This window comes from Gimesia chilikensis (assembly GCF_007744075.1).
GTDB classification, from domain to species: Bacteria; Planctomycetota; Planctomycetia; order Planctomycetales; family Planctomycetaceae; genus Gimesia; species Gimesia chilikensis_A.
Window position 1 is genome coordinate 5,695,345 of the sequence record NZ_CP036266.1, and the last position, 57,671, is coordinate 5,753,015.

The 57,671-nt window shown below is 53.4% G+C and carries 54 protein-coding genes and 1 tRNA gene (2 of these 55 only partly in view); 25 read left to right on the forward strand and 30 right to left on the reverse strand.

Annotated elements, in window-relative coordinates; translation table 11 throughout:
- The 6 genes from HG66A1_RS21460 to HG66A1_RS21485 form a co-directional block, all read left to right on the forward strand.
- On the forward strand, positions 1-44 hold the 3' end of the coding sequence (locus HG66A1_RS21460) for a 3' terminal RNA ribose 2'-O-methyltransferase Hen1 (RefSeq protein WP_145188799.1). The gene continues 1,366 nt to the left of window position 1, outside the view; only the last 44 of its 1,410 coding nucleotides appear in the window; its start codon lies off the left edge, out of view; it ends in the stop codon at positions 42-44.
- A gap of 99 nt (positions 45-143) precedes the next feature.
- Positions 144-2,744 (forward strand): polynucleotide kinase-phosphatase, encoded by a 2,601-nt coding sequence (locus HG66A1_RS21465; protein WP_145188802.1) that lies wholly within the window; start codon positions 144-146, stop codon positions 2,742-2,744.
- A gap of 34 nt (positions 2,745-2,778) precedes the next feature.
- Positions 2,779-3,729: a DNA polymerase beta superfamily protein gene (locus tag HG66A1_RS21470; protein WP_145042359.1), complete on the forward strand. Its 951-nt coding sequence runs from the start codon at positions 2,779-2,781 to the stop codon at positions 3,727-3,729.
- Positions 3,726-4,490 carry a DNA polymerase beta superfamily protein gene (locus tag HG66A1_RS21475; protein ID WP_145188806.1) on the forward strand — a complete coding sequence of 255 codons (765 nt, stop codon included), beginning with the start codon at positions 3,726-3,728 and terminating at the stop codon, positions 4,488-4,490. The genes HG66A1_RS21470 and HG66A1_RS21475 overlap by 4 nt, the downstream gene beginning before the upstream one ends.
- Complete coding sequence (locus HG66A1_RS21480; RefSeq protein ID WP_145188809.1) at positions 4,491-5,819, forward strand: hypothetical protein; 1,329 nt, start codon at positions 4,491-4,493, stop codon at positions 5,817-5,819.
- A gap of 146 nt (positions 5,820-5,965) precedes the next feature.
- Positions 5,966-6,703: a LamG domain-containing protein gene (locus tag HG66A1_RS21485; protein WP_145188812.1), complete on the forward strand. Its 738-nt coding sequence runs from the start codon at positions 5,966-5,968 to the stop codon at positions 6,701-6,703.
- Between the two features lie 2 nt (positions 6,704-6,705).
- Here the strand turns inward: HG66A1_RS21485 and HG66A1_RS21490 are convergent, their stop codons facing one another.
- The 10 genes from HG66A1_RS21490 to HG66A1_RS21535 all read right to left on the reverse strand — a co-directional run bounded on the left by HG66A1_RS21490 (position 6,706) and on the right by HG66A1_RS21535 (position 14,613).
- Positions 6,706-7,200, reverse strand: coding sequence for an ArsI/CadI family heavy metal resistance metalloenzyme (locus tag HG66A1_RS21490; protein ID WP_232106634.1), 495 nt, complete (start codon positions 7,198-7,200; stop codon positions 6,706-6,708).
- Between the two features lie 24 nt (positions 7,201-7,224).
- Positions 7,225-7,644 (reverse strand): arsenate reductase ArsC, encoded by a 420-nt coding sequence (locus HG66A1_RS21495; protein ID WP_145188815.1) that lies wholly within the window; start codon positions 7,642-7,644, stop codon positions 7,225-7,227.
- A gap of 54 nt (positions 7,645-7,698) precedes the next feature.
- Positions 7,699-8,937 (reverse strand): ACR3 family arsenite efflux transporter, encoded by a 1,239-nt coding sequence (gene arsB, locus HG66A1_RS21500; protein WP_145188818.1) that lies wholly within the window; start codon positions 8,935-8,937, stop codon positions 7,699-7,701.
- A gap of 66 nt (positions 8,938-9,003) precedes the next feature.
- Positions 9,004-9,324 (reverse strand): ArsR/SmtB family transcription factor, encoded by a 321-nt coding sequence (locus HG66A1_RS21505; RefSeq protein ID WP_145112146.1) that lies wholly within the window; start codon positions 9,322-9,324, stop codon positions 9,004-9,006.
- 60 nt (positions 9,325-9,384) lie between these two features.
- Entirely contained in the window at positions 9,385-9,747 is a 363-nt protein-coding gene (locus HG66A1_RS21510; protein WP_145188821.1) for a DUF488 domain-containing protein, read from the reverse strand.
- Between the two features lie 27 nt (positions 9,748-9,774).
- Positions 9,775-10,089 carry an ArsR/SmtB family transcription factor gene (locus HG66A1_RS21515; RefSeq protein ID WP_145042370.1) on the reverse strand — a complete coding sequence of 105 codons (315 nt, stop codon included), beginning with the start codon at positions 10,087-10,089 and terminating at the stop codon, positions 9,775-9,777.
- Positions 10,090-10,340: 251 nt separating this feature from the next.
- Positions 10,341-11,438: an ArsI/CadI family heavy metal resistance metalloenzyme gene (locus HG66A1_RS21520; RefSeq protein WP_145188824.1), complete on the reverse strand. Its 1,098-nt coding sequence runs from the start codon at positions 11,436-11,438 to the stop codon at positions 10,341-10,343.
- A 1-nt stretch (position 11,439) separates the two neighbouring features.
- Positions 11,440-12,720 (reverse strand): CynX/NimT family MFS transporter, encoded by a 1,281-nt coding sequence (locus tag HG66A1_RS21525; protein WP_145188827.1) that lies wholly within the window; start codon positions 12,718-12,720, stop codon positions 11,440-11,442.
- A gap of 9 nt (positions 12,721-12,729) precedes the next feature.
- Complete coding sequence (locus tag HG66A1_RS21530) at positions 12,730-13,518, reverse strand: phytanoyl-CoA dioxygenase family protein (protein ID WP_145188829.1); 789 nt, start codon at positions 13,516-13,518, stop codon at positions 12,730-12,732.
- 57 nt (positions 13,519-13,575) lie between these two features.
- Positions 13,576-14,613, reverse strand: a complete 1,038-nt coding sequence (locus HG66A1_RS21535) for a DUF1559 domain-containing protein (RefSeq protein ID WP_197996739.1) — start codon at positions 14,611-14,613, stop codon at positions 13,576-13,578.
- Positions 14,614-14,911: 298 nt separating this feature from the next.
- On the opposite strand from HG66A1_RS21535, the gene HG66A1_RS21540 reads away from it, so the two are divergent.
- The 3 genes from HG66A1_RS21540 to HG66A1_RS21550 all read left to right on the forward strand — a co-directional run bounded on the left by HG66A1_RS21540 (position 14,912) and on the right by HG66A1_RS21550 (position 17,116).
- Complete coding sequence (locus HG66A1_RS21540; RefSeq protein WP_232106635.1) at positions 14,912-15,304, forward strand: TspO/MBR family protein; 393 nt, start codon at positions 14,912-14,914, stop codon at positions 15,302-15,304.
- 16 nt (positions 15,305-15,320) lie between these two features.
- Positions 15,321-16,247 (forward strand): UV DNA damage repair endonuclease UvsE, encoded by a 927-nt coding sequence (gene uvsE / locus HG66A1_RS21545; RefSeq protein ID WP_232106636.1) that lies wholly within the window; start codon positions 15,321-15,323, stop codon positions 16,245-16,247.
- A 65-nt stretch (positions 16,248-16,312) separates the two neighbouring features.
- Entirely contained in the window at positions 16,313-17,116 is an 804-nt protein-coding gene (locus HG66A1_RS21550; RefSeq protein WP_145188841.1) for a hypothetical protein, read from the forward strand.
- A gap of 28 nt (positions 17,117-17,144) precedes the next feature.
- Here the strand turns inward: HG66A1_RS21550 and HG66A1_RS21555 are convergent, their stop codons facing one another.
- Together HG66A1_RS21555 and HG66A1_RS21560 are read right to left on the reverse strand one after the other, a co-directional pair.
- Positions 17,145-18,575 carry an AAA family ATPase gene (locus tag HG66A1_RS21555; protein WP_145188844.1) on the reverse strand — a complete coding sequence of 477 codons (1,431 nt, stop codon included), beginning with the start codon at positions 18,573-18,575 and terminating at the stop codon, positions 17,145-17,147.
- 111 nt (positions 18,576-18,686) lie between these two features.
- Complete coding sequence (locus HG66A1_RS21560; protein ID WP_145188846.1) at positions 18,687-19,085, reverse strand: DUF4345 family protein; 399 nt, start codon at positions 19,083-19,085, stop codon at positions 18,687-18,689.
- Positions 19,086-19,503: 418 nt separating this feature from the next.
- On the opposite strand from HG66A1_RS21560, the gene HG66A1_RS21565 reads away from it, so the two are divergent.
- The 5 genes from HG66A1_RS21565 (at position 19,504) to HG66A1_RS21585 (ending at position 25,020) form a co-directional block, all read left to right on the forward strand.
- Positions 19,504-21,279 (forward strand): SLC13 family permease, encoded by a 1,776-nt coding sequence (locus HG66A1_RS21565; protein WP_145188849.1) that lies wholly within the window; start codon positions 19,504-19,506, stop codon positions 21,277-21,279.
- Positions 21,280-21,348: 69 nt separating this feature from the next.
- Positions 21,349-22,806 (forward strand): tetratricopeptide repeat protein, encoded by a 1,458-nt coding sequence (locus HG66A1_RS21570; protein ID WP_145188852.1) that lies wholly within the window; start codon positions 21,349-21,351, stop codon positions 22,804-22,806.
- 151 nt (positions 22,807-22,957) lie between these two features.
- Entirely contained in the window at positions 22,958-23,647 is a 690-nt protein-coding gene (locus HG66A1_RS21575) for a DUF2293 domain-containing protein (RefSeq protein ID WP_145188855.1), read from the forward strand.
- Positions 23,648-23,750: 103 nt separating this feature from the next.
- Positions 23,751-24,779 carry a class I fructose-bisphosphate aldolase gene (locus HG66A1_RS21580; protein WP_145188858.1) on the forward strand — a complete coding sequence of 343 codons (1,029 nt, stop codon included), beginning with the start codon at positions 23,751-23,753 and terminating at the stop codon, positions 24,777-24,779.
- Positions 24,780-24,804: 25 nt separating this feature from the next.
- Positions 24,805-25,020: a DUF1653 domain-containing protein gene (locus HG66A1_RS21585; RefSeq protein WP_145188861.1), complete on the forward strand. Its 216-nt coding sequence runs from the start codon at positions 24,805-24,807 to the stop codon at positions 25,018-25,020.
- A gap of 3 nt (positions 25,021-25,023) precedes the next feature.
- On the opposite strand, the gene HG66A1_RS21590 is transcribed toward HG66A1_RS21585, so the two are convergent.
- Positions 25,024-25,206: a CPXCG motif-containing cysteine-rich protein gene (locus HG66A1_RS21590; protein WP_145042380.1), complete on the reverse strand. Its 183-nt coding sequence runs from the start codon at positions 25,204-25,206 to the stop codon at positions 25,024-25,026.
- A gap of 324 nt (positions 25,207-25,530) precedes the next feature.
- Here HG66A1_RS21590 and HG66A1_RS21595 point away from each other — a divergent pair, with 324 nt between their 5' ends.
- Together HG66A1_RS21595 and HG66A1_RS21600 are read left to right on the forward strand one after the other, a co-directional pair.
- Positions 25,531-25,755, forward strand: coding sequence for a hypothetical protein (locus HG66A1_RS21595; RefSeq protein WP_145188864.1), 225 nt, complete (start codon positions 25,531-25,533; stop codon positions 25,753-25,755).
- Positions 25,756-25,777: 22 nt separating this feature from the next.
- A complete protein-coding gene (locus HG66A1_RS21600) occupies positions 25,778-26,209 on the forward strand; it encodes a dual specificity protein phosphatase family protein (protein WP_145188867.1) in 432 nt (143 codons plus the stop codon).
- Here the strand turns inward: HG66A1_RS21600 and HG66A1_RS21605 are convergent.
- From HG66A1_RS21605 to HG66A1_RS21615, 3 genes are all read right to left on the reverse strand, one after another.
- A complete protein-coding gene (locus tag HG66A1_RS21605; RefSeq protein ID WP_145188870.1) occupies positions 26,206-27,450 on the reverse strand; it encodes a serpin family protein in 1,245 nt (414 codons plus the stop codon). The two genes, HG66A1_RS21600 and HG66A1_RS21605, sit on opposite strands and share 4 nt — an antisense overlap.
- 5 nt (positions 27,451-27,455) lie before the next feature.
- The gene (locus HG66A1_RS21610; RefSeq protein ID WP_145188873.1) at positions 27,456-29,075 is read right to left on the reverse strand and encodes a hypothetical protein; all 1,620 of its coding nucleotides are present in this window, start codon (positions 29,073-29,075) and stop codon (positions 27,456-27,458) included.
- A gap of 193 nt (positions 29,076-29,268) precedes the next feature.
- On the reverse strand, positions 29,269-30,987 hold the full coding sequence (locus tag HG66A1_RS21615; RefSeq protein WP_145188876.1) for a putative bifunctional diguanylate cyclase/phosphodiesterase: 1,719 nt from the start codon (positions 30,985-30,987) through the stop codon (positions 29,269-29,271).
- 278 nt (positions 30,988-31,265) lie between these two features.
- On the opposite strand from HG66A1_RS21615, the gene HG66A1_RS21620 reads away from it, so the two are divergent.
- A complete protein-coding gene (locus tag HG66A1_RS21620) occupies positions 31,266-32,486 on the forward strand; it encodes a pentapeptide repeat-containing protein (protein WP_145188879.1) in 1,221 nt (406 codons plus the stop codon).
- Positions 32,487-32,554: 68 nt separating this feature from the next.
- Here HG66A1_RS21620 and HG66A1_RS21625 read toward each other — a convergent pair whose 3' ends face one another.
- The 4 genes from HG66A1_RS21625 to HG66A1_RS21640 form a co-directional block, all read right to left on the reverse strand.
- Positions 32,555-33,133 (reverse strand): NADPH-dependent FMN reductase, encoded by a 579-nt coding sequence (locus tag HG66A1_RS21625; RefSeq protein WP_145188882.1) that lies wholly within the window; start codon positions 33,131-33,133, stop codon positions 32,555-32,557.
- 115 nt (positions 33,134-33,248) lie between these two features.
- Positions 33,249-33,674: a DoxX family protein gene (locus HG66A1_RS21630; protein WP_145188885.1), complete on the reverse strand. Its 426-nt coding sequence runs from the start codon at positions 33,672-33,674 to the stop codon at positions 33,249-33,251.
- Positions 33,675-33,735: 61 nt separating this feature from the next.
- Entirely contained in the window at positions 33,736-34,434 is a 699-nt protein-coding gene (locus tag HG66A1_RS21635) for a pirin family protein (RefSeq protein ID WP_145188888.1), read from the reverse strand.
- 69 nt (positions 34,435-34,503) lie between these two features.
- On the reverse strand, positions 34,504-34,995 hold the full coding sequence (locus tag HG66A1_RS21640; protein WP_145188893.1) for a MarR family transcriptional regulator: 492 nt from the start codon (positions 34,993-34,995) through the stop codon (positions 34,504-34,506).
- A 308-nt stretch (positions 34,996-35,303) separates the two neighbouring features.
- Between HG66A1_RS21640 and HG66A1_RS21645 the strand changes: the two genes are divergently transcribed.
- Entirely contained in the window at positions 35,304-36,380 is a 1,077-nt protein-coding gene (locus HG66A1_RS21645; protein ID WP_145188895.1) for a hypothetical protein, read from the forward strand.
- Positions 36,381-36,385: 5 nt separating this feature from the next.
- On the opposite strand, the gene HG66A1_RS21650 is transcribed toward HG66A1_RS21645, so the two are convergent.
- The 5 genes from HG66A1_RS21650 to HG66A1_RS21670 form a co-directional block, all read right to left on the reverse strand.
- Complete coding sequence (locus tag HG66A1_RS21650) at positions 36,386-39,871, reverse strand: efflux RND transporter permease subunit (protein ID WP_145188898.1); 3,486 nt, start codon at positions 39,869-39,871, stop codon at positions 36,386-36,388.
- 3 nt (positions 39,872-39,874) lie between these two features.
- A complete protein-coding gene (locus HG66A1_RS21655) occupies positions 39,875-41,974 on the reverse strand; it encodes an efflux RND transporter periplasmic adaptor subunit (protein ID WP_197996740.1) in 2,100 nt (699 codons plus the stop codon).
- 223 nt (positions 41,975-42,197) lie between these two features.
- Positions 42,198-42,656: a hypothetical protein gene (locus HG66A1_RS21660; RefSeq protein ID WP_145188901.1), complete on the reverse strand. Its 459-nt coding sequence runs from the start codon at positions 42,654-42,656 to the stop codon at positions 42,198-42,200.
- 79 nt (positions 42,657-42,735) lie between these two features.
- The gene (locus tag HG66A1_RS21665) at positions 42,736-44,235 is read right to left on the reverse strand and encodes a TolC family protein (RefSeq protein ID WP_145188904.1); all 1,500 of its coding nucleotides are present in this window, start codon (positions 44,233-44,235) and stop codon (positions 42,736-42,738) included.
- Between the two features lie 272 nt (positions 44,236-44,507).
- A tRNA-Val gene (locus HG66A1_RS21670) sits at positions 44,508-44,581 on the reverse strand.
- A gap of 275 nt (positions 44,582-44,856) precedes the next feature.
- Between HG66A1_RS21670 and thrS the strand changes: the two genes are divergently transcribed.
- From thrS to HG66A1_RS21690, 4 genes are all read left to right on the forward strand, one after another.
- Complete coding sequence (gene thrS / locus HG66A1_RS21675) at positions 44,857-47,037, forward strand: threonine--tRNA ligase (RefSeq protein ID WP_145188906.1); 2,181 nt, start codon at positions 44,857-44,859, stop codon at positions 47,035-47,037.
- Positions 47,038-47,496: 459 nt separating this feature from the next.
- The gene (locus HG66A1_RS21680; RefSeq protein ID WP_145188908.1) at positions 47,497-48,864 is read left to right on the forward strand and encodes an aspartate aminotransferase family protein; all 1,368 of its coding nucleotides are present in this window, start codon (positions 47,497-47,499) and stop codon (positions 48,862-48,864) included.
- 34 nt (positions 48,865-48,898) lie between these two features.
- Complete coding sequence (gene mug / locus HG66A1_RS21685) at positions 48,899-49,444, forward strand: G/U mismatch-specific DNA glycosylase (protein ID WP_145188911.1); 546 nt, start codon at positions 48,899-48,901, stop codon at positions 49,442-49,444.
- 195 nt (positions 49,445-49,639) lie between these two features.
- Entirely contained in the window at positions 49,640-50,152 is a 513-nt protein-coding gene (locus HG66A1_RS21690) for a hypothetical protein (RefSeq protein WP_145188914.1), read from the forward strand.
- On the opposite strand, the gene HG66A1_RS21695 is transcribed toward HG66A1_RS21690, so the two are convergent.
- Positions 50,153-51,268 (reverse strand): hypothetical protein, encoded by a 1,116-nt coding sequence (locus HG66A1_RS21695; protein ID WP_145188917.1) that lies wholly within the window; start codon positions 51,266-51,268, stop codon positions 50,153-50,155.
- Between the two features lie 204 nt (positions 51,269-51,472).
- Here HG66A1_RS21695 and HG66A1_RS21700 point away from each other — a divergent pair, with 204 nt between their 5' ends.
- Positions 51,473-52,021, forward strand: coding sequence for a hypothetical protein (locus tag HG66A1_RS21700; RefSeq protein WP_145188920.1), 549 nt, complete (start codon positions 51,473-51,475; stop codon positions 52,019-52,021).
- A 170-nt stretch (positions 52,022-52,191) separates the two neighbouring features.
- Complete coding sequence (locus tag HG66A1_RS21705) at positions 52,192-53,319, forward strand: hypothetical protein (RefSeq protein WP_145188923.1); 1,128 nt, start codon at positions 52,192-52,194, stop codon at positions 53,317-53,319.
- Between the two features lie 156 nt (positions 53,320-53,475).
- Here HG66A1_RS21705 and HG66A1_RS21710 read toward each other — a convergent pair whose 3' ends face one another.
- The 4 genes from HG66A1_RS21710 to lhgO all read right to left on the reverse strand — a co-directional run bounded on the left by HG66A1_RS21710 (position 53,476) and on the right by lhgO (position 57,438).
- Positions 53,476-54,165, reverse strand: a complete 690-nt coding sequence (locus tag HG66A1_RS21710) for a hypothetical protein (protein WP_145188926.1) — start codon at positions 54,163-54,165, stop codon at positions 53,476-53,478.
- 450 nt (positions 54,166-54,615) lie between these two features.
- A complete protein-coding gene (locus HG66A1_RS21715) occupies positions 54,616-54,984 on the reverse strand; it encodes a hypothetical protein (protein ID WP_145188929.1) in 369 nt (122 codons plus the stop codon).
- A gap of 63 nt (positions 54,985-55,047) precedes the next feature.
- Positions 55,048-56,223 carry a glycosyltransferase gene (locus HG66A1_RS21720; protein ID WP_145188931.1) on the reverse strand — a complete coding sequence of 392 codons (1,176 nt, stop codon included), beginning with the start codon at positions 56,221-56,223 and terminating at the stop codon, positions 55,048-55,050.
- A 15-nt stretch (positions 56,224-56,238) separates the two neighbouring features.
- The gene (lhgO, locus tag HG66A1_RS21725; protein ID WP_145188934.1) at positions 56,239-57,438 is read right to left on the reverse strand and encodes an L-2-hydroxyglutarate oxidase; all 1,200 of its coding nucleotides are present in this window, start codon (positions 57,436-57,438) and stop codon (positions 56,239-56,241) included.
- A 123-nt stretch (positions 57,439-57,561) separates the two neighbouring features.
- On the opposite strand from lhgO, the gene HG66A1_RS21730 reads away from it, so the two are divergent.
- Positions 57,562-57,671 carry the beginning of a dipeptidase gene (locus HG66A1_RS21730; RefSeq protein ID WP_145188937.1) on the forward strand. It continues 1,264 nt past the right edge of the window, so the window shows 110 of its 1,374 coding nt (coding positions 1-110); its start codon is at positions 57,562-57,564; the stop codon falls past the right edge of the window.

Here is a 57,671-nt window from a genome sequence, read left to right on the forward strand (position 1 = left end):
CACAAATGGGAGTGTTTGAATTGAAGTCGCACACCGATACCTGATCGCTGTGCCTTCAATTTAACTCGTTCACATTCTCAGCCATTCAGGAACTCTCAAAACAGATTTCCTGCTTAACTTCAGACTCAGGCAATTATCAATTAATGGATATCTCAATCCCGAAACTCTCACTCGTCGTGCTCGTCGGCCCCAGCGGGGCGGGCAAAAGTACGTTTGCGCGAAAACACTTCCTGCCGACCGAAGTCATTTCTTCCGATTTCTGCCGGGGCATGATCAGCGATGACGAAAACGACCAGAATGTCACAAAACAGGCCTTCGAACTGCTGGGTTACATCGTCTCCCAACGTCTGAAGTCCGGACGGCTGACGGTCGTCGACGCCACCAACGTCCAGCAGGAGGCCCGGGCGCAGTGGATCGAACTGGCGCGGAAATACCACTTTCTGCCCGTCGCCATCGTACTCAACCTGTCCGAAAAGATCTGTCATGCACGGAACCAGGAACGCCCCGACCGCCCGTTTGGATCACACGTGGTCCGCAATCAGCGTTCGCAGTTAAAACGCAATCTGAAACGCCTTCGTCGCGAAGGTTTCCGCTATGTGTTTGAAATGAACTCGGTCGAACAGATCGAGGTGGCCCGCCTGCAACGCGTTCCCCTCTGGAACGACCGTCGCGAGGAACAGGGCCCCTTCGACATCATCGGCGATATTCATGGCTGTTGTGACGAACTGGAACTGCTGCTCAAGGAGCTGGGTTATGCGCAGACCTCCGTTGAGGAAGCAGATCCCCTGTGGGGCAATGCCTGTTATGCGCATCCCGAGGGTCGCAAGGTCGTCTTTCTGGGCGACCTGGTCGATCGGGGTCCGCGTTCGCTGGATACGGTCCGCATTGTACGCAACATGGTCCAGCAGGGGACGGCGCTCTGCGTTCCCGGCAACCATGACATGAAACTGCTCCGCAAGCTGAAAGGGAAAGATGTCAAACTGACGCACGGACTCGCAGAGACGGTTGCTGAAATCGAAGCGCTGCCAACGGAGACGCGGGAACCGTTCTGCCAGGCACTCGCCGGGTTCCTCGACAGCCTGATCAGTCATTTCGTACTGGATCAGGGTAAACTGGTCGTCGCCCATGCTGGTATGACAGAAGACCTGCAGGGACGCGGTTCAGGGAAGGTCCGTTCGTTCGCCCTTTACGGCGAGACGACAGGTGAAACCGACGAATTCGGCTTTCCGGTCCGCTATAACTGGGCCGCCGAATACCGAGGCGCTGCGCACGTGGTCTACGGTCATACTCCAGTTCCCGATCCGGAATGGCTCAACCGGACGGTCAACATCGACACGGGCTGCGTCTTTGGTGGTCGCCTGACGGCACTCCGCTACCCGGAAAAAGAGTTCATTTCCGTACCGGCGAAAGAAGTCTACTGCGAATACGCCAAACCCATGTACCGGGATACGGATGCAGCTGCGCAAACTGCTCAGCAGCAGCACGACGACCTGCTCGACCTGCAGGATGTCACCGGCAAGCGGATCGTTTCCACTCGACTGCAGACGAACATCACCATTCGCGAGGAGAACGCGACCGCGGCCCTGGAAGTCATGAGCCGCTTTGCCGCCAATCCGAAATGGTTGATCTACCTGCCACCAACGATGTCGCCGCCGGAAACCTCCACAGAGCCGGGGCTGCTGGAACATCCGGCTGAAGCATTTGCGTATTTTCGCAACGAGGGAATCCCCCAGGTCATCTGCGAAGAAAAGCACATGGGTTCGCGTGCGGTGGTGGTCGTCTGTCGCGATCCGGAAACGGCCCGCCAGCGGTTCGGAGTGCAGGAAGCGGAATACGGTATCGTTTACACACGGACGGGCCGGCGTTTCTTCAATCAACCTGAGCTGGAAGCCGCCTTCCTGGAACGGGTCCGTCAGGCTTTGAGTGCCGCTGACTTCTGGAATGAGTTCCAGACGGATTGGGCCTGCTTCGACTGCGAGCTGATGCCCTGGTCGGCCAAAGCCCAGGCGCTGCTGCAGTCGCAGTACGCTGCCGTGGGTGCCGCGGGAAAAGCGGCACTGCCCCCGGTCGTCGCTGCGCTGGAACAGGCAACTGCCCGGCTGACTGCTGAGGAAGCCTCACATGCAGCAGAAGTCGCAAGCCACTTCCGTAACCGTAAGACTGCGATCGAGGAATTCGTGCGCGCCTATCGCCACTATTGCTGGCCCGTGGAAACTCTGGATGATCTGAAGCTGGCTCCGTTTCACCTGCTGGCCACCGAACGGCGAGTTCACATCGACCAGAATCATGACTGGCACATGCAGACCATCGCACGCATCTGTACTCAGGATGAGAAACTACTGCTGACAACGCCGTCATTGAAAGTCGATCTGACTGACAATGACAGCGTGCAGGCCGGCATCGACTGGTGGTCGGGGTTGACAGGTACGGGAGGAGAAGGGATGGTGGTCAAACCGCTGGAATGGGTCCAGCGGGGTTCCAAAGGACTCGTGCAGCCCGCGATCAAGTGTCGGGGGAAAGAGTATCTGCGAATTATCTATGGTCCGGACTACGACGCGGAAGAAAATCTGACTCGTCTGCGACAACGGGGTCTGCACCGCAAACGATCACTGGCACAGCGTGAATTCGCCCTGGGCATTGAAGCCCTGGAACGATTTGTGAACCGGGAACCGCTCAGGCGGGTCCATGAATGTGTGTTCGGGGTACTGGCGCTGGAAAGTGAGCCGGTCGATCCCCGCTTGTAAAACTTCGCCGAGTGCGAAAACAGGAAGTGAAACCATGAACAAGCGCGTCCACTATCAACCGAACCTGATCTATTCTGACGGCACACAGGTGGTCACAGTCCGGGATATCATCGGACCGAACGGTCGTACGCAGCATCCGCGGGGATCGGTTGGTGTGGTGGTGCGTGCGCCGCGTGATCTGGATCACTCGTATCGCGTCAAGTTTCCCGATGGTGTCGAAGTTGCTCTCAAGGCAGACGAGCTGACCCTGCTCGCCCAATTCAAAGAGGGGGAGATCGGCAACAGCGAGATCAACGCGAACCGCAGCGACCTGTTCTCCCGGGTCATCTTCAAATGTATTATTGGCTCCCGGGCCTTTGGTCTTGAGGATGAGCAGTCCGACACCGATTATCGCGGCGTCTACCTGCCTCCCGCGGAACTGCAGTGGTCGCTGTACGGCGTTCCCGAACAACTGGACTGCCACGAAACGCAGGAAACCTACTGGGAGCTGCAGAAGTTTCTGGTCCTGGCTTTGAAAGCGAACCCGAACGTCCTGGAGTGCCTCTATACTCCCCTGGTCGAACAGGTCACGCCCCTCGGCCAGGAACTGCTGGATCTGCGGGAAATCTTTCTGACGCGAATCGTCTATCAGACCTACAACGGTTATGTGATGTCGCAGTTCAAAAAGATGCAGACCGATATCAAGAACCAGGGGAAGGTCAAATGGAAGCATGTGATGCACCTGATCCGGCTGTTGATCTCGGGAGTCACCCTCCTGCGTGAAGGCTATGTTGTCGTCGATGTGGGACCACAGCGGGAACAGCTGCTGGCCATCAAGCGGGGTGAAGTCTCCTGGGACGAAACCGAGAAATGGCGGAAGAGCCTGCACAAGGAATTTGAACAGGCGCTGGAGCAGACCAGACTACCGGCCCGCCCCGATTATGAAACTGCGAATAACTATCTCATCAAAGCGCGTCGACTGGCGACGCAGGAGGCACTGCCATGAACTTCGATCCCCGACTGGAACAACAGCTCAAGGAACACCCATATCCTCTGCTGTTCGCCACTATCAGTGGATCGCATATCTATGGCTTTCCTTCTCCCGATTCTGATTACGATCTCCGCGGCGTACATCTGCTGCCGCTGGAGACCGTGATCGGTCTGAAAGAAGGACAGGTCACGGTGGAACGTTCGCGCGTCGATGATGGTCTGGAAATCGATCTGGTCACACACGATGTCGGTAAGTTCTTTCAACTCATGCTCAAAAAGAATGGTTACGTGCTGGAGCAACTGCTCTCGCCGCTGGTTCTGCACGCCACTCCTGAGTATGAAGAGCTGAAAGCACTGGCGCCTGGTTGCGTAACCAGGTATCACGCGTACCATTACCTGGGTTTCGCAGCCACACAGTGGAAACTGTTCCAGAAGGAAGATCCACCCCGGGTCAAACCCCTGCTCTACGTGTATCGGGTTCTGCTCACCGGTCTGCATCTGATGCGCACTGGTGAACTGGAACCGAACCTGATCCTGTTAAACGAAGCAGCGCGGCTGTCCTACATCCCCGAACTGATCGAACGCAAGCTGGAAGGTACGGAACGTTCCACGCTGGATGCCACCGACATGGAGTTCCACAGACGTGAATATCAGCGGCTTGTGGGCGAACTGGAACAGGCGATGGAAACCACCAGCCTGCCGGAAAAACCGAGTTCAGGTGAAGCGTTGAATGATCTGCTGGTCCGGATCCGTCTGGCTCAGCGGAAAGGATGCTGATTGAAGTATTCTGACGTTTCACCGCCGCCCGTCCCCACACCTGCAGAACAGCGCGATGCGCTGGCGAAAGGTCTGGGACGGGCACGGCTCTGGGCAGAACAGGGAGTCCTCACAGAGGAACCTCTACGTGAAGCGTGTCTGCAAGACCTGCGTTATGACCGCATGTGCGAAGACCTGCGGGGCGACTGGCTGTGGGAGATCATCAACGCTGCCGGCTTCCGCAACGAAATTCGCGTCCCGCTGTTACATGCACTGTATGATCTCTCTGATCCGGAAAACGCCAGACAGTTATGCAAGCTGGCACAACACTATGCTGCCAGCGGCGATGCTGCGTTTCGAGATCTGTTGTATCAGATCGTCAGTCAAAAACCACTTGCAGCAGACTATGATTTTCTGGGGGAATCGGAACTGCTGGCACTGGAGGGAGAACGCGGATTTTTGTGTGCCGCAAAATCCAGGGGAGTACAACTCAAACAAATCGCCTGGGACTGGCCCGAGGAGTCACTACTGAGAGAAGCCGGCGAACTCATCGAGGAAACAAGGATCCGCGAATTATTGAGTTCCACATCTGACCCGGATCTCAATCGTTTTTTTGAGAGTTGGCAAGAGCAACTGCGGCAGAAGGCCAAGCGAAAACAACAGAAGCAGAGTCACAGCAAAAAGCTACAGTGTAAAATAAGTGAAGAGATCTCCGTCGAAACGGTTATTGAAGCCGCTCAGGGCGAAGATAACTGCTCCTGGTTTCGTGGCTGGGGCACGCAGGCTAAGCCAACTGACCTGAATACAGTCCTTCAGACACTCAAATTCAGCGAGGAGCCTGCTGTGCTCACCAACCTGGTCAAAGTTTTTTCCAACCAGGCATTACCCGAATTTGATTCCCGCCTGATTGATCTCTGCCAGCATCCCAATCCGGAATTGCAGCGGAGAGCCTGGTTCGCACTGGCTAATAATTCACATCCCCAAATCCACGAATTTGCCTGCCAGCAGTTGAAAGAAAACCAGCATCCATTTGTCTTCAGACTGTTTATCAGAAATTACGAGCCTGGCGACGAAAACAGGCTATTGGCGGCACTTTCCCTACCCGAAGATGCATGCGAAAGTCACAGTGTGCTCAGTGACCTGATCGAAGTGTTAAAGGAAAATCCAACGGCAGACTGCTCCAGCCTGACGAGGGTCATTTATCGGTTCACTCCCTGTGAAATCTGTCGCTACAAAACGGTGCAATTGCTGCACGACCGGTCCAGGATTCCTGACTGGATGGCAAATGAATGCCGCTTCGACTCGTATGCAGAACCCGCACGTTCACATTTGTATAAAACAAAACGTTAACAATTTATTTGTTAAGTTCGTGTAAATTATGTGATTTTCACTGACTCATTTCTGTTGAAGTCATCTTCTCTGAGTAAAATCGAGTAGAAACAAGACTGATTCCAGGCACCCACGTACACCAGGTGCAACGCGACAGGAACATTTATATGCGATCTGCAACTCTATTGTTGATCACGCTTTTTATCTATTGTGCCACCGGACTTTCTACAGAGCTAACTGCACAGGAACCAGAACAGGTAAAAGGCGAATACTACGGACTGAAATTTGACGGCCGAGACAGCTATGTCACTCTGCCCCATCTGAATTTCACCGCATGGAATACCTTTACCATCGAAGCCTGGGTCAAAGACTGGACCGGCCGCATCTGCTGCGAAGGCAAACAGGGAGATCCCGAAAACAGCATCTGGATTTCCATCCGGGCCAGCCGCCATTCTGCAGGCTGGGAAAGTAACAACGGGACCAATTATTCAACGCGCGTCGACCCGAACTCGGTTGAAGGCTGGGATCATGTCGCCATGATTTATACCGGCACCGAGCAGGTCATTTACGTCAACGGCAAAGAAGTGCATCGACAGAACGCCCCCAAGCCAGGCCCGTTCGTTGCAGATCGAAAATTCTTTCTCGGTGCCCAGGAAAAATGGGACGAGGAACAAACCAGGCCGGCAGCCCTGTTCGGCAAGGGAATCATGCGGATGTTTCGCGTCTCGAATGTCGTCCGCTATGACAAGGAATTTACTCCTGCTCAATCATTTACACCGGACGCGAATACTGAGCTGCTGCTCGATTTCTCAAAGCCTGACCAGACCAAGCTGGCGGATGTCTCCAAACACAAACGGAACGGTACCATCCACGATGCCAAGTGGGTTCTGCTGACTGAAGAATAAGTTCAGTCTGCCTGCGACTGGTTGCAGTCCGTCAAATTCACCATCTCCGGACCACAGCAGCCCGACTGTGCGTAGAGTTCATCTTTCGCATCTGCTTTCAACACGACGAACACTTCCCACTTATGACCATCGGGATCCACGGCCCAGACTTTGTCCTGCACGGCATAACAACAGGTCGTCGCCTCTTCCGTGATGGTTTTGATCCCGGCGGCCTGAAACCGTTCGATGGCAGCATGCACTTCCGCCACGGATTTCACCTGGATCCCAAAGTGAGCTGAGCCCCCTTCAACGGTGACGCCCCCATCTACTTCATTCAGGGTCAGATTCACCGAAGGATCCACCGGTTCAAATTTCGCATAGCGGGGACGTTCCTTGCTGGGTTCCACCCCCAGCAACAGTTCGTAAAACTTTTTTGACTGCGCCAGATTGGAAACCGTCAAGGCGACATGCACACGGAAATTTCCCGGAAAGTCGACAGCTGATTCCTGAGTCATCATGATCTCCCTCGTATTGAACTGAACCTAAGCAGATTCGTCGGCCAGAAAGGCCTGGATTTTGGTTTTGATTTCATCCCGCACACGACGGAATGTTTTCATTTTTTCTTCATCGGTTCCCGTCGCATCAGCCGGGTCATCAAACGGCCAGTGCAGGGTCTGGGTTGCTCCCGAGAAAACCGGGCAGGATTCTTTTGCGTTATCGCAGACTGTCACCACCAGGTCGAACTGTTGTTCGGTAAACTGATCGAGATGCTTACTGGTATTCTCTGACAAATCGATGTCCAGTTCCCGCATCGCTTCGATCGCCAGGGGATGCACATAACCCGAAGGCTTCGAACCAGCCGACTCCGCCTCCCACTCTCCTTGCCCTAAAAACTCCCAAAGCTCTTCGGCCATCTGGGAACGACAGGAGTTACCGGTACATAACACTAATACGCGTTTCATTATAGTTCCTTATCAAGCTCCAACTTTATATTTAGTTTGAATATCCGTTGTAAATCATACAGTAGTTTGATTGCCGTCGGCTTCAGGAATCACCTCACCCGTCTGATGCGGAAACCAGTCCTGCGTTTTAAGACAGAACCTGACCAGCGTGAGCATGAGCGGCACTTCAATTAACACGCCCACCACGGTTGCCAGCGCCGCCCCCGAAGAAAGTCCGTAGAGCATCGTAGCCGTCGCAATCGCCACTTCAAAGTGATTGGAAGCGCCGATCATCGCAGTCGGTGCTGCGTTTTCATAGGTAAGCCCCAGCACTTTTGACAAAAAGTATCCTAGTGCAAAAATCACAATCGTCTGGATCAACAGCGGAATCGCAATCCAGAGTATCGTCAGGGGATTACTGAGAATTGTCTCCCCCTTGAAAGAGAACAGCAGGATCAGGGTAACCAGCAGAGCGGTAATTGTGACAGGTGTGAGCGTATGCAGAAACTTTTCCTTGAACCAGACTTCCCCTTTCGTGGCCATTAACCATTTTCGCGAGAAGAACCCGGCAACCAGCGGGAATGCGACATAAACTCCAATGGAAAGCAACAATGCCTGCCAGGGAACAGGCAGTTTTCCCACCCCCAGCAGAAAGCCGCCCAGAACACCGAATAACAACAGCATCGTCAGCGAATTGATCGCCACCATGACCAGCGTATGTCCATCGTTGCCTTTCGCCAGAAACCCCCAGACCAGCACCATGGCGGTACAGGGGGCGATCCCCAACAGAATGCAGCCTGCCAGATAGCTGCGCCAGAGAGGCACTTCCAGCATTTTCACCCCATCGACCAGCACGACTTTACCTGCTCCGTAGACGGCTCCCACATCGAGATCGAGTCCGAAAGGCATTTTGACATAGTCCACCGCGTCGGGACCAATGAACTGGTAAAACAGTGTTCCCAGGAAAAAACTGGCAATCGCATACATCGAAAAGGGTTTAATCGCCCAGTTGATAAACAGGGTCAGACCGACCGGACGCACCGCTTTGCCGGCTTTCAGAACTTCGGCAAAATCGATTTTGACCATGATCGGATACATCATGAAGAACAGGCAGACCGCAATCGGAATCGACACCACGGGGGCTTCGTTGACATAAATCGCCATGCTATCCAGTTTGAGGGCAATGCCGGGAGCCAGTTTCCCCAGTACAATCCCAGCCACAATACAGAGCGCGACCCATACCGAAAGATAGCGTTCAAAGAAGCTGATCCCCTGACTGGAAGTGACTCCTGCACTGTTGGCATCTGTAGACATTTCGTCTCTGTTCCTCACATCACCTCATGGCGATTACGCCATATAACCATATTTAGTTTAAAAAAATTACTCGAGTGACTGTTTCCGGGCTTCCAGGTCTGACAGTAACACCGTTTCCATGCAGGAAAAGAATCCATCCAGACAGCCGCAGGTCACTCGATAATAATTGAGCGCCCCTTCTTTGCGGGCTGCGACCAGCCCTACTTCTTTGAGAATTGCCAGATGCTTGGAAACCGTGGACTGATCTGCCCCCACCTGTTCGGTCAGATCCCCCACGCACAACTCCTGATTCTGGAGCAGGTCCAGCATCAGCAGCCGACTGGGATGCGCCATCGCTTTGGCGATTTTGGCCCGGGCTTCATATTGTTGGCGTGTTTTTTCTTTCATGGCAATATGACCATATTACCCTTCGCCAACCTAAACGTCAACACTCAAAATGCGATCGGTTCAATCAGAAAATTGAGCCAGAAGAAATCTCTGAAGTATAGGCACATGACTGCGTTCCGGTTCTTTCACGGAAGTCACCAGCGTCAACCGGGGTTGTGAGAGTTCGGCGATCCGCTCCTGTAGTTCAGACAGACGCTCCTCCAGCTCCACCCGATAGCGTATTGTAAACTCATGATATTGATCGGAATGACTGTGAAACCATTTCCGTAATTCGTTGGAGGGAGCCAGTTCTTTCGCCCAGACATCAATGCCGGCTTTCTCTTTGGCTACACCACGGGGCCAGAGACGGTCAACGAGCACACGCATGCCATCCGCGGTTTGGGCTTTATCGTAAACCCGCTTGATCTGGATCCTGCTGGTCATGGGATCGCTCTTAGAGAGACTCTGATATCAGGCGTCAGGGACTTCCAGCCGACAGCAGCCGAAGTCGAGATGCTGTTTGCCCGCTTTGCTGACGGCGGCTACTTCAGGGTGCAGATTGTAGACGACGAACCGTCCCTCTTTGCGTTTTGTGACCAGTCGGGCGTGATACAGAATCCCCAGGTGATGCGAAATATTGACCACTTCTTCTTCGAGTGCTTCGGCAATCTGACTGACAGTCCGTTCGCCATCACGAAGCAGGTCAATGATGCGGAGCCGAATCGGCTCTCCCAATGCTTTCAGTTTTTCAGCACACAAGTCGGATTGGAGCCGATCTTTAGACATGTTGTTACCATCGCTGCAAGACAGGAAATCCTCCCCTGTTCCTTCATCAGGCGGACAGCCGCGGCAATCAGCCTGCGCGGGGATTCTGGACCTGATTGTAGCATAAACACCGCGCAGGGACAGCTCCAGTAAATGGGAAACCTGTTTTCTGCCACTTTTCCCCAGTTGCTGTACAGCCTGTGTAATTTATCAGTGTGGTCTGTTTTATTCCTATCACCGTGGACTAAGTTAAAGAATCGCTTCTACGGATCTCAGCTGGAACAGGAAACCGGACTGGTTGCAGCCTCGATTTCGATCAACGACTCTGCCAGCGAAGATGACCGCAACTGCTGATAGACATTAGCCGGCAACATTGTCTGACGCCCTCGCTTCAGCGTCAAACCTTGATCGAGTGACAGCTCAGCGAAGGGCCCCAGATAAACCACATTAGCAAGCGATTCACTTTCTGGTTCCGGCTTGTGTGCCTGCAACCTGGTCTCACGCAGTTCGGCCTCCCCTACTGTAAAACAGGCCTGGCTGCGATATGTCGTCAGGCTGATCCTCTCAAAGCCCGCCGCTTCGAGATCTGCGAGCAGCGACTCCAGAACGGGAACCTGCTTCACCACACTCGCAGGCCCCGCAAGGTTAAGAGCTTCAGTCACCCGCCGGTCTCCCGTCAGACAATGCAGGTTGAGTGTCCCTCCCGGTTTCAGACAGTTCGCAACCTGTTTCAGAAACGGTCGCACCTCGTCAGCGGTCCCCTCTGCATTGAAGCTTCCCTGTAAGGCGACATCGTCCAGAGACTCAGGAGTTAAATCGGCAGGGATCTCCAGGGGCTGGCCCAGACGATGCGCCCACTTCTGTTGTGCGTTCTGATCCCGTCCTGTTGAACAGACAATTGCCTTGGAAGTTGGTCCAGCAGCATCAGCTATCGTTTCCCCGCGCACCGCTTCCGGCACATGTCCTGCTCCCCGGTGTTCCAGATCTCCTTCCAGCAGATACATCTCCCACAGATTCTGATCCGGATCGTGTAACCAGAATTTCGACTGTTTTGCATAACAGCACTCAACCCCCTCTTCACGTTGACTGGAGATCCCTGCCAGTTCGAGTCGGCGCTGCAGTGCCACCAGTTCTTCGGCGCTGTTCAATCGAAACCCCAGGTGATTCAATGCCCCGCGTTCTCCGGGATCGACCGGCTCCAGCGACAGTGTGAGTGGTGGATTATCCAGCTCAAATTTGGCGTAGTCTTCCCGCTGTTTTGTCGCGGGGACGCCAAACACCTTCGCAAAAAAGGCAACGGAGCGGGGGATGTCAGCGACATTCAGGGAGATATGAAAGTGAACCGGTTGTTCTGTATCAGAGAATGTCATTTTATGAAACTCCTGTCGAAGAGGATTTAATTTGTGGAAGCGGAGTCAGCCAGCCAATTACCGCGGCGCAGAACAGGCAAGCCGCCAGCAGATACAATAAGGGGTGATAGGAACCTGTCAGCGTCTTACACTGAGCAAACACCAGGGGCCCCAGTGCCGATGCCAGCACGGTCATCATCTGTGCCAGCCCCTGAATTCGTCCCAGGTGTTTCCGTCCATAGAGAGCCGGCCAGACCGAAAAGAACATCACTGTCAGTATGCCGCCTGCGGAAGCACTCACGATAACATAGCCTGCCACATCGCCGCTGGTCTTCAGTCGAGTCAACCAGATCATCGAACCGGACAACATGAATAACGAGAGCGCAAGCAACCGATTGAATGACCATTTCAATCCAAGAGCGCCGGCGAGCAGGTTACTGAGCATCCCGACGCCGGTTCCCAAGGCGAGTGAGTTATAATAGACCTCTTTGCTGAATCCCTGGTCGGCCAGGATGGATTCATTAAATAATGAAATCCCCGAAACGATCATGCCATACAGAGAGATTCCGGAGGCGAACACCCAGAACGCCGGCGTTCGCATGGCCTGTCGCAGTGTATAACTCTGTTGTTCCGGTTGGTTCTCGGGTGATCTGCTTTCTGCTGAATCCGCAGGTGGTGCCTGACGGTCGCGGGTGATGAGCGCCAGTACAACAGTGGCCCCCAGAATGATCCAACCTGTCCCGGACCAGAAGACGCGCCAGTTGAGGTCGGCACACTCCCGCCCCAAAAGTGCCGCCGCGATGAATCCCACCGACATCAACACTGAATAGATCGCCATCGGCAGACTGACCTGTTTATCAAACCATTTGCCGACGATCGTGATACTCACGACCGACAAGGCACTCTGCCCGAAGCCGCGGGTTAACATGATCGCGAGGAACAGCAGCCAGACCGATGTTACCGTGGACATCCCCACTACGACGGCTCCCAGCAGGCCCATCACAACCGTCAGCGTAAGCCGAATTCCGTAACGGTCAATGCACTGCCCAACCCCCAGGCAGAACAGCGCTCCCAACAGCGTCGCCCACAGGTTGATCATTCCGTAACTGGCCCGTGTCAGCTGAAAATCAGGGTCATTCAGCAAACGCTCTGTGATCATCCCCAGTCCATGTGTACGCCCCGGGAGTGTCGCCACCATGGCGACAGCAGCCACTACGACCATCAACCAGCGATAGCCTGAAAATCCGGAAACGGAGGCTGGCAAGCTTTCGGGTTGTGGAGGGATGCGGGTCTCAGTTGACATGAACTCGACTCATTTAAACCAGGTGTTCGTGAGGCCATACTCCGCATAACGCTTACGCAGATAGACCTGAAATTCTTCGTAATGCGCTGTCCGCTGCTGTCCCCCATCTGAGAACGCGTTGTAACTCAGGTACAACTGACGTCTCCACGAGGGGGACAGATTGGGACCGGAGCGATGCGGGGTGAAACCATCAAAAATCGCAATGTCACCCGGTTCGAGTTCCAGAGGCACCACCAGGGATTCATCCACCGTTTCATCCGGCAGGCGATGATAGGTGCCATCTTCCGGCGAAAGAGAGCCTTGCTGATGGTAGCCGGGAAAGACTTCTGTGCAGCCATTCGAAGCATTCGCGGTATCAAGTGGAATCAGTACGGTCAGAAAACTCCGCGGAAATCCAGGCCAGGCGATCCAGTCCTGATGCAGTTCATACCCTTTGGTTCCCGGTTGTTTGAAGATCAGCTTATCCTTGAAGAGACAGGCTCGTTCCCCATACAAATCATGCAGCACATCCAGCAGTCGCGGATCGAAAGCAGACTTTCGGATCAACGGACTGAGATCGATCACCGGGTCAAACGTTTCCCACAAACAGTCGCGGTCATCATACGTCTGCTGGAAACGACACCGTAAATTGTGCTTATCAATCAGATCGCTCTGGTAAGTCAGTTTCCATGCTTCCTCTGAGAGGTCCTGCATCTCTTCCGCGTCGAATAGACCGCGAAGAATCAGGAAACCATCCTGCTTCCATCGAGAATACTCAGCGTCCCGTAAAACGCGTCGTTCTTCAAGCTGCACCATCATTTCTCCCGCCGTCAGGTCTGATGAATTTGGACTGGTAGTAAAACTCAACGCTTCGTTTCAGAACTCACCCAGCACTTCCCCACCAGATCGGGTAGACAGACTCCGCCAGAGATTCCCGTCAATGCTGTCACCAACAAAGCGGACCGCTCCGTCACAGAGCAGCAGATTTACGCCTCCCGTATGATTGCTGCGGGCCGCTTTCCAGCCAGAGGCGATGTATCCCTCGCTGGCAGTCGCGTTGGCCACGCAGTCGTAGTTCTTGGAATTGGGTCCATAGTAGTGGTTATAGGAGGCGCAACGTATTTCGCCCGAATACCAGGCGAACTGGCGTTCGTTAGACTGGTTCCACGTTGTCGCAGCAGCGCAGTTGGCATCACTGATCAACGAACCGAAAGCCAGATTTCGATAATATTTTTTCTCCGAACCAGGGGCGGCTCCCGTTGTCTCCGCCCCCTCTCCAATCAGACTCTCTGACATCGCCGCTGTGTTGCTGGTCCCGTCAGTAATATCACGAAAACGGGTACTGGAGTCGGCATAGAAGACGCCATCTGAACGATAGGGGGAACCATGCTCTACGCCACCTGTCGCATCCAGTCCACTGCCCATACTGGCTGCATAATTCGTGGGTCCGATTCCCCCCGTGACGCCATAAGCGGCAGATACCTTGCGCGAAATATCAGAAGGACAGAGATAAAGATTGATTAACGTCGAGGCCGCCAGTTGGTTATTACTGTCGGCAATGATCCAGGCACTCCCCGAGTTGGCATACGTGGGGGATTCCAGATTCAGCAGATTGTAGACGGCCGTCTGTTCCAGAAAGGGAGTCAGATAAGCCATCACGCCCCAGTTCCCCTGGAAGTAACCGATATATCCACCTGATCCTGGTTTTCCCCCGGGAATCAGGTTCGGTGGAAACACGCTGTGTGCACTCGCATAATTGTGCAGGGCGATTCCCAGTTGTTTGAGATTACTTTTACATTGCGCCCGCCGGGCAGCTTCCCGTGCCTGCTGAACTGCAGGCAACAGCAACGCAATTAAAATTCCGATGATCGCAATCACGACCAGCAATTCGATCAAAGTAAAACCACGACGCATCTGCGGTCGCACCTGTGCTCTGTTCTGACTCATCATGTTCTCCAATGCAATTAATATTACATTCTTATGATCGTCAGAATATAGATCGTTCCTGCAGGTGTCAATGATCTATTTTTATTTTTGCGATGAAACCGCTTGGCCATTTGGATTGCTGATTTTGAGAGATATTTGTCATAAATCATCCCTTTTCAATTTTCCGGGTAAACGATCCCTTCATAAAACTGCCAGCGGAACAATAATAGAATCAGGACTATATACTAACCCAGCCGGCACTTTATCAATCTGTGGTTTCAACAACATGACCTGGATGGAATGGTACAACACACTCTCCAAACCGGGATGGACTCCGTCCCCGGGAACCATCAGCCTGATCTGGCAGATCCTGTATCCGATCATCCTGATCTCTTTCGGTTATGTCTTTTACCAGACAGTACGGCGTCGCTATCCTGCAGCAACGGTAATGCCTTTCGCGATTAATCTCATTGCCAATCTGAGCTTCACCCCGCTGTTTTTCGGTTTGAGAAATGTGCCTCTGGCTACACTGGATATTCTGGTCGTCTGGTCTACAATCCTCTGGATAATTTACTCGATCTGGCCTCGCTCCCGATGGGTCGCGTTGGCTCAGATTCCATATCTGATCTGGGTTTCCATCGCCACGACGATCCAGGTCAGTATTTTCTGGATGAATTGAGGAGCCTGGCAGTCTGGTGTCAAAAACAAAATCACAATCATCGATCAGGCTGGGACTCTGTTGTCAGTTTCTGGAAGAACCGATCAAATTTCGGAATACCACAGTCAAATCCAACAGCCAGATGGAACGGACCGCCGCCCTGGAGAAACTGGCGCGACTCTGTCGGGAAAATGCAGAAGCACTCCAATCGTCGTTGGAATACTGTGCCGCGCACAACATCGGCTGCTTCCGCATCAACAGTCAGATTCTGCCTCTGAAAACTCATCCTGAGTGTGGCTACGACATGCAGGACCTGCCCGAGGGGAAGGCAATCGTCAAGCTGTTCAAACAGTGTGGCCAGTATGCCCGCGAGCATCAGATTCGTACCTGCTTTCATCCCGATCAGTTTGTGGTACTCAACTCCCCGCGTAAAGAAGTCGTAGAACGTTCGATAGCAGAACTCGAGTATCAGTCCGAAGTGGCAGAATGGGTGAATGCGGATGTGGTCAATATTCATGGAGGGGGTGCCTACGGAGACAAGGAAAGTGCCCTGGCTCAGTTCGCGGAGAACTTTAAGCGTCTCTCGAAACGGGTCCGCAGCAGACTGACCGTGGAAAATGACGACACGACCTACACTCCCGCGGACCTGCTCCCGCTCTGTCGCAAGATAGGCATACCGCTGGTCTACGACGCGCATCATCACCGCTGCCTGCCTGATGAGCTCTCAATTGAAGAGGCTACCGAACAGGCAATTCAGACCTGGGATCGCGAGCCGATGTTTCACATTTCCAGTCCCCTGGAAGGCTGGAAGGGACCGAAGCCCCACCGACACCATGATTTCATCAATGTGCGTGATTTCCCAGATTGCTGGGAAGACCGCGAATTGACCGTCGAAGTCGAAGCCAAAGCGAAGGAACAGGCGGTGCTGAAACTGATGCAGTCACTCCGCAATCGAAAAAAATAAATGAGAATCGGAATCTCGCATATTTCAGTGAACCTGAAATCCGGGGTAGTGTCTTCCAGAACATCATGAACACGACACACCTCAACAATAAGTTTGCACGCATGGGCGCCCGGGTTAAATTTCAGAGTCCGCCTGTCATGCGTCCTCGTTTACGACCGCGCATGTCCAGCCTGGATATCCAGGAAGACCGTCGAGGCGAGTACTTCGATATCACTCTGCAAAGTGCTGCCGAGCCTCTGGTTCTCGACCTGCAACCCGATGATCGTCATCTGCTGCTGCTGATTCGCGAAGCAGAAGAAAAACACAAGTTTCTGTGTGGTCATGATGAACGTCACTGGTTCGTGGCAGCGATTCCTGAAAAAGCCCCCGTAGGTACGGTGCGACAGGCGAAGGAAGCTTTGAAACCACATCTCGTGCAAGTAGCGCAATCTGAGAAAAGAGTCGCAAACAAATCCCGCAACCGACGTAAAAACGCGGCTTTTATCCGGCAGGGCGAATGGTTCTTTCTGCCGGTCCCAGAGCAACCTCAGGCAGGAATGCTGATTCTGCAAAATGAACCCCTGACGCGTGGCAACGGAGGCAAACCACACTGGGCAGATTATTGTATTCGAACCGGAGGAGAGACCGTGCTGGTCTCCAATCGCTATCGATCCGGGTTATCCCACATTCAATACCAGCGACTGATCGAAAAAAACAGTAATGCCCGAAACTGGAACTGGAGGACGATGCAGCGGAATCCCGAAGTCTATGTGAAAGGTCGGATTCGCCATCCCGATCATAAAACAATCCTGCTCCCTGACTGGCACCGAGTTGTCATGAATACAGAAAATCAATCTCGTGCGATGCGGAATGTGGCGTTTCTCGATTAACCTTAATTTTTAATGAGAGCAACCCGCCTCAAGACGGCTCCACTCCCGTCGCCCCAAGCAGTTTCAGATTCAGTGAACCACCGCTGATCAACATCTCATCCAGGGCATTCGAAATATCTTCGGTGGAAATCTCACCGGTCCCCTCACGTTCAATATGAAACTGTACCGCCCGTCGCATCAATTCTTTGATAAACGCAGCGGAGACGCCTGATGTGCGTTTCAGAACTTCCTCAATCTCTTCCTCTCCAACAGAGACTCCTGTCGAGTAAAGCTGGATCAGTTTACGTCGTCCTTCTGCGTCTGGAAGAGGAAATTCGATCGCCTGATCGACTCGTCCCGGACGTGACGCAAGTGCGGCTTCGAGTGTCTCCGGTCGATTGGTGGTGAGAATGAACAGGATTTCCGCTTCTGGTTTCAGACCATCCATTTCATTGAGCAGCTTGTTAAGCAGAACCTCTTCGCAGGCACTGTTCATCTGCCGGCGGTCCCGGGCAATCAGGTCGACATCTTCGAGGACAACAATACTCGGCTGCAACAGCCGCGCCAGCGTCATGTATTCATCCAGCATTCCGACCTGTTCAGCAGAAATCAAAAGGGTGGTATGTGCGGGCAACGCATTCGACAGGAAATGAATGGTATGCGTCTTTCCGGTTCCGGGTGGACCGTAAAACAGGATTCCTTTTTTGGTCGACTGTTTGAATTGAGAAAGTCGCTCGCGCTGTTTGACAAACTGGATCACATTCCGCTCCAGCAGTTCCAGCGTCTTAGCCGGCAGGATTACCTGATCACGGGATACTTCACGAAGCTGATGGACACTGATACCTTTCGACTCACCCGAGTAGGAATGTTCCAACTGTTGCAGGGAGAGTACTTTTCCCCGGTATGATTTGGCCCGTTGGATGGCTTGTTCCAGATGCGTAAATAATTCCTGAGCAACCCGGGTCCCCTCCGGAGAATTGGGAGTCCCCACATGCAGGGCCATTCCAGTGAACCGGCCAAAATGCCCGACAGGTGTCAGCAGCGCAGCAAATCGAACCCCCTGTTTTTCCAGAAACCAGAGTCCCATTTTAAGAACTCTAACCGGCCGTTCCCCGCCGACATTCACTTCTTCATATTCGGGAGGTGTGGTGAGTGTCGTATGGTGGCGATTGGTGACCATGCAGCTGGCAAGCGTGACTTCCTGATGATGATACTCGTCCCGCACACCGCAGAAATGCCTGATTTTAAGATCGCTGTTCAATAACTGGTCGATGGCCATCTGTAAATCGGCCCTGACACGTAGCGGAAATACGCGTTCCGTAATCACGATCTCGCTGGTGGGTAATGGTGCGAAATGCCGTACGATCAACGGCGCAACAGTGTCAGCCGGGGTGCGCCTCTGCCTCAACCAGGCCATCAGTCCTACAGCGACTCCCGCCCCAAAGATCAAGCCTACAAACAGCCAACCCACGTCTTTCATTGACGACTCCTCAGAGTAGAAACGATCTCAGGTTGTGCCAGGCCTGAACGAGTGATTTGAACCTGCTTCGGATATACCCTGAATCCGATCGATATTCAAACCGAATCTTATTTATTCAGATGAGGAATCACTCTTTGAGGTTCGCTGAGTCAGACAGAATCCCAGACTGATCAGAAAAATCAGCCACTCACCGGTCGCCAGTGAGTACGTCGTCCCGCCGATTCCTTCGAACAGGAAAAAACTGGCACAACGAAATAAGACCAGGCAACCATGCACGATCAGACAGACCGTCAACGCATACCGCGTCACAGCGGCCTGACAGAGGGGCCAGAGAAAGATCAGACCTAAAGCCAGTTCCAGACCGCCATACACCACCAGGAACTCCGACTGCCCGGACCCTCCCTCCAGCGTAAAGCCCACCGACTGGGATGTGGATGCTGGGGTGATCGCACACCAGACTGCAAGCATCAGATACAGCCCCCCTACCAGGGCTAACCAGACTCGAATCATCAGTCAAAACTCCTGTGCACTAAAGATACGCTGAATATCTCGAGAATAGACGATCCCCGTCCCATGGTCAAACTGTGGTGAACCTGGTCGCGTTTCCGACTGTCTTATTCGCAAGGCATACCAGCCAATGAGGGTCTGCGCGGAATCCCCGCAGGTGCCTGTTTCTCTCTGCGTTGTTTTTAGCTCAAGCTCGATTCACCTGAAAGTCGATAGACCACGACATGAATTCGATCATCACACTTTGTTGTCAGATCTGTTGTCCAGGAACGGCTTTCGTTCTTTGGGAGAGGGTGTGTTGATTGTTATCAAAACCTGATCAGATCTGATCAAAGTACCATATCTCATCCAAAGGGTTGAAAGCCATCGCTTTCAACCCTTTTTTTATTGGCCTCGTTTCAATCCCGGAAGGGTTGCTGTAATGAATAGTGACGCATGGATCACCGTGTGTATTGTGGGTTTCCTGTTTATCTCGCTGGTAAAAAATCTGGCTCCCCCGGACCTGTTGTTTCTGAGTGCCACTACCATCCTGGCAATCCTGGGAATCATTTCTCCCCAGGAAGCCTTTGTCGGATTTTCCAACTCCGGAATGCTGGCGGTCGCAGCCCTGTTTGTGGTTGTGGCCGGACTGCGTGAAACCGGCATTCTCGATCTGATCGGGCATCACGTCCTGGGGCAGACACGCAGCGAACGCAGTGCTTTACTCAGGCTTTCGGGAGTTGTGCTTCCGCTGTCGGCGTTTTTGAATAACACGCCGATCGTCGCGATGTTTGTTCCCGTGGTCATCGACTGGAGTCGTCGGCACCGTATTGCCCCCTCCCGCCTGCTGATTCCACTCTCCTACCTGGCCATTCTGGGAGGCACCTGCACCCTGATCGGCACTTCAACCAACCTGGTGATTAATGGACTGATGCTGGAAAGTGGATTACCGGGTATGTCACTTTTTGAAATCGGCAAAATCGGTGTCCCTTATGCCTGCATTGGGATCGCTTACCTGTTCTTTGCGGGACACGCCCTGCTCCCCGAGCGGCAGGAACTGCTGGAACAGTTAAGCGAATGTCAGCGGGAATACCTGGTCGAAATGGAAGTCCAGTCCGGCTGTCGTCTGATTGGCCAGACCATCGAACAGGGCGGTTTACGCCAGTTGCCGGGCCTGTTCCTGATCGAAATCGATCGCCGCGGAAAGATTCTCTCCCCTGCAGGTCCCGAACAGATTCTGGAAGCAGGCGACCGCTTAATCTTCACAGGCATTGTCAGCAGCATCATTGAATTGGAAAAAATCCCCCATCTCATCCCCATTGCCGATCCAGACTACGAAATCTCGCCCCGCAAACAGCGTAAACGCCGACTGTGCGAAGCTGTGATTTCTGCCACCTCGCCCCTGGTGGGAAAATCCATCCGCGAGGCCGATTTCCGCGCCACTTATGGAGCGGCGATCGTCGCCGTTCATCGCGCCGGGAAACGTATCGAACAGAAAATCGGTGATATCAGTCTGCAAGCCGGCGATACTCTGCTCCTGCAGACTCCGCTTCATTTTCTGCGTGCCTACCGCCACGATCTGGCGTTTTACCTGATCAGTGATGTCGATGACTGGCGTCCCATCCGGGCAGACAGAGCCTGGATCGCTGCCCTGCTCTTCTTCATCCTGATGGGCCTGATGATTTCAGGTGTCATGCCGGTGGTACTCTCCACCATGCTGACCGCGGTTCTCATGGTTCTTCTGGGCTGTCTCTCTACCGGTGATGCCCGCCGGAGTATTGAATGGCAGGTGCTGATCACCATTGCCGCAGCATTTGGAGTCGGTACGGCACTTCAGAACTCCGGTGCCGCTACCGAGATTGCCAGTGCGTTTGTCTCCTCAACGCAAGCCTGGGGACCAATCGCGGCCCTGGCGGTAATCTATCTGCTGGGATCAATCCTCACAGAGCTGATTACCAATAATGCTGCTGCCGTACTGTTATTTCCGTTTTGCCTGGAGACGGCCCGACTGTATGACGCCAGTCCGCTGCCGTTTCTCATCGCCCTGATTCTGTCTGCCTCCGCCAGTTTTATGACACCGATCGGTTATCAGACCAACCTCATGGTGTATGGCCCGGGCGGCTATCGCTTTTCTGACTTCATCCGCATAGGCACACCCCTCAACCTGCTGCTCTGGATCACCGCGGTGATCCTGGTTCCCTGGATCTGGCCATTCTGAGACGGGCGGTGGTATGCCTTCCATCGACTGTTATAATGAACGGGTATTCTCTCGGTTCAGGGATGTTTTATGCTGGAAAATATTGCCTACATTGTCGCAGCCGTCTTCTGCGAACTCTATCTCTTTCTGATGATCCGTGGTCTGTTTTCATCACGCTCACAGGGACATCAATTTTCACACCTCAAGAATCTCGATTCTGCCATCGCAAGTTATAGCAAGCTGATTCAAAAGAATCCTCGCGATACCAAATCCTACCTGGCACGTTCCAGCGCTTACATCCAGCAGGAGCGTCTGACAGAGGCACTTGCCGATTGCGATATGGTCACACTGTTGGAGCCAGATAACCCTTATGCATTCTTAAATCGGGGAGCCATTTATGGTCTACAAAATGAGCATGAGAAATGTATCGATGAAACGACCCGCTGTCTCGAATTAAAACCCGATACACTTGATGCACTGATCAATCGCGCCCATACCTATGCCCGTCTCGGAAACATCGATGCGGCACTGAGCGACTTTGCTCGGATCATCGAACTGGCCCCTCGTAACCCGGATCATTACTTTGAACGGGGTAACTGCTTCCTGAATCTCCACAAGTATCCAGAGGCGATTGCAGACTATACACATGCGTTGAAACAACGCGACAAAACCTGGGAGTACTATTACCGCTGGGATTGTCACCAGAAGCGCGGAATCGCCCATACAAAACTGGGACAGTTGAAACAGGCACGTGAAGATTTTGATCTCGCCTTAAAACATTGCCTCTTTCACGAGGCCATTCGACTCGACCCACATGACCTCGAGAACTACATCCTGCGGGGAACTCTCTATTATTGTGCCGAGCAGTATCAGAACGCCCTGCTGGACTTTCTGCAGATACAGAAACAGACCACGCTTACTCCGGATCAGCAGGCCATTCTGGGGTTCTGTTATTTGAAGCTGGGTGAAGTGCAACAGGCAAAAGCCATCTTCAGGCAGGCACTGGAAAGTAATGTTTATAATACAGACATCGACCAGAACCCCGGTGATCCCGGCAATTATCTCGATCGCGGCATACTCCGGTTTGAACTGCAGGAATATCAAACAGCGATTGACGATTTTAACCACGCCCTGAAGTTGGGTGAGAAGTCCGTAGAATTGCTGGCTGCACGGGGATCAGCCTGTCTGAAACTGGGCAAATATGACCTGGCGAAGCAGGATTATGAAACCGCACTTTCGCGCGCCCCCGACTGCCCGACCGCTTATTTTTGTCTGGCCTGGATGCTGGCCACCTGCCCTGAACCTCAATATCGCAATGGCCCCAAGGCCCTGGAACTGGCGCACCGTAATCTGGAGTTACTTCCTGAAATAAACTGGAACTCCCTGAGTGTACTCGCAGCCGCCTCTGCGGAGTCCGGCGACTTTGAAGGTGCGATCAAGTGGATCACCCGGGCCATGAAATTGGCCCAAAATGAAGATAAAACAGACTGTGAAAAACAGCTACAGTGTTATGAAAGAAATCAGGCCTATACCGATCTCACCCCCTGATGCGAGGTGTTGTTACTTCTCACTGCGTGATATCCATCGTTTTTATGCGACTCTGGCTTGAATCTTCACAGGGTAATTTATTACAAAAGGCCCCCCTCAGTTCTCCTGTTTCAAATAATATAATATCAACTCACACGGATGTGATCACGACATGACCAGCAACACGTTCTCGCCCGGCCCGACACCGGATTCTGTCAAAGCCGCGGATGGCTCGATCCATACGGTCCCCGCGGGCTGGACCCTGCTCCCTCCTGGCGACGCTGGTCTGACGCGTCGAGTCAAAGCAGCGGGGGAATTCTGGAGCGTACAGGAGAAGAAAGGCCGGCGAACCTTTTCGAAAGGCATCTGGGCCCCCGCAGAGACCATCGCTCAGATACAAGCCGACCTGGCAGCAGAGCGTGCTACTCCTGCCTATGCAAAAAAGCAAGCTGCGGCTGCCGCACGCCGGGAACAGGAACAGTCCACCTACGTAGACGATTTTCTCACTGCGGTACTCTCCTATCTGGACTTTCATCCGACTCACGAGCAGATCGCCCATCAGATGGCACAGGCAATCACGGCGCACGCAACTCCCGTCGGTAGCGGAACGGTGGCCCGTACAAAACGGATCCCCCTGGAGCAACGTGCGGAAGCAGCTGTCATCGCCTGGATGCGGCACCAGACAACCGCTTATGATGAAATGGTCATTCCCCGTGTGAAAGGGAAACGACGCGAAGTCCGGCGGATGCTGGCCCGTCGCTCCAAGGAACTGCTAAATGAGTATCGGAGCGCCGCTACTCCTCCGACAGACTGCCCCCTGCACCGCGCCCTTGCAGAGTGGGAAGCCGATGGTTTAAAGTGAAGATTGTCAGGTCACTCTTTCCGGGCAAAGCCCTCATAAACGAGAGAGGCTGTTGTCAGGTAGTGAACTGTGTCATTCCGGGTCCGCCAGAAGGAGCAGTATAATGAGTCTGCAGCAACTGATCGAAACAGCCTACGCAATGGTCGCGGACGACAAGGGCCTGCTGGCCATGGACGAAAGCACGCCCACCTGCCACAAACGGTTTGCGAAACTCAATATTCCCCAGACCGAGGAATTCCGACGCGATTACCGCGAACTGCTGGTCACCACGCCTGGCCTGAATGAAGCAATCAGTGGTGCGATCCTGTACGACGAAACCATCCGTCAGCAGACTAAAGACGGCAAGCCTTTCGTGCAGGTGCTTCAGGAAGCCGGCATTATTCCCGGTATCAAGGTCGACAAAAGTACGACCTCCCTGGCAGGATTCCCCGGAGAGAAAATTACCGAGGGACTGGATGGCCTGCGGGAACGACTCGCAGAATACGTAGAGTTAGGCGCCCGGTTCGCCAAGTGGCGAGCCGTGATCACGATTGGGGAAGGCACCCCCACAACCGGTTGTCTGGAAGCCAACGCTCACCTGCTGGCACGCTATGCATCCTTGTGTCAGGAAGCCGGTCTGGTTCCCATCGTGGAACCGGAAGTTTTGATGGACGGAGCCCATACCCTGCAACGCTGTTTTGAAGTGACCGAACAGACGCTGCGACTCGTCTTCGCTCAGCTCGCCGCGCAACGCGTATTGCTGGAGGGCATGATCCTCAAACCAAATATGATCGTCCCGGGTCTGCAGTGTCCCAAGCAGAATTCGGTTGAGGAAGTCGCCGATGCGACAGTCAGCTGTTTCCGACGCGTGGTTCCCGTCGCAGTTCCCGGCGTCGCGTTCCTCTCCGGCGGTCAGTCAAGCGAACTCGCCTCCGAGCGTCTGAACATGATGAATACCAAGTACAAAACCAAAGTTCCCTGGGCACTCTCCTTCTCATTTGCCCGCGCCATTCAGCAGCCCGGCATGGAGATCTGGAGCGGAGATTCCGCGAATGTCGCAGCGGCGCAAAAATCGATGTACCATCGCGCCAGCTGTAACCGCAGTGCCCGACGCGGAGAATACAGCGCCGAAATGGAATCGGCGACCGCATAAATCTTAACCGAAAGTAAGGAGACTCATGACCGTGAAAACCGGCCGTTATCGACATTATAAAGGAAACGACTATCTCGTTATCGGAGTCGCCAGACATAGTGAGACCGAAGAAGAGATGGTCGTTTACAGTGCAGATTACGGCCAGTTCGGTCTCTGGGTGCGTCCCAAGGAAATGTTCCTGGAAAAAGTCGAGGTCGACGGACACGTCGTTCCCCGCTTTCAGTTTATTGGTCCCGAGTAGACTCTACTCGGCTTCCGCCTGAATGTCAGCGACACCATCGCGACCCACGTGCACATGGATTACGTTCGGATGACAACAGACCGGACAGTCCTCAACATATTCCTGATCGGCCCCCTGGGAAACATCGATGGGGATGACGATTTCTTCACCACATGCATCACAAATATAACTGGCTTCTTCCTGCATCGCTCGGGTCTCCTGTTACCATAATTGACACAGCACAGCAGTTTCCGTTTCCAATCCATTCCATGCCGGTCTGGTTGAATTATACACCGTCACTCTGACCGGAAGTGATGCCGATCTGAAAAATCTTAGATGATGTATTGGATTCTGAAAGAAGTCCGATCAGATTACCCGGAATTCTATCAAATTGGGTTCGGCAATGTTAAACTGACATAAGTAACTGGTGACCATTAGCGGTGCACCCACAAGGTACTTAGTTTCGAAGATTTCCTCTGGACTTCTCCCGAAATGATTTCATTCAGCATTCCTTCAGTAGAGAAGATTCAGATGGCGAATAAGAAACAACAGAAAAAGAAAGATCGCGAGAAACGGGTCGCTAAGAAAAAGCACCTGGAGAGCGTCAAAAAGAAAGCCCAGGAAAAAACAAGCGAGGAATCGAAACAACCGGTTCCCGCTCGTACGAAAATTATGCAGTCAGCCGTTCCCAAAGGCGATCAGGGCGCGAAGGGCAATCAGAAGAACACGTTCATGCATAGACGGACCGGCGGCTGATAAGTCGGAGTGAGTCACAGTCATGCGCGAAATCTTGCCTCGACTGCTCTGGATCGGTAATGCCCGGGATGCACGCGACTTAAATCAGGTTCTCGATCTCGGCATTACCGCAGTCATTGATCTGGCACGGGAAGAGCCGCCCATCAGCTATCCCCGTGAAATCGTCTACTGTCGTCTTCCCCTGATCGATGGTGACGAAAACCAGACTGTGGTATTGCAGACCGCTTTGACCACCGTGGCCCGCTTCATTTCCGCCGATCTACCGACCCTAGTCGCCTGCAGTGCCGGCATGAGCCGCTCCCCCGCAATCGTGGCCGGGGCACTGTCGCTGGTGCATGACTTTCCGTTTTCCGAAGCACTCCAGCAGGTCGCTGCCGCAGGTCCCTGCGATGTCGCTCCGGGACTCTGGAATGAGATTCAACAGTTACTTGAGAAAACCGAACCGGGCAGCTAATCCGGTTGCTGATACCGTCCCATGAAATAGATCAGCCGAGTCTGACGGTCACGGATCAAAAACAGAAACGGGTGATCGGCTCTAAAAACTATGGGAGGTTCGGGTTCCATCGCACAGCCTGCGGCTATGATGACCCCTGTCGCAGCCGCTGCTTCAGTTCCCTGCTCGTTAACTTCCACAAACGTCTTGTGCAACACCGAGCCGATAAATAGGCCCTCAGGGTCATCAGTCATCCCGGAAAAGTCTGCAGTATCCGGCCCAAACGCCTGTTTCATCCCCAAAGCTTCCAGCGGCGCATTCAGCTCATATTCCAGCTCCAGTTGAAAGCGGGGCAGACTGACAATGACTTCACGATGATTCGTGCTCAGCCACTGATCGAGCGTCTCCGAATTCAACTCGGATTCCACTGTTTGCAATGTCCCCTGCTCGCGAGGCAAGATAATACACATGCTGAAGTCGCTCCCCCCTCCCGGGATTTCCTGTGCTGTCATATAAAAACTGCCATCTTCTGCTTCTACAGGCTGCATGACGACATTCTGTTGACGGTAAGGCAGTTCCAGCACCTGAACCAGTTCATTTTCATAATAGCCGAAGGTATTTGTCTGATGCATCATCGGGACTGGCGTCTGCTGTTCGGCTGAGATGTGAAATGGTTCATCCCGTGTCAGTTCCGGATCGAACTCCTCTTCCCAGGTTCCCTTGAAGTAGATCGCGTTGACCAGAACCAGCCTTGTCAGTTCATTGAAACTGAGGGGTGACGCCACTTCCGTGATTTTGCCGCGCGTCTCCTGGCTGACCCACTGATTAATCTGAGCTGCCGCATCTCCAGGATTCCCCTGAAAATCGACGCTCTGCAAACCGCCGCCGTAATACTCGCGGACCGTATCCAGGAAGGGAGTGAGAAACTGATAATCAGCCTGCCCCCAGAGTTGGTTGGCAACGTTCAGCTCCACGCCTCCCGTACGGGTCTCAGTTAACAAATGGTGAAACGATTCATGCAGCTGCTGTCCTTCTTGAGTCAGTCGCAGCGCCTGTTTCATCTCCTTCGCTGTTTCCCCGCGGGCACCTGCGAGTGTCATCGCGAGCGCAGTGGAAATACTGGCCGGGGAAAAGAACAGGTTTCCGGAATTAACTCGTGATAGTTCTGCAAACAGGGCACAGGCAAAACGGTTTCCATCATCGACAATGGTACGCAGCTCACAATAGCGCTGTTCGGCACTGATTTGACGTTTCTGATCCATAAGACTTACTCTTCCAGTGGCTGGCCATCAATCAGCTTCTGCATCTGCTGCTGCAGATGTCCATCCGGTTCGATTTCGACAACCTGTTTGAGGAGCTCGCAACGTTGTGACGCGTCTCTCCAAGTGGCCAGCGCGGCGACCGCCATCTTGCGATTGCGGATCACGGGGCTCTTCAGTCCGGCTTCAATCAACGTTTTTCCCTGTCCCGGGAAACGACGGAGTTCCTGTAATATATAATCGAGGCAACCATGCTGTTTAAAGTCATCGCCCACTCCCGGCGCATCACCGGGTCCACTGGCAATTCGGTCGAGATCCAGCTGCTGTTCCGCGAAGTCCAGAACCTGTGTCAGCTGAGGCTCTTCACAGACCAGCAGCAGGTGGAACCAGCGTCCAGCGTCGTCCGGCTGCTCCTGCAGTCGGTCCCAGTGATAATCCCAGGTTGGCAGCTTTAAAACCCGCGCCGCCTGATTTGCCTGGAAAAACTCATAGTCGTCTTCGCTCTCCAGTCCCTGTCTGACCCGGGTCTCCCATTCGGGACGTTCCAGGATCCGTTTGCAGGCCACCTCTAATCCCTGGCGACATTCACGGGACCAGCCCCGTTCACTCCGCACATCCCAGTCGGCTTCCTGGTTGGAGAGATAGAGTTGAATTGCGCGTATGTGCAGAAAATCATCCAGGGTTACTGGCGCTTCCTCAATCTGCTGGAGATACAGTTCGACCACCGCTGCACCATCATCGTAGTCGTCCATATCTTCCGCGGGACCGCCGTTGATCAACGCTTCAATCAATTCGCCGGCCGCCGTCAACAATTCTCGATCCTGTGTTGAATTATGTAACGCGGTCAGCAGACCGCCGGTATGAGCGCAGATATAAGCCAGGTACTCTGTCAGCACGGAATTATGGAATCCCTCACGAAGCAGCCAGTCCCTGATTTCTTCATTCTCGGTTTCTGCCAGCCGCTCAACGATGTGGATCCGTCCCCAGCCAAACACGTTCTGTGCCAGCTCCCACAATGCCTGCTCACTGTCGTCCGCAACGTTTGTCAACGCCACAGCACAAAACAGCGTGAATTCATCATGCCGCCCGAGGATATGAAACAGTTCCGAATTTTCCTCGACCTGGTACAGACCCAGCAGCGCGATTCCGAATTTGACCGTTTCCCGATCCGTAGTCTCGGTGGCGAAAGAATGTGCCAGTTCGTACAGTCGATCATGTTTGAGTTGCGGCTCATTCAGCAGGCGCGTGATGACCGCATCAATCAGCGCCACAATGTGCTCTTCCACGATGTGCTGATAGAGCCGATATTTGTTGATCGCCGTCGGTTCTTCGCAGCAGGTCAGCAGCAGCCAGATGGTTTTCTCAACCCGTTCGTCTGAGTCGCTGCCCCCCGTATGATGAGTCATGACTCCATCCAGGGCGCCTGCTGCCCAGCGCAGCTCCAGGTCTTCGTTCACCCGTTCTTCATCGGGTAACTGATAGCCTGCTTCCACGAGACCGGGCTGTCCCGAAACGATGTGCAGACAGAGATGATCGTAGATGGAGGGGCGGACATCCCAGGGCAGCGTTTCGGGGAGCTCGCGCGCATCGTCATCCTTTTCCCCGGAATTCTGATCGAAAGCAACCATCCTCTTTAACACAGTCCTCTTTTAACACAATATCACAAACGACACTTCCGTATATCATTTTAAAGTAATAATGGGTTCATGACACGAACCAGCAGCCTGCGGTTCATGAATTTATGAACATTTAAAAAAGAGGTTTTAATGATGTGTACAGAGATCAGTCAAGGCAGAATGCCCACTTTCAGGAACTCTCTGTTCAGACTTTCGCCACCGGGGAAGTTGTCCCCAGTCCCACGAGAATGGATTCTTCCAGATCCTTGCCGCTAACCGGTCTGGAGAAGTAATAACCCTGGCCCAGACAGCACCCCAAGTCCTGCAGAAGTGCCAGCTGTTCGGTATTTTCGACCCCTTCTGCAATCACTTCCAGCCCCAGCTTCTCGGCCAGGATGATCAGCGCGTGAATCAGGGTGACCTCACGGTCCCGGTCCGATTTCTTGACGAATTCCCGGTCTAGCTTTAAAGCATCAATGGGAAAGTCACACAGGCATGACAGTGATGAATACCCGGTCCCGAAGTCATCGACGTCCAGTTTGACCCCCAGTTTTTTCAAGCCGTTCAGGGTGGCAATCGAGGCATCCCGGTCGTGCATGATCATACTTTCGGTCACTTCCAGGTGCACACATCCTGCGGGCAGATCATATTTCTGCAGAGCCTGTTCGACGACGGAAATCAAAGTCGGATGTTCCAGCTGTTTCCGTGAGACGTTCACATGCATATTCTCTGGTGCGTGCTCTCCCAGACGGTTCCGCCAGTCGGCCAACTGTCGGCAGGCTTCATCGATCACGAAGTTACCAATGGGAATGATCATATCCATCTCTTCGGCGACCGAGATAAACTCATCGGGAGGAATCATGCCTCCCACCGGATGGAACCAGCGAATCAGCGCCTCGACGCCCCGCAGTTCCTCTGTTTCCAGATCAATGATCGGCTGATAGAAAAGCGTCAGTTCATTGCGTGACAACACATCGCGGAGTTCATTCTCCACATAGAGACGTCGTTGTGCCTTCTCCCGCAGTACACGGTCGAACACAACCGGCCGATCCAGCTTCTCCGCTTTTGCTTCGTACATCGCCAGATCCGCATTACTCAGCATCTCGCTGGCAGAACTTACGGGATGCTCGCTGGTCACGATCCCGATGCTGGCGCTGGAGTAAATTGTATATCCGCCCAGATTGTACGGTTCAGATAAGGTGTTGATCAGCCGCTCCGCCACCCTGGTCGCATCCTGAGGCGATTTCAGATTCTCCAGCAGAACCACAAATTCGTCACCGCCAAGTCGAGCGGCCTGGATCGTATCTGTAGCACGTACCGATTTCCGCAGGCGAACTGCAATCGCTTCGAGCAGTTTGTCCCCGACGTCATGCCCCAGGCTGTCGTTGATCAGCTTAAAGCGATCAAAGTCCATAAAGAGCAGCGCATAATGTTTTTCCGGCTGACGATCGATCACTCGCTGGATCGATTCCAGAATTGAAACCCGGTTCGGTAGTCCTGTCAGGGGATCATGATGTGCCAGGTGCTGCATCCGCTGCATCAGACGTTTCTGCTCGCTGATATCAATTCGTAGTGCAAGGTAGCCACTAATCTTACCCTGGTCATCCTGGAGAGGCACGATTGTGGTATTCACCCAGTAGAGCGATCCGCTTTTGGATTTGTTACAGATCTCCCCCCGCCAGACATTCCCCTGTCCGATGGTCCGATACATTTCACGAAAGAATTCATCACTATGCTGTTCGGATCGCAGGATACGGTGATTTTGACCAAGCAGTTCCTCGCGGCTGTAGCCCGAGATCTGGCAGAAATTCTCGTTGACATCCAGGATCTTACCCCGCACATCGGTCATCGCCACGATCCCCGCCTCATCGACGGCGTCGCGAAATGCCTGTAGATAACTCAATTCGGAGTTAAGATCTGTCAATTTGATGTGCCCTTAATTCAGTGTCGTCCCCCACATGGGCATGCTACTGAATCTAAAACGGTTGAATACTCGGTTTTGCTCTGAATTCCTTTCTTTCAGTTTCGCTGTCACATTCACTGGTACAGCGATTCCCTCCTGACGTGCGTTGAAAGTTTAGGCCACCCCAGCAACGACTTAGGTAAAATACGGGGGAATTACACGATTCAAGGATACGATTATGCGGGTCAGTCCGGTTTTAAGATTTGCAAACTGTCCCAAGGAGGTCACAAAGAAATGATTTGCATCATACAACTGAGATTCCGAGAATAGACAGACGTTCCGCAATAGCATCTGAAATTACTTCCTTTCTCCTATTCAATGTCGCAACTATGAAATCAGTATTCTGTATTTCCCTGTCGCTACTGTCGCTGATACTCGCTGGAGTAATGGGGGGGTTCTATCTGAAATTACGCCACACTTATCAAGTCCAACAGGCTGCATTACAGCAACAGATCAGCGTGCTGCAACAACAGCTGAAACAGCAAGCTCAGCCCGACCAGTTTACACCCCGGAATCAGCTGATCGCGATCCTCTTCGATGCCAGAGCAGATGACCCGGAACGGAAAGAACCACAAAACAAGCTTACTCCCCACCACAAACAGAAACGCGTGCCGGCCTTCAATGAGCGCCTCCGTCGTGACGCAGCCCTCGAGTTCGTGAAACTGGAATACGATGCGGGTAAACGCTGGCATGAGATTGATCTGAGCAACGCATTTCTAAGTGGCGTCAATTTGAGCCGACATGAACTGATTAAACTCAATATCAAAGACGCGTTAATAAGAAGTAATTTTTGCGATGCGGATTTGCGTAGTGCGAATTTCCGTAACAGCAGTTTCGGAAGTACGAATTTTAAAAGAGCTGATCTGGCACGAGCTGACTTCTCAGGTGCAGAAATGGAGGGGGTTGTCTTCTCCGGTGCTAATCTGGATAAGGCTAATCTGATTTCCGTTCATGCAGAAGGAGCATCGATCATTCAAGCTCAAGCAAGAGGTGCCAATTTTTATGCTGCAAATCTAAAGGACGTCCTATTCTGGGAATCTCATCTGGAAGGAGCCAGTTTCTGGAACGCCAACCTGGAAGATGCCTCTCTGGGCGGTGCCGACTTGAAAGAGGCGTCATTCAGAAATGCCTTTATGTTGGGCACTGAACTCATGGGCTCCAATCTGGAAGGAGCTTCCTTCATGGGAGCTTACATGGAGAAGGCAGATCTGCGCGGCGCCGCTCTGACAGGTGCCAATTTTTATGGTGCCTCGCTAGCGGGCGCTATTGTTGACTCCCCCGACTGGATAAATCAACTACGGAATCTTGATCCTCCTGTCGAAAATTTTCAGTTTAATCGCTGGTCGATTGTTAATGGAGAAGATGATTATGGTGAGTCGGTCTATCGTCTGGATGGTCCCTTGACCGCACTGAAACCAGAACGTTCGCTCTATCGGGACCTGTCAACTTCAGATGAATAAAGCCACTGATCCAGATCAGAACCAGTGGCTTCCCGATTGAATCAATTGTCCGGCGGTGAATTGTCAGTTCAATCTGCCAGCTTCTGTAGCATCTCTGCCAGTTTTGCTCCGACTCCACTTACAGACTTCTGCTGATTTTCATCTTTGAGCTGGCCGTTTTCATCGAAGGCTTCGTGGGCCTTGGAAACCGCGACCTGATCCGGCAGAACCACCACGCCGATGTTTCCCAGAATCGAGCGGACGTGGACCAGTCCCCGCAGGCCTCCCAGGGCTCCCGGTGAGGCTGATACCAGAGCAGCTACCTTACCCCGATAAGCCTGGAGTGGTGTTTCATCGCCGACTTTCCGTGAAACCCAGTCAATCGTATTCTTCAGCAGTGGCGTAATTGAGCTGTTGTATTCAGGTGATGCAATCAGCAGACCATCGTGCTCGAAGAACAGCTGCTTCAGTTTCGCAGCAGCATCGGGTTCTCCCGTACTCCGTTCCAGGTCTTCATTAAACAGAGGCAATGGATAATGCTTTAGATTGACCACTGTCACTTCCGCCCCTGCTGCCCGGGCACCCGCCACTGCGACTTCGAGCACACGCTGGTTATGAGAATTCTGTCTGGTACTGCCTGCAAAGGCTAGAATTTTAGGTGACGCCATGAGTCTCGCTTCCTTCTGAAGATGCATGATGAATTGAATGATAGAGAGCAGAGTCAACTGCTATCTTACTGAAGCTGGTCTTAGAGATCGAACGTTTTTTTCCAAGACGACTGTCCTACCCCCGTGACTTCTTGCGCTGATCAAGACTCATCTGCCCCGGGCCGTTAGCCATCAGGAACAGCATTGTCCCCATCAATGCCAAATTCTTCATGAACTGAATCATTTGAGCCTGCTGTGCCTGGGCATCTTCCAGTGTCCAGAAGTCATGGAAAAAGTAAGTAGCCAGTACCAGGAACACCAGTAGCAGGCCGGCACCAATGCGCGTCTTGAAACCAAGAATGACAGACAGACTCCCGGCAATCAGAAACACGATCGCCCCCGCCAGCATGATTTGGGGTGCCGGAACTCCTTCCGAAGCCATGTAGCCGGCCACGTTATTGAACTGGGGAATTTTGTTTCCGACAGCACTCATCAGAAAAATGGTCGCGATCATGATTCGGCCTGCTAAGCTCGTCAGTCCTGCCAGTGGATTTTGAGACATCTTCGGTTCTCCCTTAATTTTTTCTTGTCGTGATTTACAGTTGTGATTGTTAATTGTCAGTTTAGTTCAGATCAAACAGCATGATCTCGGCATCAGCGGTTGCCTGGATCTTCAAGTTTCGAGTGTCACTCACGGCGGCACCGTCGCTCACATCCAGAGCAACATCGTTCAACAGCACACTTCCCCTCAGAACCTGCAACCAGGCATGCCGTCCTTCAGCCATTTCGTATGTAACGGTTTTTTCCGCTTCAATCTGCGAGAGATAAACTCGCGCGTCCTGATGAATTCGCAACGAACCTGCTTCTGCCTCGGGCGAAGCCACCAGCCGCAGCTGATTCTGTTGCTCACTCACGGGAAATTGTTTTTGTTCATAACTGGGCTCGATCCCCTTACTTTCCGGGAACAACCAGATCTGGTACAGGTGCACCGGCTCAGTTGCGGACGGGTTGAACTCACTGTGAGTAATCCCCGTCCCCGCTGTCATCCTTTGGAACTCGCCGGCCCGCAGGACTTCACCGTTGCCCATCGAATCCTTATGTTCGAGAGCACCTTCCAGAACATAAGTCACAATCTCCATGTCCCGGTGGGGATGTGTGCCGAAGCCCTGCCCCGGTTGGACCACATCTTCATTCATGACCCGCAGCGTACGAAAGTGAACGTGCTCCGGATCCTGGTAACCAGCGAACGAAAAAGTGTGATAAGTATCGAGCCAGCCATGATCGGCATGGCCCCGTTCCTCAGCCTTGCGTACACGAATCATTGTAGAGCCCTTTCTCTTATTTACTTAAATCCCATATTATTTACATGTAAACTATCAGACTAAAAAAAATCAGCCTGAAATCCTGGCACCAACACAACAGTTCTGTCGCGCTTTGACCAGCAGCCGATTCAATTCATGCAGTTCATCTTCAGCCAGATGCCCTAACAGTTCCTCATGCAGCGCACTTAAAGGTGCATCCATCTCATCCAGCAGATCTTTTCCTGCTGATGTGATCTCCACGTAAACCACTCGTCGGTCTTTCTGGCAGCGTTTCCGCCGTACCAGTCCCTGTTTCTCCAGGCGGTCAATCAGCCCGGTAATCGCAGGTACGACCTGAACCATGCGGCTGGCGATTTCCAGACTGGGCAATGGTTTCCCCTCGCCCCGCAGAATCCGCAATACATTATACTGTGATGAAGTTAACCCGTACTCCCGAAACATCTTACCGAGACGGTTCTGAAGCTGATCGCTGGTACGCAATATGTTCAGAATCGCCTCGATTTCAGGGGACTGAAATGCCTGCTTCTTCTTCAATTCCTGTTGCAGTTGTGTCGGTTTCATATTCATTTTGTAACCTCTCTGCATTTAGTTTACATATAAACTATCGTCGCGTCAATATGTATTCTGAAATTTTTCTCGAAAGATTTCTGTGCTAAGCAAAACTGCCGACTGCTCAAACCCGATATCCAGCTCTCTGCCCCCATCGAACAGACACTCAAACCAGAGTAGGAATCACGCCGCCATCAGTTAAAATGAGAGAGTTAACTGTTATCATTTTTTCAGCCAGTCGCTCAAGTAGTATGAAACAGATCTCCCTTTTGACATTGGCACTCTTCCTCGCTCTGCCCCAACGGGCGGCAGAAGCCTGTATGAATTGCGTGAACAGTGTCACCGAGGTAAAGCTGCCCTTTCTGAACTCCCTGCTCCTCGCTTTTACCGGCTGGCTGGTTCTCACGCTGATTTTCTGTCGCCCCCTGACGAAAGGGACCAGGCGGTTTTACTATTTCGGAATCCCCTGCTTGATACTGGGAGTTCTGATGTTCGTTCCCCTGGGAATGGGTGTGCCCATCATTCTCTGCTGGATCATCTACCTGCCGTATCAGATTCTGCAGTTCTTCTCGACCAGACAGGAACGCATTTTCAAAAACCTGCTCCCCCTCAGCGTCAATACCCTTGCATTGCTCCTGTCGTTGACTCTGATCTTCGTCACCACAGCCCGGGCCAATACCACACCGGAACTGATCAAATCGCTGGGCGGCATTTCCCCCTTCTATCCAGCGACTGTCCACCAGCAAATCACACGCCTGTCCCAACGCGGTCTGGAAGTCGTTACCCCACTAAGCGATACCCTGGCTGCAAATTTCGAGCGCTTTGAGCAGGTCAGCGCCTACCCGACCGCACGCATGGCCTATTGCCTCAGGGAGATCGGCGGTCCCCAGGCGGAAGCAACACTACAGGACATCATTGAGCACCGTATGAAGTTCAAGGACAGTTCCAGCGCGAAATGGGAAGCTGCGGTCTGTTGCCTGTACGCGGAATGTGCCGGTGAGCGAGCTGTTCCGGTTCTCACGGATCTACTTAACCAGGCGGAACGTCACCAGAACCATTTCCAGAAACAGGTTGCCCTGATCGCGCTGGCTCGCACGCGGGAACAGGCCGCCATCGAAACGGTTCTCAATCACGTCCCCTTTTTACAGGAAGATCTGCAGGCTGATCTCACCAGCCGCTGGAGTGCTGCGATGATCAGCCTCACCCTGCAGGCACTCGCCGAAGGACAAGCCAGCCAAGACCTGATCCAGAGTCCGATCTACCATCGCCTGATGCTGGGACTGCGACCGGAGCTCAAGTCCGAATCCGGCATTGTCTGGAATCAGCAATGGGATGGTGAGTTGGACCCGGAGGCGCTCAAAACGCACTGGTCAGCGATACTCAATCAAAAAGACTGAACTCGCTAATCTTCCACGCCTGCCCAGTGAGGATCATCGAGTCCCAGGTTCATCTTGAATTCCTTGTAAGCCACAAACAGCACGGGCACCACGAACAGCGTAATCAGTTCGACAGTCATCCCGCCGACCACCGGCCAGGCCATCGCCTTGGCCACATCGGAACCGCGACCGGTCGAAAAGATCACGGGCATCAGCGCGATAATCGTGGTAAACGTTGTCATCAGACAGGGGCGAATCCGCTTGAGCCCTGCCTGCACTGCCGCATTGCGAATATCCTCGCTGGTGTTAAGTCGCTTCCGGGTGAATACCTGATCGAGATACGTTGCCATCACCACGCCATCATCAACGGCGATACCAAACAGGGCAATAAAGCCAACCCAGACCGCCGTGTTAATCTCAATCTGGTTCCAGCCCAGGAAGATCATACCGCCGGCAAACGCGACCGGTATCCCGGCAAACACGGTCAGCGCGATCGACAGATTGCGGAACTGCAGATAGATAATAAACAGGTTGGTGAAGATCACCAGGGGCACCACCCACATCAGCCGCTGGTTGGCTTCAATCTGGTTCTGAAACGATCCGACCGCCTGCAGTGCGTAACCTGCCGGCAGATCCAGGGAACCTTCCTGTTGCGCAGTCCGCAGGCTGTTTTCAACGGTATCCACGGTTTCCAGAGCCCCTGCCTGTCCCGAAGGAGAGGCCCCTGCCTGTCCCGAAGGAGAGAAAGAGACGTAAGCCACCAGTCGTGCGTCTTCGCTGTTAATCACGCCGGGGCCCCAGGTAGTTTTCATCTCCGCCAGCAACGAAAGCGGAATGATCTCTCCCGATTGTGTGACCACGGGCAGTCGATTCAGTTCGTCAATCTGTTCCCGCAAGTTTCTTTCATAACGGACGCGGATCGGATAGCGCTCGCGGCCCTCGACAGTCCGCGTTACGTTCGATCCCCCCAGTGCCGTTTCAATTACCTCATTCACCATCGCGGTCGACATCCCGTAACGGGCCGCAGTCTCCCGGCTCACATCAAATTCAACATACGGTTTCCCGAGCACAATATCCGGATTCACGGTCGCGGCATTGACCTGGGGAATCTGTTTGAGATGATCGGCCACGGCGATCGAAGCTTCCGCGAGACCATCCAGACTGTCGCCGTAAATTCGGATTGCCATGGAAGCCTTGATACCACTCTGCAACATCACCACGCGTCCTTCGATCGGCTGTAGTGGAGACGCGGGTGTCACGCCGGGCAGTGTCGCGACCGCATTGATCTGATCCCAGATATCGTTGGTAGTCACACCGGGCCGCCACTGATCGACGGGCTTGAGCATGACATATGTTTCAATCATGGCCGCGGGAGCGGGATCGAGGGCCGACTCAATCCGGCCGATCTTCCCCAGCACATTTTCAACCTCGGGAATCTCACTGATTAACGCATCCTGTGTCTGCAGCACTTCCATCGCCTGGGAAAAGCTGGCTGCAGGATAAAGCGTCGGCATATAGAACCAGCTTCCTTCATCGAGGGCAATCCAGTCATTCGTTGCCAGTCCGGGAAACAGGTGCTTCACCTCAACCCAGCCGGGCACTTCGTTGGGTTCAACCCCCAGGACCCGGGCTCCTTTTTCGAGAGGCTTCAGCACTGTGGGCATACCAATCCAGCTTCCCAGACCGAGCAGCACGATCAGTGTGGGGCCAGTGAAGAACAGGTACTTGTGCCGCATGAAAAAGCGGAGCGTGGGTTCGTATAAATAATGAATCAGCCGCGCAACCGGGTTTTCATCGACAGGACGCAACCGTTCGCCCAGCAGCCAGAAACAGCTGATTCCCGCCAGTCCCACAGCTATCAGTGTCAGCACCGGTAAACTCAATGGCAACCACCGCAGGAAATCCGCACCGAAAGACCAGGTCAGAATTCCACAGACCAGCGCGAACATGACGGAAATAATCAGGCGCTGTCTCCAGGGCCTGGGATTCGAATTCAAAAACAGTCGACTCAACAGGGGAACGAGCGTGATCGCCACAATCAGGGCCGCGGTAATCGAGAAGGTTTTCGTCCAGGCCAGTGGCGCAAACAATTTGTAATCACGTCCGGTCAGCATGAAGACGGGAAAGAAACTGACAACCGTGGTCATCACCGCCGTCACGACCGCCGGGGCCACTTCGGACGCCGCTTCATAAATCACACGTAGTCGCTGCTCCTTCCCCCCGGGACGCCCTTCCGTTTCCCACTGGGCCAGCGCATCGTAGATCGACTCGGAAATCACAATCCCCATATCCACCATCGTCCCAATCGCGATCGCGATCCCCGCTAATGACATGATATTTGCATCAATGCCAAACACATTCATCGCGATAAACGCCATCAACACGGCAATGGGGAGTGTGATCGCCACCACCAGGCTGGCCCGCAGATGCAACAGGAACAGCAGAATCACCACCGCGGTGATGATTACTTCCTGTGTCAACGCCTCAGTCAATGTCGAAATCGTTTCGTTAATCAGGCCGGTACGATCGTAAACCAGTTTGAAATTAACGCCCTTCAGCCCCGGTTCGATCTGTGCCATCTTGGCTTTGACGCGATCGATCACCTTGCGGGGATTTTCGCCAAACCGCATCACGACGACGCCCCCCACTGCTTCGACGCCATTTAAATCGATGGCCCCTCTGCGAAATTCCGGCCCAAGTTGTACGCGGCCCAGATCGCGAATTCGGATAGGTACGCCCTCCTCAGAACGAATGACCGTCTGTTCGATATCACCGACCGCCTTCTCGGTGCTCTGTTCGGCGCCAATAAAACCACGGCCCCGGATAATGAATTCCATCCCTCCGGATTCCACCGTCTTCGCACCCACATCGATGTTCGATTTGCGAACGGCATCAATCACCTGATTCAGGGGAATGTTGTGAAACCGCAGTTTATCCGGATCGATTTCGATCTGATACTGCCGGACATAACCTCCCACGCTGGCTACTTCACTGACGCCGGGCACCGCCTGCAATTCGTATTTGACCACAAAATCCTGCAGGCTCCGCAACTCCGCCAGGTTCATTCCCGGCGGTGGTTCGAGCGTGTAATACAACACCTGCCCGAGCCCGGTGGCATCCGGCCCCAGAGTCGGCACCACGCCCTCCGGCAGCAGAGCCGCCGCCGTTCCCAGTTGTTCGGCGACCCGCGAACGGGCCCAGTAGAAATCGGTACTGTCTTTAAAGGTGACCTGCACGAAGCTGTAACCGAAGAGACTTTTCCCCCGCACCGACTCGGCATCGGGAACTGCCAGCATCGACACCGACAATGGGTAAGTCACCTGGTCTTCCACATCTTTGGGAGACCGACCCGGCCAGGCCGTGAGGATGATCACCTGGTTCTCACCGATGTTGGGAATCGCATCGATGGGCACATCCCGGACGCTCATCCAGCCAAAACCGACCAGAACCGCGGTCACACAGAACATGATCAGCGGCTCACGAATACTGAAACGAATCAGGGCACGCAACATGACTTATTTCCCCCCCTGATCTGAAGTCGGTTGCTTTTCCGGTTTCGCTTCTCCTGCAGGGGGCAGCTCCGTTTTTTTCTCCCCTTTCCCGGTTGGGGCGAATGTCTCCACCAGTTCTCCACAGCGCAACATCTGGCTGCCGAAATAGGGATTCACGAGTTTCAGGTCCGGCTGCAACCAGTCCCCGCCCCCCTCGGGAACCATGGGACAGTAGAAGTGCTGATACGCCTCTTTCGCTGTCGCACCTCGTACCTGTGTCGCCAGTTTCACCACCGCATGGCTGATCGGTTTGAATTTCAGGCGTGCCTCTTTCAGCGAAAGATGATGCAGATGCGCCGCGTTCTCAGCGATCTGTTGCAGTTCCTGTCTGACAGTTGGACTGAGATTAGCATCCTGGGCCAGTTGAGCAGCCAGTTTCTGTAAGGTGGTCGCCTCCGATTCTTTTACGGGTTGATCACCGGCAAACTGTTTCTGAATCTTGAAGTAAGCCGCGTACAGTTTTTCTAATTGCGTACCGGTCCCCCCTGCGAGCTTTTCAATCTGAATCGAATCAAACTTCAAGGGTCCTTTTTTCTCTTTTGATTTTTTATCCGGCTGATATTTTGTTGGATCAATCAGGCTCGGCTTCCCCGAAAGCTGCATCTGGGAATCGATCAGGAAATTACCCGACGTAGCGACCTGTTCTCCCGGTTTGACGCCGTCCAGAATCACTGCAGTATCACCCAGCATCGGGCCGAGTGTGACATTTCGGAGTTCAAATCGACCCGGTTTTGTTTCGACATACACGACACTGTGATCGCCGGCCATCAGCACCGCAGACCGGGGCACGGTCAGTGCCTCTTTCTGCTTAACAGGCTCCTGGCTGTAACCAAACCGCGAAGTGGGTACCAGCTTCATCCCACAGATGGGGCAGTCTCCTGGCTGATCCCGGATGACCTGGGGGTGCATCGGACTGATCCACTTCCCTGCCAGCTCCGCATCGTAAACGGCTCCCTGCGGACCGATGGGAACCGTAATCTGTGCCTTGGCATAGTCGCCGGGCCGGAGTTGTCCATGCTCGTTACTGAATTCCACCCGCACACCAACAGTTCGTCGCTGGGGATTCACTGTTGGATCGATAAATACGACCCGTCCCTTCAGGGTTTTACCGGGTAACGACTGCAGTTCGGCATCGACCTGCTGACCAAAGCGGATGCGGGCGGCATCTTCCGGATAGAGTTCCAGCATCAGCCAGACCGTCGTAAGATTGGCGATCCGGTAAATGGGCTCCCCGGCTTTGATGTACTTCCCTTCTTCGGCCAGTTTTTCCGTGACGGTCCCTCCCATCGGGGCATAAATCGTCAGTCGCGACTCAGCCTTACCGGAAGCGAGCAGCTGCTGAATCTGCTCCTCTGTCATCCCCAGTTCCACCAGTTTCTGCCTGGAATTCTCGACCAGTTTTTCCTGTGCTTCGCGAACCACACCCAAAGCTGCGGAACTCATTTTCTTGAGCGCTTTGCGGGCTTCCAGCAATTCTACCTGGGCAGCATACAATTCAGGACTGTAGACAATCGCCAGGTGGTCCCCCTTGTCTACTTCGATGCCGGTATAATCGGCGAACAGTTTTTCGATCCGTCCATCAATATAAGCGGCGATGGTCGCTTGCCGGCTCTCATCGATTTCAATCGAACCGATGGTTTCAATCGTCGAGTTGACTGCCTGCGTCTTCACTTCCGCCGTCTGTATATTGGCCAGGCGACGCTGCGCCGGTTCAATCGTCACAGCCAACTCATCAATGTTGGCCCCCTTCTTCGCCGCCGGCACCAGTTCCATCCCACAAATGGGACAGCGTCCCGGTTTGGGCTGGCGGATCTGGGGATGCATGGGACAGGTGTATGTCGTTTCCTTACCCCCGTCGCTGGTCGACGCAGTGGTCGATGTGCCCGACTGGATCCAGCCGACTCTCTGTGCCAGGCCCACCAGTACAATCAGTAACAGTCCCACCGCCAGGAACAGGGCGGTCGGCAGCAGTTTCCTCAACCACCAGCGGGCAGATTTGCCTTCGGGATGCGGTTTTGTGTCTGGTGAGTTCTGTGGTTGATCATTAGTTGAAGATGAAGTCATCTTGCGTTTCCCGGTTTTCTAAAAGAGCGACCAGCCGGTTGTTAACAACCAGCGGTGGACCGTGCCGGATGAACCGGCCAGCCGCTCTGTTTCTCTGGAAATTCAGCCTGAAACTGATGCATACGACAAAGAGCGGAACATCTCTGTTAAGTCAGTACAGAGACGAACTGGAAAGAGGGGCGCAGCGAGACTCAATTCTTTGAAAGAGGTGCGCCGGGAGCAATCAGGTCAGCGAGACACAGAACAGCAGCTGCGCAAAATGCGAAGGGCTGCCGTGATCCTGCCGCTCTTGACGGGCAGGACGAATTGCAGATGCGTCGGAAAACAGGCCTGTAACCGGGGGGATGGCCAACAGACTGACGAGGGAAACGGGAGTCTGCTGTGACGTCGTCTGTTCCGGGAGTGCGGGCTCAGTACTCTTCTGGACACACTGACATCGAGCGTGCAACTGGCCGCAAGTACTCTCGCTGGATTCCTCTTCGGCAGACTCACTGTCAGCCTGTGTCTGCTGTTGGCAGCAGGACATTTCAATGGCTTCCGACACGTGGTCAATCGCGACAGCCTGGCGATTGCAGCGGCTCTGCAGACAACAGCAGCCGAACAGGAAAGACGCACCCAAGGCCTGCGCACACAGCATCACTGTGGTGATCCAGATCAACAGGATTTGACAGGCAGACGCCATCGAAGGCTCCAGAAATAACAGGACATCAGACTCTCATATCAATATAGAGTCTGAGCCTGTTGAAGTCTACCCGGATTTTTTACTCTGGTTCCGGTAGCGCTGGTGGTGCCGGAGAATGCAGAGGCACATCCTGTCCCGAAACGCGACTGAGTTGTGTCAGGGCGATCGCCAGTTCGCCAATGGCCTGATGATATCCCAGCTCAAGGGTCAGTAGATTGCGATAATCGCGAATCACGCGGTCAAACTCCACAGCCCCGCGGGAATAGGACTCCTGGTCGGCCCGCAACGTCTGCTGTGCCTGGGGCAGAATCGTATCTCGATAGAGTTGCGCCGTCTCTTCCGCCCGACGGGCCTCGGCCAGCAGTTCGGTGATCAACGCATCGTAGCGGTCCAGCAGGTCACTTTCTGAATACGTGGAGGCCAGATGTTTCCACGTCGCCTCATCTTCCAGCGCGTCGTATTTCTCTTTCCAGAGTGGAATACTGACTTGGGCTCCCAGCGACCAGGGATCCTGTCCTACCTTATACAGATTCGAAGGGGGCCGGTTGTTGTCCGTGAAGAAATAGTTCGCCGAAAGTGTCAGTTCCGGACGACGGCTCAAATGAGCGACTTCGATCCCCCAACGAGTGGCCTGCGTCCGGAGTTGAGCCGCCTGGATCTCCGGTTGAGAGTCCCGGGCCTGCTGAAAGATCTGCTGTGAAGACAGAGTCGGAAGATCGATCTTCAGTTCCTGGGGTGTCAAAATTGACGTATCCGCATCACGGGCGATGAGCCGATTCACTTCTGCCTGAATCGCAACCCGCAACTTGCGGTAGGTCAAAAGTCGCTCTTCCAGCTTGCTGAGTTCCAGTGTTCCCAGCAGAACGTCCCCCTGGGTGGCACTTCCGGTTGAAATCTGGGCATTCGCCACATCGATCAGAGACTGCAGCAATTGCTGGTTGGCTTCTGCGGTTTCAATCTGCTGGTCAATGACATACAGCCGATACCAGCCCGTCCGCACTGCAGCGATGACCCGCAGTCGTTCCGAGAGATAGTCAGCCCGGACCGCAAACGCTTCAAAGCAGGCCTGCTGCTCCATCGCATTCAGTTTACCCAGCCAGGGAATCGCCTGGCTCATGCTCATCACCGCCCGCTGAGAACCGGAAGCCGTCTGCAGCGGAGCCCCGAAAACATTCGCCCCCAGTTTCGGGTCAGGCAACTTATTGACGTAACGGGAACGGGAAGATGCAGCGTTGTACTCCTGGTAAAGCTTGACCAGTTTGGGGTTCTGTTCCACCGCCAGCATCTCCAGTTCACTCAGTGGCTGGGAGATCGCCGGGTGATTTACAACCACATCAGAATGGGTACCGTCAGTCAATTCCTCCGGAGCAGATTTAATACCCCCGGTCTGGAGAATCTCTGATTCCATCACCGGTTCTTCAACGCCCGTTGTCTCGGCAACGGGAGTTGGCTTTAAATCCACAGAAGCTGTGGTCGAAGCGGTCTGCAAGTTGGTTGACTGCGAGGCACAGCCAGTGATGAGTGCAGCTGAGAGTGCCAGCCCCAGTCCGCGCGCTCTGCCAGAGGGATGTTCCTTCATCCTGAAACCTTATAGCTGTCTCTGATCCAGGCTCCCTCCTGGAGCAATACACGATCAGAAGTATGACTTAAAAATGGCACGGTCCAGAATAATGATCGACTGGAGCCCCGCTCCGCCTGTGTGCATGCTGACGAATTTGACGGTTTGCAGGGAGGTCAGCGACCGGTGGTAACGATTGCAGGGATCGTCCCAGTCGGGAAAGTCTGTTTGTGCGGTAGATTCGAGTGCGCACAAAAAAAGCCCTAAGTCTTTAAAAGACAAGGGCTTTCAAGTGGACGATACTGGATTCGAACCAGTGACCTCCACGATGTCAACGTGGCACTCTAACCAACTGAGCTAATCGTCCTGAGGTTTCAAAAGATTACGGATCAGGGTCGATATCGTCAAGTTCCAGAACACTTTCTGTGAAAAAAACTGCTGATTGGAAGAGTCGGGCGACCTGTCTGACCGATCATATCAATTTCACTAGATTCGCACATTTTGCCTGCAAAACTGCGAACATTGACGCGGGCTGTGCCTGTCGAATATAAAGACCGTACCTCTTTCGAACTGCCTGATCAGTGAGCCCTTTGTAACGGCGACTGTGGTGGTTCCGACTTTAGAAGAAGTTCAAAAAATCGAATGATTCAGATCAAGTTACCCGATGGAAGTGTAAAGGAATTTCCCGAAAACAGTTCAGCACTCGATGTCGCCCAGTCAATTGGGGAGCGGCTGGCCAATGCGGTCGTCGCCGCGGAAGTGGACGGAACCATTTGTGATGCGTTCCGCCCTCTGAAGGACATCTCTGACTCCAATGAAATCTCACTCCGCCTGCTCACCGAGCGGGACGCCGAAGCACTCGGCGTGATGCGACACTCCTGTGCCCACATCATGGCACGGGCGGTGATGCGGCTCTGGCCCGATATCCAGTTGGCCTTCGGTCCCACTCTGCCACACGGCTTTTACTACGATTTTGGCCTGGAACACACCATCAGCGAAGATGACTTCCCCAAAATCGAAGAAGAGATGAAGAAGATCATCAAGGAAGAAGAGCCCTTTGAACGCTTCTCGCTCGACCGGGAAGAAGCCATCTCCTTCGTGAATGAGATGCACCAGTCATCCAAAGCCGAGCATATCGCCACCGGTCTGGCCGATCATCCGCAGCTCAGCTTCTATCGCCAGGGTGAATTTGTCGATCTCTGTCGCGGTCCGCACATTCCCGATGCGGGGAAAGTCAAAGCCTTCAAGCTGCTCTCGATCGCGGGTTCCTACTGGAAGGGAGACGCCGGCAATAAACCGCTGCAGCGTCTGTACGGCACTGCCTGGTTCAGCAAGAAGGACATGAAAAAATACCTGGAACAGGTGGAAGAAGCCAAACGCCGCGACCACCGTGTGCTGGGGAAAAAGCTGGGCCTGTTCCAGATCAATCCCGAAGTCGGCCAGGGACTCTGCCTCTGGCTGCCCAAAGGGGCGACCATCCGTGCGGTCCTCGAAGATTTCATCAAGGTGGAACTGACCCGCCTGGGTTATCAGCCCGTCTACTCGCCGCACATCGGTCGTGTGGAACTCTACGAAACCAGTGGGCACTTCCCCTATTACCGCGATTCCCAGTTCGCTCCGCTGTTCGGCCACGACGCCGGCCAGCTCGTCGACTTCTGGGTGCGTAAACTGGAAGAAGACGACCTTTCCGCTGAGCAGGAAGAGACTCTGTTCCAGTCCTCGCGGGTCATGAACTGCGACTTCGAATTTCCCCCTGGTGCAAGCCGGGAAGAGAAACTCAAAATTCTCAAGGACTGGGAACACAAGCATGAGCGGTTCCTGCTCAAGCCGATGAACTGTCCGCACCATGCAAAGATGTATCAGGCAATGCCGCGCAGCTATCGCGATCTACCCGTCCGTCTGGCGGAATTCGGAACCGTGTACCGTCATGAACAGACCGGGGAACTCAACGGGATGCTTCGTGTACGGGGTCTGACCCAGGACGACGCCCACATCTTCTGCACCCCCGAGCAGGTTGAAGACGAATTCCGGGCCACACTGGAACTGGTAAAATTCGTGCTGGCCTCGGTCGGTCTGGACAACTTCCGTGTACAGCTCTCGCTGCGTGACCCGAAGAGCGATAAGTACGTGGGCAGCGAAGAGAACTGGCAACACGCCGAAGACAGTCTGCGGAAGGTACTCGCCGATTCCGGCATGTCCTACACCGAATGCGAAGGGGAAGCCGCGTTCTATGGTCCCAAGGCCGACTTTATGGTCTCGGACTGCATCGGACGTGAATGGCAGCTGGGAACCGTACAGCTGGACTACAACCTGCCTGAGCGATTCCAGCTGGAATATACCGGCTCGGATAACCATCCGCATCGTCCCGTGATGATTCACCGGGCCCCGTTCGGCTCAATGGAACGTTTTACCGGGATGCTGATCGAGCATTTCGCCGGTGCATTCCCGCTCTGGCTGGCTCCGGAACAGATTCGAGTCCTGCCCGTCAGCGACAAGACACTGGACTACGCCAACGAAGTCGCTGCTCAACTGCGACAGAACGGCTTCCGGATTTCGGTCGATACCCGCAGCTCCAAGGTCAACGCGAAGATCCGCGATGCCCAGCTGGAACTGATTCCTTACATGTTCATCGTTGGTCCCAAAGAGGCCGAACAGACAGCTGTCGCTGTCCGCGACCGCATCGACGGTGACCTGGGTCCGATACCTTTAGCAGACGCGATTGCCAAGCTGAAGGAAGAGGTCGAAGAACGCCGCGTCCGTCAGGTTGCGGAAAATACGTTCGAAGCCCTGGAAGGTCAGACCGAACAGGCTAATGAGTATTAAGCCCGGTATCGGTATTATTCTGATTGATGTAGCACGGGCGGACACATGGGTCCGCCCGTGCTATTTACACTTTTTGTTCTGAGATGTAGAAGCCATTTCTCAGAAGCATCCCGGGGTGTGAAGTCAAGCCTGCATTACCTGTATTTATCCACGAGTATTAGTTAGAAATCGTAGGGGCTGCCCTGTGTGGCTGCCCGTTTTCTGAAACGTGGTCTGGAGGAAATTCGTGCGATTGCTCTGTTTCCCTTCACCCCATATCAAATTTGAAACCAACGAGGCGGGTGGGCACATAGATCCGCCCCTACTTTTGATTACGCAGACTCTTTGATATTTCACCCCAAATCCGTTATAAAATGCGCTATGCGGATTTGTGACTTTCTTTAAGAAATGACTTCCGCTCTTCCCGGTTCTGAGATTGCTTCAGAACATTTTCTTTCCTGATTTTGTGAGTACATCACCATGAGCCAGGCCGTGGGACAGCAGATTGAAGCTGACTTTTTTGCGAAATTTCCAACCTCTGCACAAGATTACAAGAAAGCATGTGAACTCTTCCCCAGCGGAGTCACCCACGACGGACGGTATATGAAACCGTTCCCGATCTACGTGGACCGCGCTCAGGGTGCCCACAAATACGATGTCGATGGGAACGACATCATCGATTATTGGAGCGGCCACGGTGCGTTGATCCTGGGACACAGCCACCCGGCGATGGTCGAAGCGGTGCAGGCACAGGTCGCGAAAGGAACCCATTTCGGAGCCTGTCACGAACTCGAACTCGAATGGGGCGAACTGGTCCGCCAACTGGTCCCTTCCTGTGAAATGCTCCGCTTTACCAGCAGCGGTACTGAAGCGACCATGATGGCCCTGCGTGTCTCACGGATCGCCACCGGTAAGACCAAAGTCATCAAGTTCGCCGGCCACTTCCACGGCTGGCATGATCTGCTCACCCAGGCCTCAGAGCCTCCCCACGATGACAAAAGCTACTCGATGCCCGGCGTCACAAATGGGGTCTCCGACGAACTGGTCATCATTCGTCCCAATGATCTGGAACTGGTTGAACGTACGATCGACGAACATGACCCGGCCTGTATCATTGTGGAAGCGACCGGCAGCCGCTGGGGTGTGGTTCCCCTGGAAGACGGATTCCTGCAGGGACTTCGCCAGCTGACCGCAGATAAAGGCGTACTGCTGATCATGGATGAAGTCATCAGTGGTTTCCGTGTGGCCCCCGGGGGTATGCAGGAAGTCTGTGGCATTGTACCGGACCTGACTTCACTCGCGAAAATCGTTGCCGGTGGTCTGCCGGGAGGTTGTCTGGCAGGACGGGCCGACCTGATGCAGGCGATTGCCTTCGACAACCCCTTCGGCCAGAAAATGAAACACCCCGGCACCTATAATGCCAACCCGCTCTCCGCCGCCGCCGGGATCGCCGTCCTGAAAGAAGTTGCCACCGGTGAACCCTGTCGCCAGGCGAATGAAAGTGCAGCGAAGTTGCGCAGGGGTATGAACGAAGTCCTCACCCGCAAGAATGTGAACTGGGCTGTCTACGGCCAGTTCTCAATCATCAAAGTCTTCCCCGGCTACGACGGCCCGCGGCCGGAAGACGATTCGTTCGTTCCGTATGACAATGACTTTGATAAGCTGGACCGAAAGCATGATGCCCGACTGGGGCACGCGTTCCGTTGTGCTCTGCTGCTGAACGGCGTGGACTGGTTCGGCTGGGGAGCGATGACAACCGCTTCGCATACTGACGAAGACATCGATTTCACAGTCAATGCATTTGAACGTGCTATTGACGCATTGCGGAATGACGGTTTGATCGATTGAGGTCCCGCCTGACGCAACAGGGAGTCTGTGTAGCATGGAAGAAATCTGGAAGCCAACCGCCGAGGAGGTCGAACAGGCCATCCATAAGCAGCTTCCCGATCTGATTGAAGAGGGGCTGAAAGCCCTGTTTGTCGGGACTAATCCAGGTCTGTATTCAGCCGCGGTCGGGCACCACTTTGCCCGGCCCGGCAACCGCTTCTGGCCTGCAATGCATCGGGGGAAAATCACCGAACGGCTCTACTCCCCGTTCGAAGACTATAAACTGCTCAAGCGGGGTGGTGGGCTGACCAACATTGTCAGCAGAGCCTCCAAACGGGCCGACGAACTCTCGAAAGAAGAGCTCTACGAGGGAGCCCGGATTCTCACGGAAAAAGTCATCAAGTACCGACCGCAGAAGGTCGTCTTTCTGGGGATCACCTCCTACCGTAAAGCGTTTCAGCAGAAAGATGCGCAGCTCGGACTGCAGAAACGCCAGATCGGGAAAGCCGACGTCTGGGTGCTGCCGAACCCCAGCGGGTTGAACGCCCACTATCAGCTCCCGGAACTGGGCAAGATCTTCTCGCGGATGTGGCGGAAATAGTCCACCCATCTTACCTGTCTTACGATATCGAAAACCTTTTCGATACCAAGTCGTTCTCCTCTCGGGATTTGGCTGAATCCAGCCGATTTATATCGACGATGAATAACATTAAACCGGTCAGGGAAACTGCGCAGGTATTATCCGTCTGCCTCCCGCTCCGGTCCGGAACGGTTCCGAATCCCACAGGTCTGTCGCATGCATCGTCAATCGAAATTTCGCTGGCATCGAATCGTACTGCTGCTGCTCACCGCGGCTGTACTGAGTCAGCAGGGTTGCGTGCATCGCAAACGGTATAGCCTGTCCAGCTTCTGGATCGACTACAACACCTTGCGGGCTCCGGCGATCTTCTTTCAGAAACGGGAGCACTTTCCTTACAAGGCGTCCCAGGTCTCTCTGTTTCACTGGCAGTACGGCGTGACACCGGGCCGGAACCTGAAATACGTACGTCCGGATCTCGTACGGGAAAATATGCCCGTCTCAGACACCTATGATGGTATCACCCAGGCGGGCATGCTCGTGGAACAGCAACCAGTCATCGAATCCGCGCCGTCGGTAAGTGCCAATGGTCCCATGTCGATTCCCCCTGCCCCACAGCCTGCTCCCAAATCGAAGCTACCTGCACCGCCTCAACTGAAGCTGCAGCCCAAGCCTGTTCGTAAGTCGGGGACTACACCCCCGCCTCCCGCACCGGCAGCAGAGAAATCCTGATTACGGCTTCGGTGACTGCACGCGGGGCTCAAAGGCGGTAATCCAGACGAAGGGTTGCCCGCGTTCGTCGATAACCAGCTTTCGTACCAGCCCGGTTCCGCCGATGGCATCGCGAATCAGAATACCCCAGGTCGTCCGCTTCTTGGAAACGTTGACTTTGATTTCATCAGCGTCGATCTGTTTCTGCTGAACCTCATAATCGTCGAGCAGCATGGGAATCTCTGAGGCCTTGGACGCGGCTACCAGAACATCACGCAGGGGGACATTGCTGAGTTCGACCGGAATCAATTCAAAATAGCGGGGCGCAGTTTTCTGGCGGGACAGTTTCAGTTCCCAGCCAATCGGCCAGGGAGACTCTGTGGCTTCCCAGGGAGTGATCAGCAGTTCCAGCGAGCCCGAGGGGGTACGTGAGGGATGAAAGGCCAGGCCATACTGTTTGAGGGCAATCGCCAGTGCCGTCCCTTTGGACAGTTTACTGAGATCAGCTGAAATCGTATCACCGGCGGGTATCTGCGAAAAACGTTTCTGTGCTTCCAGGTCAAAGCGGACTGGCAGCGAACCCGGGAACTCCAGCTTGCGAACCGCCTGATCCAGGGTCAGGCCCTGGAGGTTTACTGGTGTTGCTTCAGAGAGGGCAGCAAAGACATTTTTGAACTGTGCATTCGAAAGTCCCCACAGTGGTTTACTGTCAGGCGATCCCTGGGCACCATAGACTCTCAGCTCATTAATCCATTCTTTGAGGCGGGCGACCTCGTTACGGGCAAACTTGCGTCCAGGAAACTGAATCACACCGTTACGATCCAGAGTACCGGTGACTCTCACCTCCCTTAGAGTCCCCCTCACATTTTCCTCGACGGATGGTTTATCATCCAGCACGGCACGTCGGGTGCGAATGGAGATTCCCAGATCCCGAAACGTCTGCCCCCATTGCTGGGCATACAGCGCCGAACCGTCGGCTTCCATTAACAGAGTCACAGTCACGTCCGTCTTCAACGGCGCGCCCTGCGGTTTCTCCTGCTTGGGAAACGTCACCTGGGCGGATACTGTCAAGACGCCGATGACCAGGATAGAAAACAGTACTGAAAGAGTGGCAGATTTCTTGATTTGATACTTCATATCTTTTGAGCTGCAATCGAAAGAAACAGGTTCAAAGAACTGCAACACGAGGCTGCACGAGCATGTGATATAACGATCTCTGGAGTATAGCAGATCATGCGCTGTCTGATGAGACCAAAACAGCCAGTGGCTACAATTCCCCCGTGGTTCTGATATCCTTGAACTATCCAGACATACCTGACAATTCGAAGTAGAGAGACAATCATGGAATGGGTCACACGAGCAGATTTTATTGATCGGCTGGAGCGGAACCTGATCTCATATGGGATCAGGCAGGATGTCATTCTGTTTTATCCCGTTGCCAGATTGACCGACGCCCTTCCCCTGCCCCCGGATACAACAGGCACCCCCATCGCCTATCCACACCCAAATCTCAACTGGTATTGTGTCTGTGATCATCAGGGATTTGTGTTGACTGTGAGTTCCGGGATGCAGGACTCGGATAATGTCTTTATTGAGACCGACTTTACTGAGCCGGAAAGTAGTTCTGCAGACTGGAAAGTCATCTCAGCAATAGCCCCCCTGGTCCGGTTTCTGGATGCCCGCTTTGGTTTAATCGAAAGCCGATGTGCTTACCGGAAAACGGGCCAATACTACGCCATGACAACCGACAGTCAACATGGAACTTATTACGTCTACGAAGCCGAAACAGAAGCGGAAGCATCGCAAGCCTGTGAAGCCTTGAGACAGGCACAGCCCAACGCGGAGTATTTCGTTCTATCGAAGGATGAATTCAATAAATCCTGTAAATAAACACGGAAGAGAACTCCATCGTCGGCCCCCATTACAACAAAATTGAAATCGGTTTCAGTAATCAGTTTCAGTCCTGTTATAATTGTCTGCTTGGGAACTCTTTTTTTCTTCCCAATTTCACGCTTCAACATCGCCCTCATTCATCATGCTTATTTTCTGGAGGTGTGAAGATGAAACCCAAACTGCTTGCAGCGGGGTCACTTTTATGTGTCGTCGCCATCGGCGGCCTGCTACTCATAAAATCGGACCCACAGCCGGTCACCAAATCCAAACCACTGGCGAAGCCGGGCATCCCGAAATTTCCAGGTCTGGGTTTGCGTATCAGCAGGGATCTGAAGCAAAAATCCCTACGGGTGACAGGCCGAGGAACGAAACGGGGGCAATCGATCATCCAGACTTCCCGTATCAATGAAGACGTATTCGAGTGGATCGTCGAGCAGCAGCCACACAAACTACATCTCGAAATTGCTTACCTGGATGAAAACGCTGCCGTGAAGCTGGAGCAGTTGAAGACACTGGAAGAAATTACGTTAATCAATACGAATGCCGGAGAGCAAACCGTCTTCCACCTGTTAAAACTCCCCGCACTGCGGAGGGTCACGTTTCGGAACTGCGGTATTACGGACCGCTCTATTTTTCTATTCGCTCAGATGCAGAATCTGGAGAATTTGAACCTGGAAAAAAACCGGTTTCTCCCTTTGACAGCAGGCAAAAGCTTAAGAAAACTGTTACCTCAAACAAACGTAGATTCGACAATCAGTCTCTTAGATTTACCAGTTCAGTTCGTCAGCCTGTCTGACAATCAGAATTCAGTGGAACAGGACCTGGAATTAGATGATGCCGGTTCCGGTATTTTCATTGGACTACATCAGCATGGCACGCGGCTAATCCTGATGGGCGACGGCGTCTCTATGAGTGGATCGAGTTCGCGCACCTCCCGGATCAATCGGGAGCTGTTCTCCTGGATCGCTTCCCAGAAACAATTAAAACGCATCTATGTGGAAATGGCCTGCTTCGAAGCTGAGGATACAGCTCTACTGACTTCACTCCCTGCACTGGAAGAGATTATCTTTGTCGGCACTAATATCGAAGATGAGACGATTCAGCAACTGGCCAGCATTTCTTCCCTGAAAAATATCACGATCAAGTGGGGAAATATTACCGACCATTCCATCTCCAGTTTCAACAGGATGCAGAACCTGAAATTTCTGGCGTTGGATCGAACTCCGTTTTTCCCGCTGAACGCAGTCGCCAAACTAAAAAAAACTTTACCAGACACTCAGTTGTACATTTTTTAGCATGCCACAAAAAAATCCCCCGGACCATTATTGATCCGGGGGACGGGAGGTCGTGTCAGTCAGGCTGCACCAGTGGTTCAACGTTTCTGACATTGACAGGCAGTCAGTGCCGACTCATTAAGCCAGCCCTCGTGCCTAAAGTCTAAAGGACCAGGACTAGGCGTCGATCAGACTTTCAACTTTCTTTAATTCTTCCTGTGCTTCCTTGAGACGCTTTTCAGCTTCAGTAACATCTTCCTGCTGTGCCTTCAGCGATTCCTGAGCGCCATTCAGATCATCCTGGGCATCGGCCTTTTCTTTATCGCTGGCCGATTCCAGTTTCTGCTTCGCTTCAGCAACCTGCTTTTCCGCTTCCACAACATCTTTCTTTTCCTGGCTGATGGTTTTCTGAATCGCAGCGATGCGTTCGTTGGCGTTTTTCAGAGCATCGACTTTGGTCTGAGCAAGATTCTTACGTGCTTCGGCAACACGTTCGTCAGCTTCTTTCTTTGCTTCCTGAACGTCCTGCTTGGCTGCCATCTGTGCTGCTGCCAGAGCTTTATCCAGCTCACGTTTGGCCTTTTCTACATCGTGCCGTTCTTCACTGATCTCTTCGGGATCTTCCCCTTCGCGCTGAGCTTCTTCCAGCTCTTTCATTTCTTCCTGGATCTGTTCAGTGCCGACACGGCGGGTTTCGTGGACGCGTTCTTCCGCATCCTGTTTGGCTTCCGCAACCTGCTGCTGACCTTCCTGTTTCGCCTTATCGATTTCCTTACGGGCTTCTTCGATCGATTCGGAATTGGTCTGGCAACCGACGAGAACCAGAGCGGCCAGTGCTGTTGCAGAACTGAGTTTCATTAAAGACATGATTTTCTCCTGTGCTTTCCTTAGTGCGGACCCTGTCCTCACTGACGTCTGAGCGGGCCACTTATGAGCAAATTGACTTCACTGTAATCTGATGTATCTTCAGGTCGCTCCCTCGCTCGTCAGCAATCTGCTTGAGGAAGCCTGCATTGTCTGAAATGGAAAAGCAGTTTCCGTGCCAGTCATACAGGTTGTACGAAATGCAGGTGTTTTCTCAGCTTAATGCGTGTCGGATAGATTTTCGGCAGGGCAGAAACAGACCCCGGGCTGAACGCCGGGCAGACAGTCAGATCGCTGATCGCGCAATATCATGGATGGGATCAACGTTGGTTGATAAGTAAGCACGAATTAGAGAGCGTTTCCTGGACTCATTTTATTTTGCCCAGTTACGATGTCGCTTTAGTTGGATTTAGCCGACATCTCATGCTGATATCCACCGAATGGCCATCATAGTCAAAAAATAAAGAAGACCGGTTTTTGATTTTTAATGGCTTTCTCCAGCAATTCTCTGAATGACTTAAAAAAGATCTTAAGCGAAGGAGAACTCACATTTTGATACTCTTGATCTATCAGCCTAACGATTAAATACAGCTGATCTGGTTCAATCACTTCTTCTTCGTAATCATCAATCATGGAATCACAAAGTCTATTGATTTTATGAAACACTTTCAAATCCCAAAGCCCAGAATAATCATCATCGTTATTCAACGAAATGAAATTGAGAAGAAGTGGATCATCAGGATACCTGGATCGTAATTGATCCTCGGCCTCTTGATTACAAGGTGAAAATATGCCTCTTCGACAATACTCGGTGAGTTGCATTTGAATGATTCCCGAAATTGTCCCCTGAAGCTAATGTCTTCAATGGCTCTGAACTGATCCCTTTCAATACAGATGCCGCTTCAACAGATCCAGGGGGTAGATCGTATCGCGCCAGCGGACGCCTCCGTTTTTCAGCGTGATCCAGGCGGAACGCCAGAAGGCAAACGTGAGTGCCAGCGAGGCGTAGAGTAGAAACGGGGTGATTGCCAGTCCGGACGAAAAGATCCAGCCCAGCAGCCCGTAAGTCAGGTGCAGCAACATGAGTGTCGCCAGAAAGCCGACCGTCTCTGCCAGGGGAAACAGGAAGGGCATCACGAACGGTACCAGAAAAAAGAGAACGTACAGCGTTGTGACAAAACAAAGTCTGCGAACCGAATAGTAGAGCGAGGCAAAGGCGTTCTTTTCAATTCCGGTGATCACTGCCCAGGCTGAGGGCTGCCAGCGGACCTGGAGTTCGTCAATGCCCAGATAGACATCCTGATGATAACCACTCTGCTTGATCAGCTTTCCCAGCTTGATGTCATCCAGTACGTCGAGCCGAATCGTTTCCAAACCGCCTGTCGCCTGATAGGCCGATCGCTTCAGCAGATTGAAAGCACCGATACCCACATAAGCATGTTTCCAGCGAGTCGGGATCAGCCAGAAAAATGTTCCCGAGGCAAGCAGGAAGCCGAAGTAAGTGACGAAGGCCCGCTCGAACAGGCCTCCCCGTGCCAGTCGGGGGAGCAGCGCCAGATGATCGAGCTGCTGACTCACAAAAATTCGGGTCGCATGCGTAATAGCCTGCGGCGAAAAGATAATATCCCCATCGGTAAACAGCAGCAGTTCTCCGGTAGCCTGTTGGGCCGCCTGGTGCATCGCATGGGATTTCCCCAGCCAGTCAGCCGGCAGTTCTTCGATGTGCAGGACCTGCATCTGGACCCGGTTCTCTGCCGCAGCCTGTGCAGCGATCCGCTCCATCATTGCACCGGTCTCATCGGTAGAGCGATCATTGACCGCGATGATTTCGAGATTGGGATAGTCAGAGGCCAGCAGGGAATTCAGGTTCACTTCGATTGTCGCTGCTTCATCCTTTGCGGGCACTATCACTGAAATCCGCGGCCACTGGTCAGGAATCGCGGTCCGGTTCACACAGCGGGAGATCTGTTTCTGCAGCATTGTCACCAGTGATGGTCCCAGCAGAACAAGCCAGAAGACAAGCGTCGCATAGCCCCAGATGGTGATCAGCGTGGCGGTCATCGCGGGAACTTTCCGTTATTGAATCCGGGGGGCGAGCAGATCAACAATCGACTGACCGATGCGGAGCGAAGATGTCGCTGCCGGCGAGGGGGCGTTTAACACATTGATCATGCGATCGGATTCGTCGATCAGAAAATCGTCGACCAGCGATCCATCGGGGCCGAGTGCCTGCGCCCGCACACCCGCTGGAGCAGCGACCAGATGCTCGGACCGGATCTCGGGGATCAACCGCTGCAGCGCTTCGACAAACGCAGGCTTGCTGAAGGAACGCCACATTTCGCCCAGACCTGTCTTCCAGTATTTGCAGGCCATCTTGAGAAAGCCGGGATAGGTGGCTGCTTCCAGCAGGTCACGCAGATTGATGTTTGATTTCGTATACCCCTCACGGGCGAAGGCCCAGACGGCATTCGGACCACATTCCACGCCGCCATGAATCATTCGGGTAAAGTGTACTCCCAGAAAGGGGAACTCCGGATTGGGGACCGGATAGATCAGTGATTTGCACAGGTGCTCCGCTTCCGGCTTGAGTTCATAGTACTCCCCCCGGAACGGGACAATCTTAGAATCGGGATGGGCGCCCCCCAGTCGGGCTACCCGGTCGCTGAACAGTCCGCCACAGTTGATGACCTGTTTCGCGGTAAAGTCACCGGCTCTGGTCTGCAGGGTAATGCCATCCGCATGATGCTTGATCCCGACGACCTCCGCACCGGTCTGGATCAGATGTCCCTTTTCCTGAATTCGCTCACCCAGCCGGACCGCCACCTGCCTGTAATCGACAATGCCTGTTTCGGGAACATGAATCCCACGGATGCCTGCCACATGCGGTTCGTATTCTTTGAGCCGGGCCTCGTCGATCATTTCACAGACGACCCCGTTCTGCTGTCCCCGCTCAAAAATATTGTCCAGGGCACCGAACTCGCTTTCGTCGACAGCCACGATCACTTTGCCGCACTCGTCCCAGGGAATCTCCTCGGCAGTGCAGAAGGCTTTCATCGCTTTGATGCCTTCGCGGCAGTTGATAGCACGCAGCGAACCAGGCTTGTAATAGATTCCCGAATGCAGGACCCCGGAGTTATGTCCTGTCTGATGCAGGGCCAGTTCGTTCTCTTTTTCGAGGATCAACACAGAGGTCTGGGGAAAGCGTTGCGTGATCTGCCAGCCGGTCGCCAGCCCGACGATACCCCCACCAATTATTGCGACATCTGCATTTTTCATGGATGACTTCTATACTCAAATGGTTGCCGGCAACATATACTCGGAATTCGATAATTAGATCACTGAATCTCTCTCACCTTCATGTTTATCATAACTTAGCAGGATCGGGGTTACAGGAAAACAATGGTTGAGCATGTTCGCGATTATTTAGAGCAACATCAGGATCGGTTCGTCGGAGAACTGGTTGAGTTTTTAAAAATTCCCAGTGTGAGTGCCGACTCAACTCTCAAAGC

Excerpts from the sequence above, each read along its gene's own strand:
- HG66A1_RS21465 (WP_145188802.1), top strand. The coding sequence starts at position 144 with ATGGATATCTCAATCCCGAAACTCTCACTCGTCGTGCTCGTCGGCCCC.
- HG66A1_RS21470 (WP_145042359.1), top strand. The coding sequence starts at position 2,779 with ATGAACAAGCGCGTCCACTATCAACCGAACCTGATCTATTCTGACGGC.
- HG66A1_RS21475 (WP_145188806.1), top strand. The coding sequence starts at position 3,726 with ATGAACTTCGATCCCCGACTGGAACAACAGCTCAAGGAACACCCATAT.
- HG66A1_RS21485 (WP_145188812.1), top strand. The coding sequence starts at position 5,966 with ATGCGATCTGCAACTCTATTGTTGATCACGCTTTTTATCTATTGTGCC.
- HG66A1_RS21490 (WP_232106634.1), bottom strand. The coding sequence starts at position 7,200 with ATGATGACTCAGGAATCAGCTGTCGACTTTCCGGGAAATTTCCGTGTG.
- HG66A1_RS21495 (WP_145188815.1), bottom strand. The coding sequence starts at position 7,644 with ATGAAACGCGTATTAGTGTTATGTACCGGTAACTCCTGTCGTTCCCAG.
- arsB (WP_145188818.1), bottom strand. The coding sequence starts at position 8,937 with ATGTCTACAGATGCCAACAGTGCAGGAGTCACTTCCAGTCAGGGGATC.
- HG66A1_RS21505 (WP_145112146.1), bottom strand. The coding sequence starts at position 9,324 with ATGAAAGAAAAAACACGCCAACAATATGAAGCCCGGGCCAAAATCGCC.
- HG66A1_RS21510 (WP_145188821.1), bottom strand. The coding sequence starts at position 9,747 with ATGACCAGCAGGATCCAGATCAAGCGGGTTTACGATAAAGCCCAAACC.
- HG66A1_RS21515 (WP_145042370.1), bottom strand. The coding sequence starts at position 10,089 with ATGTCTAAAGATCGGCTCCAATCCGACTTGTGTGCTGAAAAACTGAAA.
- HG66A1_RS21520 (WP_145188824.1), bottom strand. The coding sequence starts at position 11,438 with ATGACATTCTCTGATACAGAACAACCGGTTCACTTTCATATCTCCCTG.
- HG66A1_RS21525 (WP_145188827.1), bottom strand. The coding sequence starts at position 12,720 with ATGTCAACTGAGACCCGCATCCCTCCACAACCCGAAAGCTTGCCAGCC.
- HG66A1_RS21530 (WP_145188829.1), bottom strand. The coding sequence starts at position 13,518 with ATGATGGTGCAGCTTGAAGAACGACGCGTTTTACGGGACGCTGAGTAT.
- HG66A1_RS21535 (WP_197996739.1), bottom strand. The coding sequence starts at position 14,613 with ATGCGTCGTGGTTTTACTTTGATCGAATTGCTGGTCGTGATTGCGATC.
- HG66A1_RS21540 (WP_232106635.1), top strand. The coding sequence starts at position 14,912 with ATGACCTGGATGGAATGGTACAACACACTCTCCAAACCGGGATGGACT.
- HG66A1_RS21550 (WP_145188841.1), top strand. The coding sequence starts at position 16,313 with ATGAACACGACACACCTCAACAATAAGTTTGCACGCATGGGCGCCCGG.
- HG66A1_RS21555 (WP_145188844.1), bottom strand. The coding sequence starts at position 18,575 with ATGAAAGACGTGGGTTGGCTGTTTGTAGGCTTGATCTTTGGGGCGGGA.
- HG66A1_RS21560 (WP_145188846.1), bottom strand. The coding sequence starts at position 19,085 with ATGATTCGAGTCTGGTTAGCCCTGGTAGGGGGGCTGTATCTGATGCTT.
- HG66A1_RS21565 (WP_145188849.1), top strand. The coding sequence starts at position 19,504 with ATGAATAGTGACGCATGGATCACCGTGTGTATTGTGGGTTTCCTGTTT.
- HG66A1_RS21570 (WP_145188852.1), top strand. The coding sequence starts at position 21,349 with ATGCTGGAAAATATTGCCTACATTGTCGCAGCCGTCTTCTGCGAACTC.
- HG66A1_RS21575 (WP_145188855.1), top strand. The coding sequence starts at position 22,958 with ATGACCAGCAACACGTTCTCGCCCGGCCCGACACCGGATTCTGTCAAA.
- HG66A1_RS21580 (WP_145188858.1), top strand. The coding sequence starts at position 23,751 with ATGAGTCTGCAGCAACTGATCGAAACAGCCTACGCAATGGTCGCGGAC.
- HG66A1_RS21585 (WP_145188861.1), top strand. The coding sequence starts at position 24,805 with ATGACCGTGAAAACCGGCCGTTATCGACATTATAAAGGAAACGACTAT.
- HG66A1_RS21590 (WP_145042380.1), bottom strand. The coding sequence starts at position 25,206 with ATGCAGGAAGAAGCCAGTTATATTTGTGATGCATGTGGTGAAGAAATC.
- HG66A1_RS21595 (WP_145188864.1), top strand. The coding sequence starts at position 25,531 with ATGGCGAATAAGAAACAACAGAAAAAGAAAGATCGCGAGAAACGGGTC.
- HG66A1_RS21600 (WP_145188867.1), top strand. The coding sequence starts at position 25,778 with ATGCGCGAAATCTTGCCTCGACTGCTCTGGATCGGTAATGCCCGGGAT.
- HG66A1_RS21605 (WP_145188870.1), bottom strand. The coding sequence starts at position 27,450 with ATGGATCAGAAACGTCAAATCAGTGCCGAACAGCGCTATTGTGAGCTG.
- HG66A1_RS21610 (WP_145188873.1), bottom strand. The coding sequence starts at position 29,075 with ATGGTTGCTTTCGATCAGAATTCCGGGGAAAAGGATGACGATGCGCGC.
- HG66A1_RS21625 (WP_145188882.1), bottom strand. The coding sequence starts at position 33,133 with ATGGCGTCACCTAAAATTCTAGCCTTTGCAGGCAGTACCAGACAGAAT.
- HG66A1_RS21630 (WP_145188885.1), bottom strand. The coding sequence starts at position 33,674 with ATGTCTCAAAATCCACTGGCAGGACTGACGAGCTTAGCAGGCCGAATC.
- HG66A1_RS21635 (WP_145188888.1), bottom strand. The coding sequence starts at position 34,434 with ATGATTCGTGTACGCAAGGCTGAGGAACGGGGCCATGCCGATCATGGC.
- HG66A1_RS21640 (WP_145188893.1), bottom strand. The coding sequence starts at position 34,995 with ATGAAACCGACACAACTGCAACAGGAATTGAAGAAGAAGCAGGCATTT.
- HG66A1_RS21645 (WP_145188895.1), top strand. The coding sequence starts at position 35,304 with ATGAATTGCGTGAACAGTGTCACCGAGGTAAAGCTGCCCTTTCTGAAC.
- HG66A1_RS21650 (WP_145188898.1), bottom strand. The coding sequence starts at position 39,871 with ATGTTGCGTGCCCTGATTCGTTTCAGTATTCGTGAGCCGCTGATCATG.
- HG66A1_RS21655 (WP_197996740.1), bottom strand. The coding sequence starts at position 41,974 with ATGACTTCATCTTCAACTAATGATCAACCACAGAACTCACCAGACACA.
- HG66A1_RS21660 (WP_145188901.1), bottom strand. The coding sequence starts at position 42,656 with ATGGCGTCTGCCTGTCAAATCCTGTTGATCTGGATCACCACAGTGATG.
- HG66A1_RS21665 (WP_145188904.1), bottom strand. The coding sequence starts at position 44,235 with ATGAAGGAACATCCCTCTGGCAGAGCGCGCGGACTGGGGCTGGCACTC.
- thrS (WP_145188906.1), top strand. The coding sequence starts at position 44,857 with ATGATTCAGATCAAGTTACCCGATGGAAGTGTAAAGGAATTTCCCGAA.
- HG66A1_RS21680 (WP_145188908.1), top strand. The coding sequence starts at position 47,497 with ATGAGCCAGGCCGTGGGACAGCAGATTGAAGCTGACTTTTTTGCGAAA.
- mug (WP_145188911.1), top strand. The coding sequence starts at position 48,899 with ATGGAAGAAATCTGGAAGCCAACCGCCGAGGAGGTCGAACAGGCCATC.
- HG66A1_RS21690 (WP_145188914.1), top strand. The coding sequence starts at position 49,640 with ATGCATCGTCAATCGAAATTTCGCTGGCATCGAATCGTACTGCTGCTG.
- HG66A1_RS21695 (WP_145188917.1), bottom strand. The coding sequence starts at position 51,268 with ATGAAGTATCAAATCAAGAAATCTGCCACTCTTTCAGTACTGTTTTCT.
- HG66A1_RS21700 (WP_145188920.1), top strand. The coding sequence starts at position 51,473 with ATGGAATGGGTCACACGAGCAGATTTTATTGATCGGCTGGAGCGGAAC.
- HG66A1_RS21705 (WP_145188923.1), top strand. The coding sequence starts at position 52,192 with ATGAAACCCAAACTGCTTGCAGCGGGGTCACTTTTATGTGTCGTCGCC.
- HG66A1_RS21710 (WP_145188926.1), bottom strand. The coding sequence starts at position 54,165 with ATGTCTTTAATGAAACTCAGTTCTGCAACAGCACTGGCCGCTCTGGTT.
- HG66A1_RS21715 (WP_145188929.1), bottom strand. The coding sequence starts at position 54,984 with ATGCAACTCACCGAGTATTGTCGAAGAGGCATATTTTCACCTTGTAAT.
- HG66A1_RS21720 (WP_145188931.1), bottom strand. The coding sequence starts at position 56,223 with ATGACCGCCACGCTGATCACCATCTGGGGCTATGCGACGCTTGTCTTC.
- lhgO (WP_145188934.1), bottom strand. The coding sequence starts at position 57,438 with ATGAAAAATGCAGATGTCGCAATAATTGGTGGGGGTATCGTCGGGCTG.